Below are 54613 nucleotides of genomic sequence, written 5' to 3'. Positions count from 1 at the left end.
CTGATCAAGGTGGTGCGCGACCGCTGGGCTTTCTACCGCGATCGGCGCCCCGACGCCTACGGGCCGCTGGTGGCCCCCTGAGAACGGGGAGAACGACATGGCGCGCACCTTCATCCACGGTGGCACGGTGGTCTCCGCCACCGGAGCGCAGCCGCTCGACGTGCTCGTCGACGGCGAGACCATCGCCGCCGTCCTGCGGCCGGGCTCCGTCGCGCTGGGCGCGGATCTCGCCGCGTCCGCCGATCGCGTGCTCGACGCGACCGGCAGATACGTCATCCCCGGCGGCGTGGACGGTCACACCCACATGCAGATGCCCTTCGGTGGGACCGAAGCCTCCGACACCTTCGAGACCGGCACTCGCGCGGCCGCGTGGGGCGGCACCACCACCATCATCGACTTCGTCGTCCAGCGGCAAGGGGAACGGGTCCAGGACACGCTGGCCGCCTGGCACGGGAAAGCGGCCGGGCAGTGCGCGATCGACTACGGCTTCCATCAGATCATCGGCGACGTCGACGACGAATCCTTGAAGGGCATGAGCGAATTGGTGGCCGAGGGCGTCACCAGCTTCAAGCTGTTCATGGCCTACCCGGGGGTCTTCTACTCCACCGACGGCCAGATCCTGCGCGCCATGCAGTCCGCGGCGGAACTCGGCGCGCTGGTGATGATGCACGCGGAGAACGGGATAGCCATCGATGTGCTGGTCGAACAGGCGCTCGCGCGAGGGGACAACGCGCCGTACTTCCACGGCACGACCCGACCGTGGCAGCTCGAAGAGGAGGCCACCCACCGTGCGATCATGCTGGCCGAATTGACCGGCGTGCCGCTGTACGTCGTGCACGTGTCGGCCGAGCAGGCGCTGGCTCAGATCGCCGCGGCCCGCGACGCCGGGCGCAACGTCTTCGGTGAGACCTGCCCGCAGTACCTGTATCTCTCGCTCGAGGATCAGCTCGGCGCGCCGGGTTTCGAGGGCGCCAAATGGGTGTGCTCCACGCCGCTGCGATCGAAGGCCGAAGGGCATCAGGACAAGCTGTGGCGCTACCTGCGCACCGGCGACGTCACGGCCGTCGGCACCGATCACTGTCCGTTCTGCATGAAAGGCCAGAAGGAGATGGGGCTCGGGGACTTCAGCAAGATCCCCAACGGCATCGGCGGCGTCGAGCACCGGATGGATCTGATGTTCCAGGGCGTCCGGTCCGGCCGGATCTCGCTGGAACGCTGGGTCGAGGTCTGCTGCACCACACCGGCCCGGATGTTCGGCATGTACCCGCGCAAAGGGGTGATCAGCCCGGGAGCGGACGCGGACATCGTCATCTACGACCCGGACGGCCACACCAGCATCGGTCTCGGCAAGACCCATCACATGAACATGGACTACTCGGCCTACGAGGGATTCGAGATCGACGGTCACGTCGACACGGTGCTGTCCCGGGGCCGGGTCGTCGTGGACGACGGTGGCTACCTCGGGCACGCGGGGCACGGCCGGTTCGTCGCGCGTGGACTCGCGCAGAACCTGATCTGACTTTCGATCCTCGGAACGGAGAAGTGCCGCATGGACATCGGTGTGGTGCTGCAATGCACGCCCCCGGCCTCGCGTGTGATCGAACTGGCCAGGCTCGCGGAGACATACGGGTTCTCCCACGTCTGGACCTTCGACTCGCATCTGCTCTGGCAGGAGCCCTACGTCATCTACAGCCAGATCCTGGCCGCCACCCGCAAGATCATGGTCGGTCCGATGGTGACGAACCCGGCCACCCGGGACTGGACGGTGACCGCGTCGACCTTCGCCACGCTCAACGAGATGTTCGGCAATCGCACCGTATGCGGGATCGGCCGCGGCGACTCGGCCGTGCGCACGCTGGGCGGCAAGCCCGCCACGCTGGCGACGCTGCGCCGATCGATCGAGGTGATCCGCGAACTGGGCAACGGTCGCGGCGCGCGAGTGGACGACACGGTCGTGCGGTTGCCGTGGGCGGCCGACTCCCGGTTGGACGTGTGGGTGGCGGGCTACGGGCCACGCGCACTCGAGCTGACCGGTGCCGTGGCCGACGGATTCATCCTGCAACTGGCCGACCCCGTCATCACGGCATGGACCGTCGCCCGGGTGCGCGCCGCGGCCGAGCGCGCGGGCCGGGACCCGGCGACGGTGCGGATCTGCGTCGCCGCACCCGCTTATGTCACCGACGGGACGGACGAGGCGCAGGCGCACGCGCGGCAACAGTGCCGATGGTTCGGCGGGATGGTCGGCAACCACGTGGCGGAGATGGTGGCGAGATACGGTACGGCAGGCGACATCCCGGCTGCCCTCACCGACTACATCGAAGGCAGGCGCGGCTACGACTACAACCTGCACGGACGCGCGGGCAATGTCCATGCCGAGTACGTGCCCGACGCCATCGTGGACCGCTTCTGCCTGCTGGGCACGCCCGACGACCAGCTGTCCCGGTTGCGGGAGCTGGAACGGCTCGGTGTGGACCAGTTCGCCGTCTATCTCCAGCATGACGCGAAGAACGCGACTTTGGCGGCGTACGGTGAATCGGTGCTGCCTCGTCTCGCTTCCCTCGTGACCACGACCAAGTCGACCGAAGGGAGCGACTAGCGTGGCCGATCATGTCTTCTATCCCTGGAGCGCGCAGGCCGAATTGAACCCGGCTCCGATCACCGGGGCGTTCGGCTCCTACTTCTGGGACGACACCGGCAAGCGCTATCTGGACTTCTCCTCCCAGCTGGTCAACGTGAACATCGGCCACCAGCATCCGGACATCGTCGCGGCGATCGTCGCCCAGGCGCAGCGGTTGGCGACCATCTCGCCGACGGTCGGCAACGACGTCCGCAGCGAACTGGCCCGGCTGATCGTCGAGCGGGCTCCGGGCGAGCTGAACCGGATCCTGTTCACCACCGGCGGCGCCGAGGCCGTCGAGCACGCGGTGCGTTTGGCGCGAAGCTACACCGGGCGGACGAAAATGCTCGCCGCTTACCGCTCCTACCACGGCGGCACGGGCGTCGCGATCGGCCTGACCGGGGAACCGCGTCGCTGGGGCGCGGAACCGACCAACGTAGACGTGGTGCGGTTCTTCGGCCCCTACCCGTACCGGTCACCGTGGGGTACGGCGACTCCCGAGGAAGAGACGGCCGCCGCGCTGCGACACCTGCGGCAGGTCATCGAGCTCGAGGGCCCGCAGCACATCGCGGGGTTGATTCTGGAGACGGTGGTCGGCACCAACGGTGTGCTCGTCCCGCCGCCCGGTTATCTGGCCGGCGTGCGAGCGCTGTGCGACGAGTTCGGCATCGTCTACATCGCCGACGAGGTGATGGTCGGGTTCGGACGGGTGGGCGAATGGTTCGCGGTACAGGCGTTCGGCGTGGAGCCGGACATCATCACCTTCGCCAAGGGGGTGAACTCCGGCTACGTCCCGCTCGGTGGCGTGCTCATGGCCGAGCGGATCGCGCAGCGCTACGACCATGTGGTGTATCCGGGCGGTCTCACCTACGCGGGTCATCCGCTGGCCTGCGCGGCGGGTGTCGCCTCGATCGCGGTCTTCGAGCGCGAAGGAATCCTCGATCACGTACGGGCGGTGGGCGCCGATGTACTCGGAAAAGGCCTGCGCGAACTGGCCGGCCGTCATCCGAGCGTCGGTGAGGTCCGTGGACTCGGCTTCTTCTGGGCGCTGGAACTGGTCCGGGACCAACGCAGCCGACAGCCGCTGATCCCGTTCGCGGCGGCGGGCGCGGACGCCGAGCCGATGGCCGCGGTCACCGCCGCGGCCAAGGCGCGCGGGCTGTGGCCGTTCAACGCGGGCAATCGCTTCCAGATCGCGCCGCCGCTGACCACGACGGCCGACGAACTGCGCACCGGCCTCGAGATCGTCGACGAAGTGCTCGACGTGGCCGACGGCTACCTCGCGAGCTGACCGGCCGCTCAGTGCGGCGTCGGTTCCACCACGAGGCCGCCCTGCTGCGCGACGTCCGAGATCCGCCAGTGGGCGCCGGGCGGCCCGGGTGCGCGTCCTCGGTACCCTGCGTGCATGACTTCCGGGCAGACCGAGATCTGGCACAACCCGCGGTGCAGCAAGAGCCGCAACGCCACCGCGTTCCTGAACGATGCCGGTGTCGACTACACCGTGCGCAAGTATCTGGACCAGCCGCCGACGGCCGCCGAGCTGCGTGAGGTGTTGCGACGGCTGGAGGCCGAACCGTGGGACATCACCCGCACCGGCGAGCAGATCGCCAAGGACCTCGGCATGGCGAGCTGGGCGCGGACCGCCGCCGACCGGGACCGCTGGATCGACGCGCTGGTCGAGCATCCTGGCTTGATACAACGGCCGATCGTGCTCACCGCGGACGGCGGGGCGGTGGTCGCCCGAGACGACGACGCACTGCGCGATCTGCTCTGACACCCGTTCCCGCCGTGCGGAACTCGCCGGTAGGGTCGGCGGACATGAAGGTACAACTGCGCCACAGTCCCGCCGCCGCCGTCGCGCGGTGCTTTCTCGCCGGGGGCGAGCCGATGCGGGTCGAGAGCGGCGCCATGGTGGCTCATTCGGCGGGAGTCACATTGCAGGCCAAGGCCGAGGGCGGCATCCTGGCCGGACTGAAGCGGTCGGTGCTGGCCGGGGAATCGTTCTTCGTCTCGACTTTCACCGCGCCGCCGCAGGGCGGGTGGGTCGACGTGGCGCCCGCGCTTCCCGGCGACATGCTGAACCTGCAGATCACGCCGGATCGGCCTTTCTTCATCAGCCGCGGGGGCTGGATCGCCAATTCGCACGGTGTGCAGGTGGAGAGCAAGTGGGGCGGGTTCGCCAATCTGTTCGGCGGCGAAGGCGGATTCGGTCTGCGCGCGCACGGCGAGGGCGAGATCGTGGTGGGCGTGTTCGGCGCGATCGATGTGATCGATCTGCAACCGGGCGAGCCGATCACGATCGACACCGGGCACGTGGTCGCCTACGACCTGGCGATGAATTTCAGCATCCGGCGAGCGGTCTCGGGTCGATCGATCCAGTCGTTGAAGTCCGGCGAGGGTTTCGTCTTCGATTTCACCGGCCCCGGCCGGGTGCTGTTGCAGACACGCAATCCCGGCGCGTTCGCCGCCTGGGCCGCCTCCGTCGCCTCGTCCAGCTGATCAGGGCCCCTTCCCGCCGTCCGCCGCTGGCCGGGCGCCGACCAGCAGATCCGTGATCAGCAGGCGGGTGTCCGGGACGAACGGCCAGTCCGGATCGGCCAGACGCGCCAGCAGCTCGGCGTCGGTCCACCACCATCCCGCGGCGATCTCGTCGGGTTGGTTGCGGACCGGCCCGTCGTAGCGCAACTCGTACGCGAACAGATGACACCGCATCGGGCGACCGGCCCATTCGCCGTCCCAGGAGACCGTCGCCAGCGGTTCGGGCGATACGTCGGCGGGGTTCGGCGTGACGCCCAGTTCTTCGGCCAGTTCGCGCAGGGCCGTCTCCCGCGGCGCTTCGCCCGGCGCGACCACACCACCGGCCAGGCAGTCGTGCATGCTCGCGAAAACGAGCTTGGTGTCGGTGCGGCGGTGCACGTAGACGCGCTCGCCGTCACCGGAGCGCAGGAGCACGCCCGCGCTGGCGTGCCACAATCCGTCGCGGTAGACCGTGGCCCGCTCGGCGGCCCCCACCGGGTTGCCCGCCGCATCATAGATCGCGATCGTTTCTGCGCTCGGATCCCCGGTGCGGGGCGGCTCGCGATGAGGCGGCGGAGCGGACATGGGTCGAGAGTAACGTGAACACCGCACGCCACAGGGAGAGAGGATCCCCGCCCATGGTGCTTCCGCACGCACTGGCGAATTTCAACCGGCATGTCACCAACCCGACCGCGGGCCTGGTCGCGGGACGCGCGCCCGGCTTCGGCATCGTGCTGCACAAGGGCAGGAAGTCGGGCCGGTCCTACCGCACCCCGGTCATGGTCTTCGAGCAGGACGGCGCCTACCGGATCGCACTGACGTACGGCCGGAATGTCGACTGGGTCAAGAACATCTGCGCGGCGGGTGGTTTCGCCCTGGAAACCCGCGGCCATGTGGTCGAGCTGGCCGATCCGGTCGTGCGGCACGACCCCTCCGCGCTGTGGGCGCCACTCGGCGTGCGGCAGATGCTGAAGACGATCTCGGCGGACTATTACGTGGAGTCCCGTCCGGCGGACTGAACGGAACGCGAGCCGTTTCGACGGCTATGCGTCCGGAACCGATTCGCTGGTGCGGCTGAGCACCGACGGAGACAGCCCGAACGTCCGGCGGCAGGTGCGGGTGAGATCCGCGCCATCGGAGAAACCGGCCGCGTGCGCGGCGGCCGTGAGATCGTCTCCGGCCAGCGCGCGGGTCCGCGCTATGTGCAGCCGCAGCCAGAGGATGTAGCGGCGCAACGGGATTCCCATCTGCTCGGTGAACAGGTGGGACAGTCGGGGCGCGGGAATACCCAATTGTCGTGCGACATCCGCGCCCCGCACCGACCCGGTGCGCACCAGTGCGGGCAGCAGTTGCAACGCCGCCGTGATCACCGCGTGCCGCTCGCTCGCGTCGGACGCGCGGTCTTGCGGCAGCAGATCGTCGACGACCGCGGTGACCTGCGCGGTCAGGTCTCCACCACCGGCAGTGATGCCGAGTGCGTCGGCGCTGTCGACCCAGCCGTTGAGGTGAGCTCTGCGATCCGCCGCCGCCCCGGCGGCCGTCTCGGGGTCGAGGTAGACGGCCGTGCCGTGCGCGGCGCCTACGTCGATCCGATGCGGCGCGTCGGTCGGCACGATGACGTGGGTGCCTTGCTTGCGGACCCCGCTACCGTCCACCACCACGATGGGCGTGCTCGCGGCGACGATCTGCACCGCGTGATGCGCGTGTAACTCCGTCGGACCGACCGATCCGGCGAAAGCCAGCACCCCCGGCCGGAGCAGCGCGACACCCGCTCGCGCCGGTTCTTCCGCCGCGCCGCCAGGCGCCATCGAGAAGCCGTTGGCGACCAGAGCCTTCATCATGGGATGCTCCCGGCTGAGACACTCGCGCTGAATCCTGGGATGAGCGTATCGGTTTCGCGCAGGCGGTATTCCCGATTCCTCCGATTACCGCCGTTCGCCGGGGCAGTGCGGTCCGATCCGCCGCCCCGGCCCGCCGATCACCGCACGGCCGCGCCTACGACCGGATTCCGGCATCGATCATGAGTTCGCCACTCGATTGCTCGCAGCGAAAGGGGCCGCTCAGTTCTCCGTCACCTCGATGCCGCGCCAGAACGCGACATAGTCCTTGATCTGCGCGGCCTTGGTCTTCGGCTCCGGGTAGAACCAGGCGGCGTCGGTGTTGCTGTCTCCGTCGACCACCACGGTGTAGTAGCTGGCGGTGCCCTTCCACGGGCAGTAGCTGTGCGTGTCGGAGGGCTGGAAGAACTCCGGCCGGATCGAGTCCGGCGGGAAGTAGTGATTGCCCTCGACGATGATGGTGTCATTGCTGGTCGCGAGGACGCGGCCGTGCCAAGTTGCCGTTGCCATCCTTCGATTCTGCCCCGATCCCACCGATGGGCGGCGGCCGAGCATGTGCGGTCGGCCGCCTACATCACTCGGGACGCTCCGGCCGGTGGAGTTCGACCGCCAATTCCACCAGTTCGCTCAGGTGCTCGCCGTCGGATCCGGCCCGTCGCATCGCTTCGGCTACGGGAAAGGTGCACACCTCGAGGATCTGCTCGGCGTCGTCGGGATTAGTCGGGGCGGATTCGAGCACCACGTCCGCGGTGCACCACAGCCACGCCTTGTGCGGGTGGGGCTGCCACTCGCGATACGGTGCCGGACCGTTGCTCGTCGCATGGTGAGCGCCGAACCATCGGATCGGTCCGACCAGGCGTGCGCCCGCCTCCTCCCGCAGTTCACGGCGCACGCAGGCGTCGATCGACTCGCCGCGTTCCCTGGTGCCGCCCGGAATCAGCCAGACGTCGCGGTCGTCGCGACAGAGCACGATCTCGTCGCCGACGAAACAGACGACGTGGATATTGGTGACCAGTTCGTCGGACGGGAGCGTGGTGGAGAACCGGACATCCAGGTCGCCCCACGCCCAGTGCGCCGGTGTGTGCAGCAAGGGGTAGCGGTCGGCAAGCGTCACAGCACGACGGTAGCGGTCGCCGCGCGTCGGGGCCGCCGGATCGTCGGGGGATGTGCGGGTAAGCCCTGCGCCACAACGGATTCGGTCGGCATGGGCACGCCCGTATCCCCGGCCTGGGGATACGGGCATCATGGGCGTTTCAGCGTTCCCGCGCCAGCGTTCGGAAACTCACGTTCCAGAACCACTCCACCGGTCCGCGCTCGAAGCGTCGTAGCCACAGGTGCGCTCCGCAGGCGATGATCAGCGATACCAGTACGTAGACACCGACGGTGAACGGGACACGGTCATCGGGCGAGACGCGCGCCGCGAGTCCGAATCCCCAGCCGTAACACAGGATCGATGCCACCAGGTTCTGCAGGATATAGCAGCTGAGCGCCGTGCGGCCGATCTCGGTGAAACGCCGCCCGGCGAACCCGGCGCCGGGACGCCGCAGGTACCACTCGGCGACCGCGGCCAGAATGCCGAGAGAGACGAACGGCGCGCTGCCGTACCGGGTGAACAGGATGAGGTCGCCGCCGCCCAGGATGCCGACCCCCAGGTCGATCGGCGCGGCGACGCCGAAGCCGAGGATCATCAGCCGCTTGCGCAGTCGCGCGCCCTCCTGGCCGAACACGCCCGCCCGGAACAGCCGGGCGCCGGTCAGAAACAGCGCGACCGACATCGCGAAGACGAAGATCGTCTCCATCCGGAACAGCCCGGCGTTGCCGAGCCGGAACGCCGCGAGTTCCCAGAACGAGCCGTCCGCGTACGGATTCGGGTCCAGCGCACGACGCGCCCGCGCATCCTGGCTCGGCGCGAACGCCAGAGCGAGCGCGATGAGCGTCAACAGCGACACGTGCACGGCCGCCGCGCCCACCAGCCAGCGCCGCCGCGCCCGCGCACCGGTGGCGAGCACGAATGCGACCACGAGTCCGGTCACGGCGTACCCCATGAGGACGTCGAACTCGGCGACGAAGACGAAGTTGAGCAGACCGTCCAGGAACAGCAAGCCCGCCCGCCACGGGTACTTCCCCGGCCAGCGGCGGCCGGCCTTGGTCGCGGAGCGTTGCTGGATGGCCAGGCCGATGCCGAACATGACGGTGAGCAGCCCGAGGAACTTGCCCTGCGCCAGCTGCTGGAGCACGCGCTCGGTCCACGTCCATCCGCCGGCGTCGCCGCCCATGTCGTGCAGATACCCGACCAGCCCCTCCGGGTTGGTGATGATCCAGATGTTGGTGGCGAGGGTGCCGAGAATCGCGATCCCGCGTAGCACGTCCAACGCGACGAGCCGGGCGGGTGCGGGTGGTGGGGGAGGCGACGCGCGATGCTGCTCGGCGGTCTCCAGGCGGCGGGCTGCGATCGATTCGGGCATGTCCCGACTATCGCGCCGACCTGCGCTTCGACGGGTCCTCCGGAAGTACCACCTGTGGTATGACATTGGACTCCGCCGGTCGCGGGGGGTCGGACCGGGTGCGTGACTTAGGCTCGATGCCATGCAGCGCATCATCGGAATAGAGGTCGAATACGGCATCTCGACCCCGACCGAGCCGTCGGCCAACCCGATCCTCACCTCGACCCAGGCGGTCCTGGCCTACGCCGCGGCGGAGGGCGTGCCGCGCGCCAAGCGCACGCGCTGGGACTACGAGGTGGAGTCGCCGCTGCGCGACGCCCGCGGATTCGACCTGAGCCGGATGAACGGTCCCGCGCCGGTGATCGACGCCGACGAGGTGGGCGCCGCGAACATGATCCTCACCAACGGCGCCCGGCTCTACGTGGACCATGCCCACCCGGAATACTCCGCGCCCGAGGTCACCGACCCGCTGGACGCGGTGATCTGGGACAAGGCGGGCGAGCGGGTGATGGAGGCCGCCGCGCGGCACGCCTCGAGCGTGCCGGGGGCCCCGCGGCTGCAGCTGTACAAGAACAACGTCGACGGCAAGGGCGCCTCGTACGGCACCCACGAGAACTACCTGATGAGCCGGGACACCCCGTTCAACCAGATCATCGTCGGGCTCACGCCGTTCTTCGTGTCCCGCCAGGTGGTGTGCGGCTCCGGCCGGGTCGGCATCGGCCAGTCCGGCGACCACGCGGGCTTCCAGCTGTCCCAGCGTTCGGACTACATCGAGGTCGAGGTCGGCCTGGAGACCACGCTCAAACGGGGCATCATCAACACCCGCGACGAGCCGCACGCCGATGCCGACAAGTACCGCAGGCTGCACGTCATCATCGGTGACGCCAACCTGGCCGAGATGTCCACCTACCTCAAGGTCGGCACCACCGCCTTGGTCCTCGACCTGATCGAAGCGGGCGAGGACCTGTCGGATCTGCAGCTGGCCCGCCCGGTCACCGCGGTGCACACCATCAGTCACGACCCCACGCTGCGGGCGACGGTCGCGCTCGCCGACGGCCGCGAGCTGACCGGTCTCGCGTTGCAGCGCGTCTACCTGGACCGGGTGATCAAGTTCGTCGACCGCACCGGCAACGACGACAAGCGGGTCCAGGACATCATCGAGAACTGGGCCATGGTCCTGGACCTGCTCGAACGCGATCCGATGGAGTGCGCGAACCTGCTCGACTGGCCGGCCAAGCTGCGCCTGCTCGAGGGCATGCGCAGCCGCGAGGGCCTCGGCTGGGCGGCCCCCAAGCTGCACCTTATGGATCTGCAGTACTCCGACGTGCGCCTGGACAAGGGGCTCTACAACCGCCTTGTCGCCCGTGGCTCGATGAAGCGGCTGGTCACCGAGCAGCAGGTCCTCGACGCCATGACCAACCCGCCCACCGACACCCGCGCCTACTTCCGCGGCGAATGCCTGCGCCGCTTCGGCGCCGACATCGCAGCGGCCAGCTGGGACTCGGTGATCTTCGACCTGGGCGGCGACTCCCTGGTCCGCATCCCCACCCTGGAACCCCGCCGCGGCACCAAAGCCCACGTCGGCAAACTCCTCGACGGCGTGACCACCGCCGCGGACCTGGTGGAGCAGCTGACGACATAGCCCACCTGCGTGAGACCAACACCGCCACACAAAATAGGCACACTGTCGGTGCTGGTAGGTAGTGTTGAGGGACGAGCACGGACAATGCTCATGATCGGGGCCGTGCTCACCATGGGTCCCGATCATGGTGAGGACAGAGGAGGTCGGCTGCCATGGCACAAGAGCAGACCAAGCGCGCCGGGGGTGGCGACGAGGACGAGGGCCCCGACGGTGTAGACGCCGCCGGTCAGGAGCGCCGCGAAAAGCTGGCGGAGGAAACCGACGACCTGCTCGACGAGATCGATGACGTGCTCGAGGAGAACGCCGAGGACTTCGTCCGCGCGTACGTGCAGAAAGGTGGCCAGTGACAGTCGGTGACCCCTCGCGTCTCCACCTGGGGTACGCCCTTTCTTCCTTCTCCGACTATCTCCGCATGCATGCTCCGGATCTTTTGCCCGGCAACAAGTTCGGACAGGGTGCCGCCGGAATCCCCGGCGGCACTTCCGCGAAGGAGATCGCTCCGCACGGCACCACCATCGTGGCGGTGAGTTATCGCGGCGGTGTGCTGATCGCCGGTGACCGCCGTGCCACGCAGGGGAACCTGCTGGCCAGCCGGGATATCGAGAAGGTCTACATCACCGACAGCTACTCCGCGGCGGGCATCGCAGGCACCGCGGGCATGGCGGTGGAGATGGTGCGGATCTTCGCGGTGGAGCTGGAGCACTACGAGAAGCTCGAGGGCGTGCCGCTGACCTTCGACGGCAAGGCCAACAAGCTGTCGAAGATGGTGCGCGAGAATCTGCCCGCGGCCCTGCAGGGTCTGGCGGTGGTGCCGATGCTGGTCGGCTACGACCTGGACGCCACCGATGCCGACAAGGCGGGCCGCATTGTTTCGTTCGATGTGGTGGGTGGACGCAGCGAGGAGCGATTCGGGTACGCCGCGGTCGGTTCCGGCTCGATGTTCGCGAAGTCCTCGCTGAAGAAGTTGTACGCCAAGGGAATCGATCAGGATCGCGCGTTGCGCATCGCTGTCGAGTCGCTGTTCGACGCGGCCGACGACGACACCGCGACGGGTGGCCCGGATCTGGTGCGCGGCATCTTCCCGACGGCGATCGTGATCGATGAGGAGGGTGCGGTCGAGGTGACCGAGTCGCGGCTGGCGGAGATCACCCGCGGCATCATCGCCGACCGCGAGGCCGCCGAAGAAGGGAGCGCCTGGTCATGACGTTGCCGTACTACGCGTCGGCCGAGCAGATCATGCGCGACAAGACCGAGCTCGCGCGCAAGGGCATCGCTCGGGGGCGCAGCGTCGTGGTCTTGACGTATGACAAGGGTGTGCTGTTCGTCGCGGAGAACCCGTCCGCGACGCTGCACAAGGTGAGTGAGCTCTACGACCGCATCGGGTTCGCCGCGGTCGGCAAGTACAACGAGTTCGAGAATCTGCGCAGGGGCGGCATCCTGCAGGCCGACATTCGCGGGTATCAGTACGACCGCCGCGATGTCACCGGCCGGGCGCTGGCCAATGCGTACGCGCAGACGCTCGGCACGATCTTCACCGATCAGCTCAAGCCGTACGAGGTGGAGATCTGTGTGGCGGAGGTGGGTTATCCGGAGCGGGCCGCGCAATCGGTGCTGTACCGGATCACCTTCGACGGATCGATCGTGGACGAGCGCGAGTTCGTGGTGATGGGCGGCACCACGGAGCCGATCGTCACCGCGCTGAAGTCGTCGTATCAGCCGGGTCTGGACCTGGCCTCCGCGGTCGGCGTCGCGGTGCGCGCGTTGCAGGCGGGTGTTCCGGAAGGCGCGGAGAAGGAGAAGCGGGTGCTGGGCGTGAGCTCGCTCGAGGTCGCGACCTTGGAGCAGGCGCGTCCGCGCCGGGCGTTCCGGCGGGTGCCCAACGCCACGCTGGAGCGTCTGCTGAGTCCGGCGGAGGCGGCGGAGAAGCCCGCGGTGGAGGAGACCGGCTCCGAGCCGGAGGATGAGAAACCGTCGGCGGAGGAGACTCCCTCAGCGGAGTGATCCGCCGGGGCCGACGAACTCGACGGCCCGCGAACGACGCTTGGTTCGCGGGCCGTATCGGCATGTCCGGGGCCGGGCCGAACTGTGCATCCTCCGGCGAAACCGGCGTTTCACCCGGGCAAATTCCGACAAAGCGGGCCAAATCGTTGTGAAGACGTATGCATACGGGTTGTTCGGTGCCCCACGCAAGACCTCGACTTGGCTGTAATGTCGATGGTGTGCAGCGACGAATTATGGGGATCGAGACCGAGTTCGGTGTGACATGCACCTTCCACGGTCACCGTCGACTGTCCCCCGACGAGGTGGCCCGGTATCTGTTCCGCCGGGTGGTGTCCTGGGGCCGTAGCTCGAACGTGTTCCTCCGCAACGGTGCCCGGCTCTACCTCGATGTCGGGTCGCATCCGGAGTACGCGACCGCGGAATGCGACAACTTGGCGCAATTGGTGACCCACGACCGTGCGGGCGAACGGGTCCTCGAAGAGTTGCTGATCGACGCCGAGCAGCGTCTGGCCGAAGAAGGCATCGGCGGCGACATCTATTTGTTCAAGAACAACACCGACTCGGCGGGCAACTCCTACGGCTGCCACGAGAACTTCCTGGTGGTGCGCGCGGGTGAGTTCTCCCGGATCTCCGACGTGCTGCTGCCGTTCCTGGTCACCCGGCAGCTGATCTGCGGCGCGGGCAAGGTGCTGCAGACGCCGAAGGCCGCCACGTTCTGCCTGTCGCAGCGCGCCGAGCACATCTGGGAGGGCGTCTCCTCGGCGACCACCCGCTCGCGGCCGATCATCAACACCCGCGACGAGCCGCACGCCGACGCGGAGAAGTACCGCCGCCTGCACGTGATCGTCGGCGACTCCAACATGTCCGAGACCACCACCATGCTCAAGGTCGGCACCGCCGCCTTGGTACTGGAGATGATCGAGGCGGGTGTCTCGTTCCGCGACTTCGCGCTGGACAATCCGATCCGCGCGATCCGCGAGGTGAGCCATGACCTGACCGGTCGGCGTCCGGTGCGCCTGGCAGGCGGTCGGCAGGCCAGCGCCCTCGACATCCAGCGCGAGTACTACGCCCGCGCCGTGGAGCATCTGCGCAATCGGGACCGCGATCCCCAGATCGATCAGGTGGTCGACCTGTGGGGCCGCACCCTGGACGCGGTCGAGGCGCAGGACTTCGCGAAGGTCGACACCGAGATCGACTGGGTGATCAAGCGCAAGCTGTTCCAGCGCTACCAGGACCGGTACGGCATGGAGCTGTCCGATCCCAAGATCGCCCAGCTGGATCTGGCCTATCACGACATCAAGCGCGGACGCGGCGTCTTCGACCTGCTGCAGCGCAAGGGGCTGGCCAAGCGGGTCACCGAGGACGAGGCCGTGGACGCCGCGGTCGACACCCCGCCGCAGACCACCAGGGCCAAGCTGCGCGGTGACTTCATCACCGCGGCCCAGGAGGCGGGCCGCGACTTCACCGTCGACTGGGTGCACCTGAAGCTGAACGACCAGGCGCAGCGCACCGTGCTGTGCAAGGACCCGTTCCGCTCGGTCGACGAGCGCGTAGATCGCCTGATCGCGTCTATGTGATTTGCCGCGCTGTGTCGGTTTTTCCGGCGCGTGCGGCGCTGGGTGTTCGCGGCCCATTGGTGGCCGCGAACGTAATAGGCTCGGTCTCGCTTCGCTCGAAACCGGCCTGCGGGCATGATCGAGGCATGATCATCGCCTTCTCCGTCACACCGCTCGGGACCGGCGTCGACGTCGGGCGCGCCGTCGCCGAGGCGGTCCGCGTAGTGCGCGCCAGTGGACTGCCCAATCGCACCGACGCCATGTTCACCACCGTCGAGGGCGAATGGGATGAGGTGATGGACGTGGTGAAACAGGCGGCCGACGCCATCCTGGCCGTCGCTCCACGTTGCAGCCTGGTGCTGAAGGCCGACATCCGTCCCGGCGTGACGGACGCGATGACCGCCAAGGTGGAGAAGGTCGAGCGCTACTTGTCGGAAGACTGATGGCCCGGGCATTTTCGGCCACACCGACAAAGTGGTACCTGCGCGCGGCTCGTTCGTAAGCGCGAATGCCGAGGTCAGTACGTTGCTCGCCGACGCGCCCAGCGCATCACAACCACAGGTTTCGAGCGAAGCGAGACCGAGCCGCGAACACGCCGCTACGAAGTAGCGGCCGAACCAACACAGACCGGCTGCGCAGATTACCCTCTATCGGGTGGCGATATCCAAGGTCGAGCGGCTGATGAATCTGGTCATCGCGCTGCTGTCGACCCGGCAGTTCCTGACCGCCGAGCGGATCCGGGTGAGCGTGGCCGGATACGAGGACTCCGCCAGCGACGAAGCGTTCAGCCGGATGTTCGAGCGGGACAAGAACGAACTGCGTGATCTGGGGATTCCACTGGAAGTCGGTCCGGTGAGCCGGTACTCGACGGTGGAGGGCTACCGGATCAACCGCGACGCCTACGAGCTACCCGACATCGATCTGAGCGATCAGGAGGCCGCCGCCGTCGCGGTGGCGGTGCAGATGTGGGAATCGCCGGAACTCGCCGCGGCCGCGGAGGGGGCGTTGCTCAAACTGCGCGCGGCGGGCATCCACGTGGAAACCGACGCCGCCGTGGCGTCCGTGCCCGCGGTTCCGGCCCGCGCTCGGGGCTCCGAACCCGTGCTCGGCAAACTCCTCGCCGCGATCGACGGGGGCCAGGCGGTGCGGTTCGAGCACCGCGGCGCGATCAACGCCCCCTATCTCATGCGCGACGTCGAACCGTGGGGCGTCGTCACCCATCACGGCCGCTGGTACCTGGTCGGGCACGACCGGGACCGGGACGCGGTGCGCAGTTTCCGGCTGTCCCGCATCGGCGACGATGTGACCGCGTATGGCCCGCGCAACGCCGTCCACAAGCCGGAGGGCGTCGACCTGCGCGCCATCGTCGACCAGGTCACCAGCACCGCACCGGTCAGCGGCTCGGCGACGGTGTGGGTGGCCGAAGGGCGCGGGCGGGAGATCCGCAGGCTCGGCCAGGTGACCGGTGAGCGCGTCGTCGGCGGCCGTACGGGCGCCGTCGTCGAGCTTCCGGTGCGATCCCGCGATTGGCTGGCCCGGCTGATCACCGGCCTGGGCCCGGACGCCGTGGTGCTCGCCCCCGAGTCGCTGCGTGCCGATGTCATCGCGCGACTGCGTTCGGTGTTCGACCGCACGGAGGTGCGGGCATGAGCTCGCGGCTCTCGGTCCGGCTGTCCCGGCTGCTGAACATGATCCCGTACTTCATCGCCCACCCGGGCATCAGCGCGGCCGAGGCCGCCGCCGACCTGGGCGTGACCACCAAACAGTTGATGAGCGACCTCAATCAGCTGTGGATGTGCGGGCTTCCCGGGTACGGTCCGGGCGACCTGATCGACTTGTCGTTCTCCGAGGAGAGCATCGAGGTCACCTTCTCCGCGGGCATCGACCGTCCGTTGCGGTTGACCTCCACCGAGGCGACCGCGTTGCTGGTCGCGCTGCGCTCGATCGTCGACATGCCCGGCATGGTGGACCCGACGGCGGCCCACGCGGCCATCGCGAAGATCGAAGCGGCGATCGCGGGCGGTGCGGAACTCGCGGAGAACGGGCGCTCTCGAACCCCGCCGCCGGAGGCACCCGCGGTGGCCGCCGTGCGGTCGGCGCTGGCGCTCGGCCGGGCGCTGCGGTTGGTGTACTACTCCGCCAGTCGCGACGTGGTGTCCGAACGCATCGTCGACCCGATCCGCATCGTCCTCGTGGACGACAACAGCTACCTGCAAGCGTGGTGCAGGCAGGCCGAGGGGGTGCGGCTGTTCCGCTTCGACCGGATCGAGGCCGCCACCGAGCTGGACGAGCTCGCCCGGCCGCCCGTGCATGCCACCGACGTGACGGCGGGCCTGGACCTGTTCCAGGACGATCCCGCGGTCGCCCTGGCGCGCTTGCGGATTCACGCCGATTACGCTTGGGTGCTGGATCAGTACCCGATGCATCGGCTGGCGGTGCATCCCGACGGCAGCCTGGAGGCGACCATGCGGTTCGCCACGCTGGACTGGATGGCCCGCCTGCTGCTCGGTTTCGGGGCGGGTGTCACCGTCCTCGGCCCGCCGGAGTTGGTGGCGGCGGTGCGCGAGCGGTCGAACGCCGCGCTGGCCGCCTACGAGGAAGCCGGATACCTGGAGGCCAGATGAGGAAGGCAGAGGCCCTACCGGCATGAACAGTCGTGTGCTGGTGGTAGGCGCGGGCAGCATCGGCAACTTCGTCGGCGGCAAGCTCGGTGTAGCGGGGGCGGAGGTCACCCTGGTCGGCCGCAGGCGCGTGCTCGACGAGCTCGGCGCGTCCGGGCTCCGGCTCACCGACCTCGACGGCGGTGACGACGCGTTACCGCCGGATCGATTCCACCGCGCCACCGAACCGGATGACGTCGGCTCGGCGGACCTGGTGCTGGTCACGGTGAAATCGGCGGCGACGGCGGAGGCGGTGCGCGACCTCGCGGGCAAGATCCGGCCGGGCACCGTCGTGCTCAGCCTGCAGAACGGCATCGGCAACGACTCGGTGATCCGGGAGATCCTGCCGCACTGCGTGGTCCTGGCCGGAATGGTGATGTTCAACGTCGTGCACCACCCCGGCGGCCGTTTCCATCGCGGCACCGAGGGCGGTCTCGCGGTACAGGACGATCCGGCTCTGGCGCCGTTCCTGGACGTATTCGAGCGAGCGGGGCTCGGCCTGCGCCGGTATCCCGACCTGCGGCCGGTGCAGTGGGCGAAGCTGCTGCTGAACCTGAACAACCCGGTCAACGCGCTGTCGGGGCGCCCGCTGCGGGAAGAACTCGCCGACCGGGACTACCGCCGTTGCCTCGCGCTCACCCAGCGCGAAGCGCTCGAGGTGATGAACAAGGCGCGAATTCGCCCCGCCCGGCTGACCCCGCTGCCGCCCCGGGTGATGGCCGCGCTGCTGACCGTTCCCGACGGCCTCTTCCGGCGGGTAGCCGGGCAGGTGCTGGCCATCGATCCGATGGCGCGTTCGTCCATGGCGGACGACCTGGAGCTGGGCCGTACCACCGAAATATCCTGGCTGTGCGGGGAAATCGTCGAACTGGGCGCGATGGTCGGGATGCCGACGCCGGTGAATCAGCGGCTGATCGAATTGATCGTCGCGGCCGAGCAGGGCGGCAGGCGCGCGTGGACCGGACGGGAGCTGCTCGGCCAGCTGCGGGCCGCAGCGGCGGGCGCCGTGCCCGAACGCAGGGCGAACGAGCAGTGACGGCGGCGTTCGCGCACGTCACCCTCCGGTAGCATCGAAACATCACAGTCTTGGGAGGTAGATCATGGGCAGTCTGAGCATCTGGCACTGGCTGATCATTGCGGTGGTCTTCGTGATGTTCTTCGGCGCGAAGCGGATGCCCGACGCGGCCCGCAGTTTGGGCCGATCGTTGCGCATCTTCAAGAGCGAAGTCAGTCAGATGCAGAACGAGAGCAACGCGCCCACCAGCGGCGCGCAGGCTCAGCAGCCCGCACCGCAGTTGCCCGCCGCGCAGCAGCCGACGCCGCAGGCCACCGAGCCCCGCACCGAGCAGAAATCGGTCTGAGCGGAGCCGCTCGCGCCGGAGTGAGGAAGAACTCACTCCGGACTCAGTGCTGTTGCCGAGCCGTGCGAGGCACGTGAACCCAGGGGCGATCACCAACCATGCGAATCCCGTTCGATCCGCGGCGCAGTAAGCGCAGGACCAATCCCGACGGCACCATGTCGTTGGTCGAGCATCTGCAGGAGCTGCGTTACCGGTTGCTCGTGTCGATCGCCGCGGTGATCGCGACGACCGTGCTCGGGTTCCTGTGGTACGGGCACGGGTTCCTCGGGATCGAGAGCCTCGGTGAGATCCTGCGCGGGCCGTATTGCTCGCTGCCCTCCTCGGCCCGTGCGTCGCTGACCCCGGACGGCGAGTGCCGTCTGCTGGCCACCGCGCCGTTCGAGCAGTTCACGCTGCGGTTGAAGGTCGGCCTGACCGCAGGCGTGGTGCTGGCGGCGCCGATCTGGCTGTACCAGTTGTGGGCGTTCATCACCCCCGGGCTGTACGCGAAGGAGCGCAAGTACGCGGTCGGGTTCGTCTCCTCGGGCACGGTGTTGTTCGCCGCCGGCGCGGTGCTGGCCTACGTGGTGATCGCGCACGCGTTGAGCTTCTTGCTGACCATCGGCGACAACGTGCAGATCACGGCGTTGAGCGGGTCGCAATATTTCTCGTTCATCATCCAGTTGCTGATCATCTTCGGGGTCAGTTTCGAGACGCCGTTGCTGATCGTCGGGTTGAACCTGGTCGGCGTGCTGACCTACGAGCGCCTGAAGGCGTGGCGGCGGGGGATCACCTTCGGGTTGTTCGTCTTCGCGGCGATCGTGACTCCGCAGGATCCCTTCTCGATGCTGGCGCTGGCCTTGGCGTTGACGGTGTTGTTCGAGGTGGCGATCCAGTTCTCCCGGGTCAACGACCTGCGCCGGGCGCGCAAGGAGCGCGAGGGCTGGGGTGCGCTGTCGGACGAGGAGGCATCCGAACTCGGCGCCCCGTCACCGATCGATCCGGCCGGGTCGATCGGTACGCCAGCGGAGAAATCCGCACGACCGGTGTCGGACTACTCCGATACGCTCTGACGAGTGACAGTTGACCGGTCGCAGACGGGCGAGTTGACCGCATTTTCCGCCGAGCTGAAGTTCCGGCTGGATCCGTTTCAGCGCGAAGCCTGTGCGGCGCTCGAAGAAGGCCACAGCGTACTCGTCTGTGCCCCCACCGGCGCGGGAAAGACGGTCGTCGGTGAGTTCGCCGTTCACCTGGCGCTGGCGGCGGGCGGGAAGTGCTTCTACACCACACCCATCAAGGCGCTGTCGAACCAGAAGTTCGCCGACCTCACCGATCGCTACGGCCGCGACCAGGTCGGACTGCTGACCGGCGACCAATCGATCAATCCCGACGCGCCGGTGGTTGTGATGACCACCGAGGTGCTGCGCAACATGCTCTACGCCTCCTCGGACGCGCTGCGTGGGCTGTCCTATGTCGTGATGGACGAGGTGCACTACCTCGCCGACCGGTTCCGCGGCGCGGTGTGGGAGGAGGTCATCCTGCACCTGTCCCCGGACGTGCGGCTGGTCAGCCTTTCGGCCACGGTGAGCAACGCCGAGGAGTTCGGCGCCTGGATGGAGACCGTGCGCGGCGACACCGCGGTGGTGGTCGACGAGACAAGGCCGGTTCCGCTGTGGCAGCACGTCATGGTGGGACGGCGGATGTTCGACCTGTTCGACACCAAATCCACCGAGCAGAAGGTGCTCGTCGACGAAGACCTGGTGCGGTTCATCCGCCACCGTGAGGCGGCCGATCGGATGAACAGCTGGGGCGCCCCGCGCAACGGCCGCGGTGGCCCGCGCCGGGATTTCCGCCCGCTGCCCCGGCCGGAGGTGCTCGCCAAGCTGGACGAAGAGGGCTTGCTGCCCGCGATCACGTTCATCTTCAGCCGGGCGGGATGCGACGGCGCGCTCGCCCAGTGCCTGCGCTCGCGGCTGGATCTGAGCCGTCCGGAGGAGCGCGACGAGGTCGACGCGATCATCGACAAGCACACCGGCGATCTGCCCAAGGCCGATCTGGAGGTGCTCGGCTACTGGGAGTGGCGCGAGGCGCTGCACCGCGGCCTCGCCGCGCATCACGCCGGGATGCTGCCCGCGTTCCGGCACACCGTCGAAGAGCTGTTCGTCAACGGGCTGGTGCGTGCCGTCTTCGCCACCGAGACGCTGGCGCTCGGCATCAACATGCCCGCCCGCACGGTGGTGCTGGAACGGCTGGTCAAGTTCAACGGCGAGTCGCACGCCGAGCTCACACCCGGGGAGTACACCCAGCTGACCGGGCGTGCGGGGCGGCGCGGCATCGACGTCGAAGGCCACGCGGTGGTGTTGTGGCAGCCCGAGGTGGACACCAGCGCGGTCGCAGGCCTGGCCTCGACGCGCACCTATCCGCTGCGCAGCTCGTTCCGGCCGGGCTACAACATGTCGATCAACCTCATCGATCGGATGGGTGCCGACGAGTCGCGCGCCCTGCTGGAGCGATCGTTCGCCCAGTTCCAGGCGGATCGGTCGGTGGTCGGGCTGGTGCGCGGCATCGAGCGCAACGAGGGGGCGCTGCGCAAATTGCGCGACCAGCTCGGCGGTGCCGAAGGCGGGTTCCTCGAGTACCTGTCGCTGCGCGAGCGGATCAAGCAGCGCGAGCGGCAGTTGGCCCAGCAGAGCCGTGCCGACCGGCGAGGCGCCGCCGTGGACGCGCTCGGCGCGCTGCGGCGCGGTGACGTGGTGGCGATTCCGTCCGGCCGCCGCGCCGGGCTCGCGGTGATCCTGGAGCCGGACGCGACGCCGGGCGATCCGCGGCCGCTGGTGCTCACCGAGGACAAGTGGGCCGGACGAGTTTCGGTCGCCGACTTCCCGGTGCCCGCCGAGGCGCTCGGGCACATGCGGCTGCCGCGCCGGGTGGATCACCGCACCGCGCGCATCCGCCGCGACCTGGCCTCCGCGCTGCGCAGCACGGGAATCTCGGTGCCGGGCAGGCCACGTCGCGGCAGGCAGTCCGCCGCGGCCGACGACCGGGAACTGGCCACCTTGCGCCGGAGCCTGCGCGCCCATCCGGCGCACTCCCGGCCCGATCGCGAGCAACTGGCCCGGATCGGCGAGCGCTACAACCGGTTGCAGCGCGAAACGGAGGCGATGCGCCAGAAAGTTGCCGCGACCACCAATTCGCTGGCGCGCACGTTCGATCGGATCCTCGGTCTGCTGGAGGAACGTGGATTCGTGCACGAGAGCGAGGTGACCGCGGACGGTCGCCGGTTGGCGCGCATCTACGCGGAAAGCGATCTGCTGGTAGCCGAATGCCTCAGGAAGGGGTTGTGGCGCGGTCTCGGCCCGGCCGAGCTGGCCGGTGTGGTCTCGATCCTGGTGTACGAATCCCGCCAGGAGGGCGGCTATCTCGGCGCGACCGGACCGACGGCTCCGATCCGGCGCGCGGTAGGCGCGACCATCGGCGTCTGGTCCGAGCTGCGCTCCGACGAAGCGCGACACAAGCTGCCGCCGACCAGGGAACCCGATCTCGGTTTCGTCGACGGCATCTACAAATGGGCGCGCGGCGACGGGTTGGCCGAGTCGTTGCTCGCCAGCGGCGACCAAGGCGCGCCGCTGTCGGCCGGTGACTTCGTGCGCTGGTGCAGGCAGGTGATCGATCTACTCGATCAGATCTACGGCACCGCTGACGATCTCGAGGTCGCCGCCACCGCGGCGAAGGCGGTGCGGGCGATCCGGCGGGGCGTCGTGGCGGTGGACGCCGCCTGAGCGGTGTCAGCGCCGGGCGCGCGGCGGGCGGCAATATCAACACGGCGGATTCGATTGTGATTTGATTTCTTTCGCGTACCGACCGTGGCGGAGTAGTCGTGTCATGCGACGAGGCCCACGCGGGGGGCTACCGTGTGTACAACGATGCGAGTGGAGGCAAGCAAATGAGCGGCCCTTACGGACCGAACGACCCCGGGGAGGGACGCAACGATCCCACCCAGCAGTGGGGTGGACAGCAGGCGCCGGGCGGGGCCGGTCCCACGCAGCAGTGGAGCGGTCAGCCGCAGACCCCGGCCTCGGCGCAGCCGACCCAGCATTGGGGTGAGCAGCAACCTCAACAGCAGCAATGGGGGCAACCCCAGCAGCAGTGGAGTCAGCAACCGCAGCAGCCGCAGTGGGGCCAGCAGCCCGCTCAGGGCCAGCAGCCGCAGTGGGGCCAACCGCAGCAGCAGGACTGGGGCCAGCAGGGGCAGCAGCCGCAGTGGGGGCAGCCGCAGCAGCAGTGGGGCGCTCCCGGACAGCAGCCTCCGCAGCAGGGCGGCAAGAACAAAGGCCTGATCATCGGGCTGTCGGTGCTCGGTGTCGCGGTGGTCGGCGCGATCGTCGCGCTCGTGCTCGTGTTGACCGCCAAGGACCAGCTGGACCAGGCCGCCGTGCAGGACGGCGTGAAGAAGGTGTTGTCGGATTCCTACGGCATCCAGGACATCAGCGACGTCTCCTGCCCCTCCGGCCAGGAAGTCAAGGTCGACGCCACCTTCGAATGCAGCGTGAAGGTCAGCGGCGAGGCCAAGAAGGTGAGCATCAAGATCACCAAGGACGACGGCACGTACGAGGTCGGTCGCCCCAGCTGAGCTGTGTTTGATTCTCCAGCGCCCGCGGCGCCGGGTTTTCGCGGCCCTCTGATGGCTCGCGTTTGCGCGAGCCGGGCCGCGGACGGCGGATGCTCGGTCTCGCTTCGCTCGGAACCTGTGGCGGAGGTGAGCTGGGAGTGTCAGGCCGCACGCGGACCTCGGCGTTTGCTTTCGCCACTGGAGGGAAGCCCTACCGGCGATTTGTGGCGGACCTCAGGGTGGTTTCGGCGACCGTGATGCAGACGGGGTGAGCCGGAGTGGTCGCGTGCAACTGTCGCCGATGGCTCCGGATGGCTCCGTAGCGGACACCGATGCTGGTCGGGGCTGGTGTCAGAGCGGATGCCGCTCTCGGTTCGGCAGCCGCGAGTCCGAACGTGGCGTGCTCGGTTCCGCATCGAATGGCTCTTCGCGACGGGTGCGACGGCTTCGCCCTCCGGGTCAGGCGGTGCGGGTGGCGAGTGCCGTGATCAGGCGGGTGACCGGGCTTTCGGCGTTGTAGGCGGTGGCGAGGGCGTGTAGGCGGGCCGGGTCGGCCGGTTCGGCGGGGAGGACGTCGTCGCGGGACAGGGCTACCTCGGCGTCGCAGACCACCCGCACGACCGGCGCGGCGGCCTTCAAGTAGTCCTCGGCGGCGCGCAGCCGGGCACGCACGCCTTGCGACAGGTCGGCGCCGGGATCCTCGACGGCCGCGACGAGGGCGTCCAGGGAGCCGAAACGGGAGATCAAGGTGGCCGCGGATTTCTCGCCGATGCCCGCCACTCCGGGCAATCCGTCCGAGGCGTCGCCGCGCAGCGTCGCCATGTCGGCATAGGCCGGGCCGGCGTTCCGCTGCGGCACACCGTACTTCGCCGACACCTCGGCCGGGCCGAACAATTCCGCCTTGGCCAGCCCCCGTCCGGCGTAGAAGACCCGTACCGGGGGCGCGGGCTCGTCCCGGACGAGTTGCAGCAAGTCACGATCGCCGCTGACCACGACCACCTCGTCGGTGCGCTCACGAGTCGCCAAGGTGCCCAGCACGTCGTCGGCTTCCAAGCCCTCCGCCCCGCCGGTCGCGATCCCCGCGGCGTCGAGCACCTCGAGGATCATCTCGACCTGCGGGGTGAGCCGGTCGGGAACGGTCTCGGCGCCAGGTGCGGCATCGGGCGATGTGTCCAGCCGGTGTGCCTTGTAGGACGGGACCAGCTCGACTCGATACGCCGGGCGCCAGTCCAGATCCAGACACACCACCACTCGGCTCGGGGCGAACCGGGTGATCAGCGACGCCACCATGTCGGTGAAACCACGCAGCGCGTTCACCGACCGGCCGTCGGGTGCGGTGATCTTGTCGGGGATGGCGTGGAAGGCGCGGAACCACAGACTGGCTCCGTCCAACAGCAGCAGGGGCCCACCGGAAGCAGAGGTCACGGGCTGAGGCTACTCGGTCGCGGCGACACCGCCTCGGCGAAGTTCGGCGTTCGCCGGGCCCGCCCGGCGGGTAACGTCGGACGAATGAGCTCGCATACGGATTCGAGGTTCGCGGCGGACGTCTACGGTGCACGGCTGGAGCGGGCGGTGGGGCTGATGCGGGCCGCCCACCTCGATGCCCTGTTGATCACTCCCGGCCCCGACCTGCGCTACCTGATCGGCTCGGCGGCCGAGTCGTTCGAGCGGCTGACCTGCCTGGTGATCCCCGCGGACGGTGCGACGCCGTCGGTCGTGATCCCGAAACTGGAGCTGGCGTCGCTGGAGGGCTCCGCGGCGGGCGAACTGGGTCTGCAAGTGCTGGACTGGGTCGACGGCACCAACCCGTACGCGCTGGTGAAGTCCGCGCTGCATGTGGGTTCCCGGGTGGCCGTGGCCGATGTCATGCCCGCACTGCATCTGCTGCCGCTGGCCGAGTCGTTCACCGGTCTGCCGGTGTCCGCCACTCCCGTCCTGCGCGAACTGCGCATGATCAAGGACCCCGCCGAGGTGGACGCGCTGCGCCGTGCGGGTGCGGCGATCGACCGGGTGCACGCGCGAATGGGCGAGTTCTTGCAGGTGGGGCGCACCGAGGCGGAGGTCGGCCGCGATATCGAGGCCGCGATCGTGGCCGAGGGGCACACCGAGGCGGCGTTCGTCATCGTCGGCAGCGGTCCGCACGGGGCGGACCCGCATCACGGCGTGTCCGAGCGCCGGATCGAGGCAGGCGATGTGGTGGTCGTCGACATCGGCGGCCCGGTCGAACCGGGCTATTACTCCGATTCCACCCGGACCTACGTCCTGGGCGAGCCCGATCCGGAGGTCGCCGCCCGCTTCGCCGAGCTGGAACGCGCGCAGGCCGCGGCGGTCGCGGCCGTCCGCCCGGGCGTCACCGCGGCCGCGGTGGACGACGCGGCGCGAAACCCCTTGACCGAAGCCGGTTTCGGGCCCGCATTCGTGCACCGCACCGGACACGGCATCGGCCTGTCGGTGCACGAGGAGCCCTATATCGTCGCGGGCAACGACCTCGTCCTGCAGCCCGGCATGGCATTCAGCGTGGAGCCCGGCATCTACTTCCGCGGCGAGTGGGGCGCGCGCATCGAGGACATCGTGATCGTCACCGACGAAGGCGGTGAATCCCTGAACAAGCGGCCGCACGGCCTGACGGTGCTGTGATCGACGGCTGACGGCGGCGAGGAAGGCGTCCGGCGGAGGCGCTAAGCGCTCGCGCCGTTCCCGCCCGCCGCGCCATCCCCGGCCGTTGCGACCAGCGTGCTGCTGGACAGGACGCGCCGGACCTGGATGGCGATCACCACGCGGGTCGGGTTCTCCCGGGGCACGCGATAACGACCCGCGTACCGCTCGACTGCCTCGGCCACCTCGTCGGGTGCCTCGAGCACGGTGGCCGGGCCCTCCAGCGTGAGCCACCGGATGCCGTCGACCTGGCTGACCGCCGCGTAGCCGGAGCGGCGCACGTTGCGTACCTTCACCGACCCGTCGTTGGTGATCACGCGCGCGATCCCGGCCTCTTGGTCCCAGGTGAATCCCACCGCCACGACATGGGGCGTTCCGTCCGCGCGCAAGGTCGTCAGCGTGGCGAGGTGCCGTTCGGCGACGAACTCGAGGGCGGCGGGCGAGAGCTCAGCAGTACTCGTCGGCATCCCCCGACCGTAGCCGTCGGCGCCCGTCCCCGCCGCACCAGCCCGAACCGCGCCGGTGCGCGATGACGAGCCGCGCCCGTGTCGATGACAGACTGAGGCGCATGGGAACGCGTGGTTTGTCCGACGGGACCGTGCTGCTGCTGGGCGGGCGGAGCGAGATCGGACTCGAGGTGGCGCGACGGCTGGCGCCGGGACGAGCGGTGGTTCTGGCGGCCCGGCGCAGCGGCGAATTGGACGCGCAGCGCGCGGCGATCACGGCGGCGGGCGCGAGTGAGGTGCACACCGTCGAATTCGACGCCGACGACATGGCGAGTCATCCGGCGTTGCTGGAGAAGATCGCCGCCGAGCACGGGCCGATCGGGATCGCGGTGCTCGCCTTCGGTGTGCTCGGCGATCAACAGCGCGCCGAGCGAGATCCCGCCCACGCGGCGGCGATCCTGCATACCGACTTCGTCGCCCAAGCGGGCGTTCTCACCACGGTGGCGAATCTGTTGCGGGCGCGAGGGGCGGGACAGATCGTCGTGTTCAGCTCGGTCGCCGGCGTGCGGGTCCGGCGGGCGAACTACGTCTACGGTTCGGCCAAAGCGGGACTCGACGGATTCGCCTCCGGTCTCGCGGACGCCCTGCACGGCAGCGGCGTGCGGTTGCTGCTGGTGCGTCCCGGGTTCGTGATCGGGCGGATGACCGAGGGAATGTCCCCGGCGCCGTTCTCCAGCACGCCGGATCAGGTTGCCGACGCGGTGGTGAAGGGTCTGCGCCGGGGCGCGAGCCGAGTCTGGGTGCCCGGAATCCTGCGACCGGTGTTCTTCGCGATGCGACTGCTGCCACAACCGATCTGGCGCCGGATGCCCCGATGAGCGCCGCGCCCGGGTCGTGGGCAGGAACACCGGTCACGGTCGTCGGAATCGGTGCCGACGGCTGGGACGGCCTCGGTCGCGCCGCGCGGGAGGCCGTCGATGACGCCGAAGTCCTGTTCGGTTCCGTGCGCCAGCTCGCGCTCGTGCCACCCACCGTGGCGGCGCACCGGGTGACGTGGCCGTCGCCCCTGCTGCCCGCGCTGCCCGGCCTGCTCGAACGGCACGGCGGGGCGCGGTTGTGCGTCCTGGCCAGCGGCGATCCGATGTTCTACGGAATCGGCGTCACCTTGGCTCGATTGCTGGGCGCGCAGGCGCTGCGGGTGCTGCCGCAACCGTCTTCCGCCTCCCTGGCCTGCGCCCGCCTGGGCTGGCCGCTGGCCGAAACACCGGTGGTCAGCGTGGTCGGGCGTCCGTTGGCTACGGTGCTGCCCGAGCTGGCCGACGGCAGGCGGCTGCTGGTGCTCAGCGCCGACGAGCACACACCGCGGGATCTGGCGCGACTGCTCGGGGGCCACGGTTTCGGCGGTTCGGAGCTGACGGTACTCGAGCAACTGGGCGGTTCCGCCGAACGGCGCCGCGCCGGAATCGCGCAGCAGTGGGAACACCCGCCGGGCGACCCGCTGAACGTCGTGGCGATCACCTGCTCGGCCGACCCGGACCGGCTGCGCGCCACCCGCCTGCCCGGACTGCCGGACGAATTGTTCGGCGGCGATGGCCAGCTCACCAAGCAAGAGGTCCGCGCGCTGACGCTGGCGGCGCTGGCGCCCGCGCCTGGAGAATTGCTGTGGGATGTGGGCGGCGGTTCGGGCAGTATCGCCATCGAATGGTGCCGGGCGCATGCGGGGAACCGGGCCGTCGCGTTCGAGCGGCTCGAGCGCAGGCGACGCCAGATCGCCGACAATGCCGCGGTTCTGGGCGTGCCGCACATCCAAGTGCGCGGCGAAGTGCGTGGCGAACTGGCCGCCGATACCGGAATCGCCGCGCCCGACGCGATTTTCGTCGGTGGTGGCCTGACCCAGGACGGCGTGCTGGAGACATGCTGGACGCAATTGCGTCAGGGCGGCAGGCTCGTCGCGAACGCGGTCACGGCGGAATCGGAATCGTTGCTGCTCAGCTGGTCGAACGCCCAGGGCGGCATATTACGGAAGTTCCAGATCTATCGCGGGGAACCACTGGGCTCCTTCACCACCTGGCGTCCGCAGCTTCCGGTCACACAGTGGTCGGTGGTGAAAACCGCGCGAGCCTTCCCCGCGGAGGCGTGAACACGTTACCGGTCACGCGGTAGGGTCGGGGCCGAGTTCCGATCATTGACCGGAAATCCGATTCCTGTTGGGGAGATAGATGAGATACAAGAAGTTCGCCGCTACCGCATTGCTGGCTGTCGCCGCTACCGGAGTCGCCGCCGGCACTTCCTATGCCGCCCCGGTGCCGCCCGCGGTGCAGGACCAGGCCGCTGCGGCGCCCACCGTCACCGGCAGCGATCAGGGCGTCGGTTACGCGCTGCAACTCGCCGACGCGGGCAAGTCGGTGGTCACCAGCGTGACCGGGGGCGCGTTCAGCGTCGACACCGACAACCGGGCGGTCACGCTGAAGAACTCCGCTGGCGAGACCGTCACCACCATTCCGCTCACCGCGACGGCCAAGGGCCAGGAGGTCCGGATCGCCGCGGCAGTCGCCGACGAGGGCAGGCAGCTCACGCTGACGCCGCAGGTCGCGCCGACCGCGAACGCGCCGGTCGCCGCCGAGTTCATCGGCGCGCAGGAGTGGTTCTTCGCCGAACTGCAGCGCGCCTCGCTCGGCGCTCTGGTCGGTGGCCTGATCGGCGCCGCCATCGGCATCGTGTTCTTCGGTGTCGGCATCCTGCCGGGCGCGGTGCTCGGCGCGCTGATCGGTCTGGCCGTCGCGGGCGGGCCGTCGCTGCTGAACGCGGGTATCGCCTACTTCAGCGGTCAGCCCTGAGAGTTCTGATTCTGGGCGGCACCCGGGAAGCGCGGGAGCTGGCCCACATCGCCTCCGGCGAGCGAGGATTCGAGATCGTGTCCTCGCTCGCCGGTCGTGTGCGCGCACCCTTGCTGCCCGAGGGCCAGGTCCGCGTCGGCGGCTTCGGGGGCGCCGAAGGACTGCGCGCCTGGCTCGCGGCCAACGACGTGGCCGCGATGGTCGACGCCACTCATCCGTTCGCGGCCGCCATCAGCGCCAACGCGGCAGTCGCCGCGCGAGTTTCGGGTGTGCCGCTGGTGCACCTGCGCCGGCCCAGGTGGGTCGAGCAGGCAGGAGACCGCTGGACGCGCGTACCCGATCTCTCCGCGGCCGCGACAGCGGTCGGCACGTTCGGCGAGCGCGTGTTCCTGACCATCGGCAGACAAGGCGTCGAGGCGTTCGCGGGACTCGACCGGCCCTGGTTCCTGATTCGCGCCATCGACCCGCCGGAGGGCGCGCTGCCGCCGCGGCACGAATTGCTGCTCGCCCGTGGGCCGTTCGCGGTGCAGGACGAAGCGCGGCTGCTCGCGGAGTATCGGATCGACGCGCTCGTCACGAAGGACAGCGGCGGGGAGCAAACCGAGGCCAAACTCGCCGCCGCCCGCGCCGCGGGCATCCCGGTGGTCGTGGTGGACCGCCCGCCGCTGCCCGAAGGCGCGCGGATCGTGGAATCCTCTGCGCAAGCGCTGCATTGGCTGCGCGCCCGGCGAACCCGGCGCGGCTGAGACGTTCCGGCTCGCGACGAGCCGGAGAGATCAGCCGCCGAGAATTTCCGGCAGATGATCGAACCAATCCAGCACCGTGCGCTCGTAGCGAATCCCGAAATCCAAGGTGGCGCGGGCGAATGCGGTCTTACCTTCCGGGTCTTCGGCGAGATACCGGGTGAGCCGGGCCTGATGGATCTCCCGGTTGGCGGCGATGATGCCGTCGAGCCGATCGCGATCGAGATGCTCGCCGAAGGAGAGCGTGAGCAGCAACGGTACCCGGATGGTTTCCCCGCCGGGATCGCGGACGACCCACTCCAGGAACGCTTCCCGGCCCGCGTCGGTGATGTGGTAGGGGGTGCGCTCCCTGGCGCCGGTCTCGCCCTTCTCGACGAGTCCCGCCGCGTCCATGGTGGCGAGTTCCCGGTAGACCTGGCTCTGTGTGATGGTCCAGAAGTCGCCGATGCGCTCCTGGGCCTCGGTCACCAGATCCCATCCCGACATCGCGCCTTCGTGCAGAAATCCGAGCAACGATGCCGCCGTCGAGTTCAGTGGCTTGCGCTTGGTCGCGGTGTTGGTCAACGACTGCATCCCTTCGCTCTCAACATTCCATAATGGAATGTTACCGGAACGGGGTGGGTCAGGCGTCGCCGGTCAGCTTGTCGAGCCGGGCGAGCACCTGCGCCATTCCCTGCTCCAGCCGTGCCTGTCCTTGTTCGAGCTGCGCCTGGCCGCGAGCGAGCGCGGCCTGGCCCTGTTCCAGACGGACCTGTCCTTGTTCGAGCACGGTCACCTTGCGGTTGAGTTCGCCCACATTCTCGCGCAGGTCTCCGACGTCCTGGCGCAGCTCGCCGACGGCTTCGCCGAGGGTTTCCGCGCGCCGGTCGACCCGGCCGATGCCGTCGAGCGCCTTCCTGGTCAGCGCCGCGAGTTCGTTGAGGACCTCGCCCTGTTCGTCGAGTGCCTGTTCGCTCGCGGTGGCCCTGGCCTCCAAGGCTCGGGCGCGCAGCGTCAGCTCCGACAGTGTCGCGGCCAAGGTCCCTCCGATCTGCTTCGGTGCGTCAGGCGATACTACGCGTCGCCGGCGGCCGCGTCGCGCGTGCGGCCGTAGCGGCGGGAGGTGAAGACCCGGGTGCCCGCACCGGTTTCCAGCGCCGTGGTGGTGGACGCGCCGATGATCAGCAGCGTCCGCATGTCCACCTCCGCGGGGTCGAGGTCGCCGAGCGGCACCACCCGGACCGACTCGGTGGGCCCGCCGACGTCGCGCCCGATGACGACGGGCGTGTCGGGCTTGCGATGCTCCAGCAGCAGATCCCGCATCGCGCCCACCTGCCAGGTGCGTTGCGAGGATGCCGGATTGTAGATCGCGATCGCCATGTCGGCCGCCGCGACCGCCGAAAGGCGTTGCGCCACAACCTCCCACGGCTTGAGTCGATCGGAGAGCGAGATCATCGCGTAGTCGTGCCCGAGTGGCGCGCCCACCCGGCTGGCCACCGCGTTGGCCGCGGTGAGCCCGGGCAGCACCCGCACCGGCACCGTGCGCCACTGCGGGTCGGCGGATTCCTCCAGCACCGCCGCCGCCATCGCGAAGACGCCCGGATCCCCCGAGGAGACGACCGCGACCCGCGCGCCCCGCTTGGCCAGATCCAAGGCCATGGCCGCGCGCTCGGACTCGACCCGGTTGTCGCTGGGATGGCGACGCTGGCCCGGGCGTTCGGGCACCCGGTTCAAGTAGGTGGTGTAGCCGACCAGGTCGGTCGCCTCCGCCAATGCCGCGCGCACCTCGTCGGTGGTCCACTCGGACGCGCCGGGACCCAGGCCCACCACCACGACCTCACCGATCTCCTCCGCATCACGGTCACGCTGAACGGCCTCCTCTTCGAGGCGGGGCAGCGGCGTGGTCGGCTCGGGACCCGGCACGAGGGTGATGGCGAAGTAGGGCACCTCGGCGTCGTCCACCGCGCCCGCGTGCAGCACGCGCTGTTCGGTGGTGCTCGCGCGCTCGACGTAGTATGCGCCCGCGAGTCGCCCGGAATCCGTAAGCGCTTGGCGCACACCGGGATACGTTCGTCCCAATTTCATGATCGCGGCGGCGTCGGTGCTGCGCAGGCGCCGGGTGAGTTCGTCGACCGGCATGGTGCCGGGCAGCACGGTGAGCACTTGCTCGCCCTCGACCAGCGGTGTGCCCAGCGTCGCCGACGCCGCGCTCACGGACGTGATGCCGGGGATGATCTCGGCTTCGAACCGGTCGGCCAGCCGCCGGTGCATGTGCATATAGGAGCTGTAGAACAGCGGGTCGCCCGCGGCGAGCAGCGCGACCGAGCGGCCCGCGGCGAGGTGCTCGGCCAGCCGCTCGGCGGCCTGTTCGTAGAACTCGTCGATCGCACCCTGATAACCGCCGGGATGGTCGGTGGTCTCGGTGGTCACCGGGTAGACGAGATGCTCTTCCAGTTGGCCGGGGCGCAGGTACGGCGCCGCGATACGGCGGGAGATGCTGCGGCCGTGGCGCGCGCTGTGGAACGCGATCACGTCGGCCGCGCCGATCACGTTGGCCGCCTTGACCGTCACCAGTTCCGGATCGCCCGGACCGAGTCCGACGCCCCACAGCTTGCCCGGAGTGCTCATTCCTGTTCGCTCGCAATCGCGTTCAGCGCGGACGCGGTGATGGCGCTGCCGCCGCGCCTGCCGCGCACGGTGAGGTATTCGACGCCGCCGAACTCGATCAGCGCGTCCTTCGATTCGGCCGCGCCGACGAAGCCGACCGGGATGCCGAGCACGGCCGCGGGCCGGGGCGCTCCCGCGTCGAGCAGGTCGAGCAGATGGAACAGCGCCGTGGGCGCGTTGCCGATCGCGACGACGGCGCCGTCGAGACGGTCGCGCCACAGTTCGAGCGCGGCGGCGGAGCGAGTCGTGCCCCTGGCGGCGGCCAACTCCGGCACGCGCGGGTCGGCGAGGGTGCACAGCACCTCGTTGTCGGCGGGCAGTCGTTTCCTGGTCACGCCGGAGGCGACCATGGTGGCGTCACAGAGAATCGGCGCGCCCGCGCGCAGCGCTGCCCGTGCCGAGGCGACGACGCCGGGGGAGAAGGCGATGTCCGCGGCGAGATCCACCTGACCGCAGCCATGGATCATCCGCACCGCCACCTGAGCCACGTCCGGCGGGAATCCGCTGAGATCGGCCTCGGCGCGGATCGTCGCGAACGAGCGACGGTAGATCTCGGCCCCGTCGGTCAGATAGCTGGCGCGTACGTCGGACATGCGGTCCACCATATGGGTGCGGGTCCGGACAGATCGGTCCGGGTCGGGCGCTTCGCATCCCGGGCCCGGCGGCCGGACACCGTGGGGGCGGGGCCGCCGGATCAGGTCCGCGGACGCTCGAGAATCCGCGACATGACGATGGCGCTGCGGGTGCGCCCGACGCGCGCGTTCTCCCTGATCCGTTCCACGGTCACCTCGATCTCGGCCATGTCGGTGGCCATCACGTGCACCAGCGCGTCGGCCTCGCCCGCGATCGTCCACACGCCGACCACCTGGGGGATCGGTTCGAGACTGCGTTTGAGTTCGGCCGGGGAGATGTTGTCGCGGTAGTACACCTCGACGTAGGCCTCCGTCTTCCAGCCCAGCGCGGCGGGATTGACCAGCGCGGTGAAGCCGGTGATCTGCTTGGCCGCCACCAGCCGGTCGACTCGCCGTTTCACCGCGGGCGCGGACAATCCGACCACGCCGCCGATTTCCTGGAACGAAGCCCGCGCATTCTTCAGCAATTGTTCGAGAATCCGCCGGTCGAGGTCGTCCATGTCACACCTTCTCTCGCCTTACGCAACAACTCGCTGATTTTTGCCTTATATACGCAATGAATCGTCATTTCTAGCGCAATGCTAGGCGATTTACCGTCATGACAGCTGAAAGTCCACGCTCACTGCCGGGAGTTCCGTTGACGTCTGTAGCCACCCTCCCCCTCGAGTCCACCGCCCGCCGTTCGTCGCCGCGCCGGTTCGTGATGTGCCGTCCCGACCACTTCGACGTCACCTACTCCATCAATCCCTGGATGGATCCCGACGAGCCCGTCGACCGCTCGCTGGCCATCGCGCAGTGGGAAAGGTTGCGTGCCACGTACGCCGAACACGGGCACACCGTGGAGGTGGTGCCCGGTGTCGCGGGCCTGCCCGACATGGTGTTCGCCGCCAACGGCGGGTTGATCGTCGGCGACCGCGCCATGTCGGCTCGCTTTACGCACCCCGAGCGTGCCGCGGAAGGCCCGGCCTACCACGCCTGGTTCGCTCGCTCCGGCGTGGCGAACCTGGTGGCCGCCGCGGAATGCAACGAAGGCGAAGGCGACTTCCTCCTGGTCGGTGACCGGCTCCTCGCGGGGACGGGATTCCGCAGCTCACTTGCCGCGCACGAGGAGGTGTCGCGCCACTTCGGTCTGCCCGTGGTGTCGCTGGAACTGGTCGATCCGCGCTTCTACCACTTGGACACGGTGCTGCTTCCGCTGGACGCCGCGACCATTGCCTACTACCCGCCCGCCTTCAGCCCGGCGGCGCGCGCGGTGCTGGCGGAGCTCTACCCCGACGCGATCGTGGCCACCGACGCGGACGCGGCGGTGCTCGGGTTGAACGGGGTCTGCGACGGCGCGAACGTCTTCCTCAGCAGCGCGGCCACCGACCTGAGTGAAGCCCTGCGTGCCCGTGGCTACCACCCGGTGGGGATCGAGATGTCCGAGCTGCTCAAAGCCGGTGGCTCCGTCAAATGCTGCACCCTCGAGATCCATGGCGGGTGACCTGCCGGGATCTCAGGGAACGCGGGGCGGCCGGTCGACGCGATAACCCTCGCTCGTGGCGACGATGTCGGTGACGACTTCCTGGGGACGGCCGCAGCGGCGATCGCAGCCGGACCAGTGCTGGCGGCCGGCCACCGCGACCTCCGCGGCGGACATCGTCCGCGGGAGGTCGAGCGGATCGGCGGGCCCCGGCAGCACCCGGCCCGCGCCGACGGCGTCCGCCGCGTCGGCTCGGACGTCGGTGTGCGACTTCGCGCAGCCAGGCTGCCCGGCGCAGGCGCTGACCAGCAGCCAGGGCGAGTCGGCGTCGAAGATCAAGCCCATCGGCGCGAGCACGCGCACCACCTGCTCGGCGGTCCACTCCGCCAGGTCGGTGACCACCAGGCTGCGCCACGGCGTGAGGAAGACCGGTCGTTCGACCGCGGCGAGGAATTCGGCGGTGCGGGCGGGCAGGGAGCCGAGGCGCACACCCATGCCGAGGGCGACCGATCCGTCGTCCTGCTCCAGCCAGCCGATCGGACTACTCGGTGCGGCGGGGAATTCGAGTTTCGCGGCGCTCGGTGCCGAGCCGAGGCGACCGGTGACGCGTTCGGCGCCGTGTGCGATCTCGTGCAGCCGCCACCGGCCCGGGTCCGCGCCGCGCAGATCCAGGAATTCGTGCGCGGCGGCGAGCATGACGTCCACAGTGTCGGCGGCGGACAGCCGCAGGCCGCTGTCGCCGCCCGCCAGCAGCAGCGCGAACTCGTCTGCCCCGACCGCGTGCACGCCGATGTCGGGGCCGAGGCCGCTGACGTCGCCGCGCCCGTCGTCGAGGGTGAACAGCACCCGGCCGGGCAGGTCGGCCAGCCGCGGCGCCGCGAGCAGGCCGGTGTCCAGCGCGCGAACCAGCGGGTGCACGTCCGCCAGGCCGCCGATCCGGCCGGACAGCGGCGAGGCGATGATGTTGCGCACCCGTTCGTGCGTGGTGCTCGGCAGGAGACCCGCGGCCACGAGCCGGTCGGTCAACGCTCCGGCATCACTCACCCGGCGCAATTGGACGTTGCCGCGCGAGGTGAGCTCGATGTTGCCGTCCGCCAGGTCGTGCGCGGCCTCCGCCAGTGCCTGTAGCTGTGCGGGCTCCACGCGACCGCCGGGCACGCGAATCCGGGCCAACGGCCCGTCGGCCGCCTCGTGCAGCCGCAGTACGCCCGGGCAGGAATCAGGAGCACGTCGTGTCATAGCGACTCCAGCCTACGGACGCGGCTGCCGGGCGGAACGGCCGGTCACTGCCCGATCGAACGCACCCAGTCGACGACGGCGGCCCGGTATTCGGCGGTGTTGCGCGCCAGATTGACCGAATGCCCGCTGCCGGGCAGCACGAAGGTGCGTAGTCGCGCCGCCGGGCCGAAGAACGGCGCTTCGGTGGCGCGCAATGTCTCGGCATCCGCGCAGACGGCATACGCGGGGCCGCACGAGAGCCGGTCCCGACTGCCGTCGACGACGAGAACCGGGACATCGATGAAGTTGCTCATCGGCGGAAGGGTGGAGGTCAGGCCGTCGGGATACTCGGTCGGCGAAAAGACCTCCTTGGTGGCTTCGTCCACCGCGAGAACTTCGGGGTCGGCCGTCTCGGGAGCGAAGAAATCGGCCGCGCGGGTGCCGGGTCGCGTCGCCAGATAGCCCGCGTCGTAACCGCGCCCGGCGAATTGCGGATCCTCGGCGGCCTGGTGGTAGGTGGAGATGACGCCGAGAACCTCGGACACGTTGAGCGCGTGGGAGTAACCGGTGAGTAGGACACCGTCGACGTCCTGGTAGGTGGTCGCCTCCAGGACGTCGATGCCCGAGCTGAGGGAATGCCCTCCGGTGATGACCTTGCCGAACGGGGGCGTGCCCGCCAGTCCGGCGCGCAGGGACCGGACGATGTCGTGCAGGGCACGGGCGGAGACCGTCGCCGTCACCTGCGTGCTCGGCGGGCGGGTGCTCGCGCCGTTGCCGAGCCGGTCGATCACCAGCGTCGCGATGCCCGCGGCGTTCATCGCCCGCCGGAAGCTGTAGGTCTCCGGAGCGTAGGGGAAATCCCAGTACGTGGCGTTGTAGTTGGAACCCGCGATCAGCACCATGACGGTGTCGGTGGCGCGCGCCGTGGGGGTGCACAAGGATCCGGCCATCTCGCCGAGCGGAACGGGGATGGAGACAGCTGTGCAACGACCCGGCGCGGTGTCCTCGGCGTGGACAGTGCTCGGTGTCAGGCAGAGAAGTATGGCCGCCGCGGACACGGCGATCGACCGTAGCGAGGTTCGCACGCGACGCAGGCTATGCGTGAACTTCGCCGCGCGCAATACCCGCAGACGCCGGATCCGGTCACGCGTGGCGTCCGTAAAACGTTTTCCACCAGATGATTTCGGTGTGCGACCCACTTGTTGCCGCGGACGCCCACGGGTTCCGGATATTCGTGAACGCCGTCGATCGCGAGTGCTGTCCATGGTCGTATGCCGCCAGTCCCGGCGGATCGTGCCGCTGGTTGCCCGGCGAACGGCGATACCGCGCACAATGTTCCGTGGCTATCGCATAGTTGATGCCGCACGCGTCTACTCGGCCGCGCCCGATAACGCTTCGGGAGTGCGGATGTCCGAGACGACGCGATGGACAAGGAGCGCGGGAACGTGGGTGCGAAGGGACAAGGGGCGGGTACGCGGACGGTGCACTTCGTCGGAAGTTTTCCGGCCGAAAGCACGGACGTCGCGATGCGGGCCATGCTGGACAGTGCGGGGACGCGATTGCGTACCCTGCCGACGGGGGAGACCCGGCGCTACGAGTTCTACATCCAGCCGATCATCGAAGACCTGGTCGACCAAGGGGTCCTGGCGGTGAAGAAACAGGGGACGTGGGGCTCGAGCAGGCAGCGGGCGATCCACCGCGTCGCGCGGGGCGCCGAATTGCCCAGCGAAGCCATGGATCTCGGCTATCTCGGCGAGGCCGAGGAGGCGCTGCCGATCTTTCGCGCGCTGCGCGCCGAGCACGACCTGCCCGGTCTCGCACTCCAGATCGGCATGCCGACCGATTTCACGCTGACGTTCATCGCGATGGGAGCCGCCGGTGTGCGGCGGCATCGACGCGCCTTCCTCGACGCCACCGTGCGGGACATCACGGCCATTCGCGAGCTCGCAGGCGACGACGTCGTCGTGCAGCTGGAAGCCACCGCGGAACTGGTACTCATGGCGAAGTCGCAGCCGTTGCACCGGCTGACCGATCGGGCGCTCGGGCTGGGGGAGGGGATCGCGGCCCTGGCCGCGGCCGCCCCCGAAGGCACCCGTTTCGGGGTGCACCTGTGCCTCGGCAGTTTGCGCAACAAGGCACGAGGCCGGTTGCGCGATGCCCGGCCGCTGGTCGATCTGGCCAATTCCGTCGTCGGCCATTGGCCGCGGGGGCGCGTCCTGGAATACGTGCACGGTCCGCTCGCGGCGGGCGACGTACCTCCATCGGAGAAGGCGGAATTCTATACGCCTTTGGCGAAATTGGCCCTCGACGCCGGTACGAATTTCTACGCGGGGTTCGTGCACGACGTTCCTACCGAGGCACAGCAGACGGAGACATTGCGGATCATCGAGAACGCGCTGGGCCGTCCGATCGACGGCCTCGCTTGCGCCTGTGGTCTGGGTCGCCGTCCCCGCCCGGTGGCGGATGAGCTGATGGCGCGAGCGGAGTTGCTGGCGGCGGGCGGGACGAGCGGCGAGTGAGTCCGTGCGCGTGCGTGCTCGACAGCGCGTGAAACAACGTTCCCCGCAATGTCATTCGATACGCGGGTGCCTTTCCGGGGCCGAGAACCGAGGCGACGGCCCACGACTGTTTTGTTAGGATCATGACTCGGGGCGATCGGGAGGTACGGTGTCCGGCATGGAGCGAGCACCGCGGGGCGTCGATCCGAACCTGCCGAATTCCGCGCGGGTATACGACTATCTTCTGGGCGGCAAGGACAATTACGAGGTGGACCGGGCGGTCGCACACCGCATGCTGTCCATCGCCCCGGATACCCGAACCTTGGCCTGGTTCAGTCGCCAGTTCCTGGTGCGTGCGGTCCAGTCGGCCGCCGAGGCGGGGATCCGGCAGTTCATCGATCTGGGCGCGGGTATCCCGACGTCACCGAACGTGCACGAGGTCGCCCACAAGACCGACCCGTCGGCGCGGGTGGTGTACGTCGATTTCGACCCGGTCGTCCACGCGCACTGCAATGCCCTGCTGGCGCACGCGGACGGGGTGAGGGCGATGCTGGGTGACGTTCGCCGTCCGGACGACATCATCGACCGGCTGCGCAGCGGTGGTTCGATCGACTTCGACGAGCCGGTCGCGATCACGCTCGTCGGCGTCCTGCATTTCGTGATGGACGACGAAGGCCCGGCCGAGATCGTCGCTCGGCTGCGGGAAAACCTGGCTCCGGGAAGCTATCTGGCGTTCACGCACGGCTCCGACGACAGCAATTCGGACTTCATCGACCAGTCGTCGTCGGATACCGCCAAATCCTCGGCCCAGGTGGTCTATCGGTCTGCGGCCGTGGTCGAGTCGTTCTTCGAAGGGTTCGAGATACTCGAGCCCGGTGTGGTTCCCCTGCAACAGTGGCTCGGCGACGACCTGCCGGAAACCGGGCTGGTGCTGCTGGGCGGGGTAGTCCGCAAGGCATAGGACGCGCTCGCCGACTAGGGTCGGCGTATGTCCGAAACTTCCACTCTCGCCGACCGGCTCGCCATCGTCGATGTGATCACCAAGATGTTCGTGTACACCGACCAGAAGCGCTGGGAAGACTTGTCGGCGGAGGTGTTCACGCCGACCGTTGATTTCGACGGCGGTTTCGGCGGGCCGGTCGGGGAGCGTGCCACCGCCGACATCATCGCGGATTGGCGCACCGGGCTCGCCGACCTCGACGGGGTGCACCACCAGTCGGGCAACCATCTCATCGATCTGGACGGCGACGCGGCGCGCGTGCACGCGGACGCCATCGCGGTGCACGTCAAGAATGCCGCGACCGAGGGCAAGACCCGTACCTTCGTCGGCAGCTACTCCCTCGGCGTCGAGCGCACATCGCAGGGGTGGCGGGTCAACCGGTTCCACTACCACCTCAAGGTGATCGACGGGAACGCCGACCTGGTCTAGGTCCGGCGCGAATCCTGCACGGCCGTCGTGTGATCGGTCGTGCAGGTGTCACCGGCGCGCGGTCGTCACGGTGTCGTCGTCGGTTGCGTCTCCGATCGAGTCGGCGCCGGTTTCGCCGTCGCGCGTGAGCGCCCCGGCGCCCATACCCCGATCAGGGCCGCGGCGACGAAGGTGACAATGCCCAGCGCCAGCGCGGACTGCTGGGCGCCGTGCACGAAGGCCGATTCGGCGAAGTCGGCCAGGGGCGCGGCTTGCGGGCCGATCCGCTCGGTGACCTGCAGCGCCGCGGCCAGCGAGTCGCCGGCCGGTTCGCGAATCTGCTCGGGCAGCCGCGGCAGGGCGGGTGCGATCCGGTGGCTGTACCCGGCGGCCAGGATGCTACCGGCGATGGCGATGCCGACCGCCGCGCCCACTTCGCGCGCCGCGTCGTTCACCGCGGCGGCGACGCTGTGTTTCTCCACCGGAGTGCCCGCGATGATCGCGGCCGTCGCGGGCGCGGTGCACAGGCCGATGCCGGTGCTCATGATCAGGAACGGCCAGAGCAGGTCGACGTAAGTGGTGTCGACCTCGACGCGGGAGAGCGCGACCAGCGCTATCCCGATGATCACCAGCCCGCAAGCCGTTCGACCAGCTCTTCGGCGATCCGGATGTGCGCGCCCAACTCGGTGATCCGGACGTGACGTTCGCGCTGACCCAGCTCGTCGGCCCGATCGTCTTCGCCAGGCTGGTCGGGCTCGAACCGATCGGCACCGCCGACTGCGCACGACTCGTGGACGACTTCTTGGCGGCCAGGGCGAGCGACCGCGACCGTCGCGGCTGATCGAGCGGGGCGCGTGGACGAGGACGATCCGGACGGCAGGTAGCATCGGCGTGCTCGGCGGACGACGAGGAAACCGGTGAAAGTCCGGTGCGGTCGCGCCACTGTGGAAAGCCAGACCCTCCCCGGCGAGCAGCGAACCCCCGATGGGCGCGTCACCCGAGGAAGGCTGCCACCCGTGATTGTGCTGTTGTCCACGTCCGACACCGATCTGCTCAGTGCCCGCGCCAGCGGAGCCGACTATCGGTGGGGAAATCCGGCTCGCCTGCTGGTCGACGACCTGCCCGGCCTGCTCGACGGCGCCGATCTGGTGATCGTGCGCATTCTCGGCGGCAAGCGGGCCTGGGAAGACGGGCTGGAGGCGCTGCGCGCCAGCGGGATTCCGCTCGTCGCTCTCGGCGGCGAGATCGCCCCGGACGCCGAATTGATGGAATGCTCCACCGTCCCGGGCGGCGTCGCGGCCGACGCGCACAACTACCTGGCCGCCGGCGGCCCGGAGAATCTGCGCCAGTTGCACAATTTCCTGTCCGACACCGTGCTGCTGACCGGCCACGGCTTCGAGCCGCCGATCCAGTTGCCCAGTTGGGGCGAATTGGACCGGGTCGCCGCTGAGCATCCCGATGGGCCGACCGTGGCGGTGATCTACTACCGCGCCCAGCATCTGGCGGGCAACACCGCCTACGTCGACGCCCTGTGTACCGCGATCGAACAGGCGGGCGCGCGGGCGCTGCCGCTGTACTGCGCGTCGCTGCGCACCGTCGAACCCGCGTTGCTCGAAACGCTGCGCCGCGCCGACGCGCTGGTGGTGACGGTCCTGGCCGCGGGCGGCACCAAGCCGGCCACCGCCTCCGCGGGTGGCGAGGACGAGGCGTGGGATGTCGGGGCGCTCGCCGACCTGGATGTGCCCATCCTGCAAGGGCTGTGCCTGACCACGGGCCGGGCCCAGTGGGAGGCCAACGACGACGGGCTGTCACCGCTGGACGTCGCCACCCAGGTGGCGGTGCCGGAATTCGACGGGCGGATCATCACGGTCCCGTTCTCGTTCAAGGAATTCGACGCCGACGGCCTGTCCACCTACGTCCCCGACGCCGAGCGCGCCGCGCGTGTCGCGGGCATCGCGACGCGCTACGCGCGGCTGCGTCTCATCCCCGCCGAACGCAAGCGCATCGCCGTCATGCTGTCGGCCTACCCGACCAAGCACGCCCGCATCGGCAATGCCGTCGGTCTGGACACCCCGGCAAGCGCGATCCGCCTGCTCACCGAAATGCGCTCCGCGGGTTACGATCTGGGCGCACCCGGCGAGATTCCCGGCCTGGACGAACAGGACGGGGATGCGCTCATCCACGCCCTGATCGCCGCCGGAGGTCAGGATCCGGACTGGCTGACCGCCGAACAGCTGGAGGGGAACCCGATCCGCATCGGCGCGGCGACCTACACCGCCTGGTTCGACACCCTGCCCGGCGACCTGCGCGAGGCCGTCGTCGAAGCGTGGGGCCCGCCGCCGGGCGAACTCTACGTCGACCGCTCCGCCGACCCGGCCGGTGAGATCGTCATCGCCGCATTGCGTTTCGGCAATGTCGTGCTCATGGTGCAGCCGCCCCGCGGTTTCGGCGAGAACCCCGTAGCCATCTACCACGACCCTGATCTGCCACCCAGCCACCACTATCTGGCGGCCTACCGCTGGCTCAGCGCGCCCGAGGGTTTCGGCGCCGACGCGATGGTGCACCTGGGCAAGCACGGGAACCTGGAGTGGCTGCCCGGCAAGACGCTGGGCATGTCGGCCTCCTGCGGCACCGATGCCGCTCTCGGTGATCTGCCGCTGATCTATCCGTTCCTGGTGAACGATCCCGGTGAGGGCACCCAGGCCAAACGACGAGCGCACGCCACCCTGGTGGACCATCTGATCCCGCCGATGGCTCGCGCCGAAACCTACGGCGACATCTCGCGACTGGAGCAGCTGCTCGACGAGCACGCCAACATCTCGGCCCTGGACCCGGCCAAGCTGCCCGCGATCCGTCAGCAGATCTGGACGCTGATGCGCGCCGCGAAAATGGACCACGACCTCGGCCTGACCGAGCGTCCGGACGAGGAATCCTTCGACGACATGCTGCTGCACGTCGACGGCTGGCTGTGTGAGATCAAGGACGTGCAGATCCGCGACGGCCTGCATGTTCTCGGCTCCGCTCCGGCCGGGGAGAGCGAACTCGACCTGGTGCTGGCCATGCTCCGCGCGCGTCAGCTGTGGGGCGGCGAGCGCACCGTGCCCGGCCTGCGCGAAGCCCTCGGCCTCGACGAGTCGGGAGGTGAGGCGCGTGAGCGCGTGGACGCCGTGGAGGCTCGCGCCCGCGCGCTGGTCGCGGCGTTGCAGGCGGCGGACTGGTCGCCGGAGGCGGTCGACGGTATCGCCGACGACCCGCAGGTGCGCCTGGTGCTGCGGTTCGCGGCCACGGAGGTGGTGCCGCGCCTGCGGCAGACCGGCGTGGAGATCGACCGCGTCCTGCACGCGCTCGACGGTGGGTTCATCCCGGCAGGCCCGAGCGGGTCGCCGTTGCGCGGCCTGATCAACGTCCTGCCGACCGGACGCAATTTCTACTCGGTCGATCCCAAGGCCGTGCCGTCCCGGCTGGCCTGGGAGACCGGGCAGGCCATGGCGGAATCCCTGCTGGAGCGCTACCACGCCGACCACGGTGAATTCCCGCGGTCGGTGGGTCTGTCGATCTGGGGTACCTCCGCGATGCGCACCTCCGGCGACGACATCGCCGAAGTGCTCGCGCTGCTGGGCGTGCGGCCGGTCTGGGACGAGGCCAGCCGCCGCGTCCGCACGCTCGAGGTGATCTCGCTCGCGGAACTCGGCCGTCCCCGAATCGATGTCACGGTGCGCATCAGCGGCTTCTTCCGCGACGCCTTCCCGCACGTGCTCGCCCTGCTGGACGACGCGATTCGCCTGGTCGCCGATCTGGACGAGCCGCACGAGGACAACTACGTCCGCGCGCACGCCCAGGCCGATCTCGCCGAGCACGGCGACCAGCGGCGCGCCACCACCCGCATCTTCGGTTCCAAGCCCGGCACCTACGGGGCGGGCCTGTTGCAGCTGATCGATGCGAAGAGCTGGCGCACCGACGACGACCTCGCCGAGGTCTACACCACCTGGGGCGGCTACGCCTATGGGCGCGATCTCGACGGCGCGCCCGCCGCGGAGGACATGCGCGGCGCGTATCGCCGGATAGCCGTGGCGGCCAAGAACACCGACACCCGCGAGCACGACATCGCCGACTCCGACGACTACTTCCAGTTCCACGGCGGCATGGTGGCCACGGTGCGTGCGCTGACCGGCAAGAACCCGGAGGCCTACATCGGCGACAGCACACGTCCGGACGCCGTGCGCACCCGGACGTTGTCGGAGGAGACGGCACGGGTGTTCCGGGCCCGGGTGGTGAACCCCCGTTGGCTCGAAGCCATGCGCAGGCACGGCTATAAGGGCGCGTTCGAAATGGCCGCGACCGTCGACTATTTGTTCGGCTACGACGCAACGACCAACGTGGTGGCCGATTGGATGTACGAAAAGCTGACGGAGAGCTACGTTTTCGACGAGGCGAACCGAAAGTTCATGGAGCAGTCCAATCCATGGGCGCTGCACGGCATCGCCGAGCGGTTGCTTGAGGCGGCCGAGCGGAAACTGTGGGAACGTCCCGAACAGGACACGCTCGATCGGCTGCGGCAGGTATATCTGGAGACCGAAGGGGAGCTGGAGTAGCTACGCCCATCCCATTTTCCGGATTCGTCACGAAATACGCTGTCGTGCAGAGCATCTTGGGTATGCCAACTGTCCGAAGCAGTGATGTGGAACGTCTATAATCGCTGATGTTCCATGGCTGTACCCAGGTAACGACAGATCGAATCTGCTGAGGATGGGAAAGCTCATGAAGTTCAGGAAATTGGTAGCGACCACGCTGCTGACCATTGCCACCACCGGTCTCACGGCAGCTACCGCCTACGGGCAGGCCGAAATCTACGATCCCGCGCTCGGCGACGACGCCGTGGCCTCCTCCGTCGTCGTCGCGCCGGACCGGTCGAGCGCGACGCTGACGCTCGCCTCCGGCACGTTCGCGGTCACGCCGGAGGTGATCACCGTGCTCGCGCCGAACGGCGAAGTAGTGGCGACGGTGCCGACCACTCTGCGATCCGCGATGGGGCAGCAGGTCGCGGTTGCTCCGGAAATCAACGCGGACGCAACGACTTTGACCCTGACGCCGGTCGGCGCCGCCATTCCGGAGCCGGGTGCGCCGCAGTTCGTGGGTGACGCCGGGAGTGCCCTGGGCGGCGTGCTGATCGGCTGCGCCATCGGCGCCGTGGTCGGTCTGATCTTCCTCATCATCGGCGTGTTCCCCGGCTGCGTGCTCGGCGGCCTCATCGGCGGTGTCGCGGGCGCGCTCCGGTAGTCGCGTCTGCGTGAGTGGTGCGATCGGCCGCTCCCGGTCTCCCTCCGGTGGCGCGGCTGATCGCGCCTAGCCCGCTTGGGTCATGCACGGCTCGACGGTGAAGTCGAGCCCGAAATTGTTCAAGGTCACCGGCAGTGGAGCGTCCGGATTCGGGCGCGGGGTGGATCGCAGCCGGAAATCGGCCGAGCTCAGCAGGTGTGCGAGCAGCGTGCTGGTGACGAACAGCACCAGGTTGCGGCCGGGGCAGTCGGCGGGGCCCGCGCTGAACGGCACGAGTTGGGGATACTGCTCCGCGCGGCCGTCCAGCCAGATCTCCGGGACGAACTGGTCGGCGAAGGGCAGCAGTTCGGCATCCCGGTGGAACGCAGGCACCGCGATCATCAGCGCGGCGCCCGCGGCGATGGTGAAGCGCTCGTCGCCGTCGCGCCACTCGGTATCGGCGGTGATGTCGCGCAGCAGCATGGGTGTGGTCGGCCACAGCCGCACCGACTCGAGGACGCAGGCGCGCAGATAACCGCGCAGGTCGACGCGTTCCGGATCGACGGCGTCGGCGAGTGCGCGGGCCTGGTGCTCGGGGTGAGTGCTCAGCACGGCCAGTGCCCGGCTCAGCGCGATGCCCGCCGCGTCGAAGGCGAACAACCAGTGCGGTATCTGCCCGACCGGATCGGTCGCGCCGCCCGCGGGCACCGCGGCCAACGCTCCGGCGAGACTGTCCGGCGAAGCGGACTCCACGTGGCGGTACAGCCGATTGGTGAACTGGTCGCGCTGCCTGCGATGCGCAGGCGCGAGGAACGACCAGTTGCCCGCCGAGCGCAGCCGGGAGAGCTCGTCGGTGAGCACGGTGTCGTCGCGTCCTCGCTCGCCGAGCACGATCCGCCGCACCAGCCGCCACCAGCGCGTGGTGAACTGCCGCGCGTCCAGGTGGCCGCGGTGCAGGGCGGACAGGATCAACTCGCGCGCCTCCTCCGCGATCGCCTCGGCGAACGGACCGGACAGGCGATGCAACGGCTCGGCGGAGTCCAGCGCGGCCTCGTTCACGGCGCGGCGCTGGTCGCGGATCGGTCCCTCCGAGAGCAGGACGCCGTGCGGCTGGAACTGGCGCAACGCGGCGCGCTTCTCCCGATTCGCCGGACTGAACGGCGTCGGCGCGTCGGCCAGCACCCGTCCCACGTCATGCGGATCGAGAACGACCACGATCCGGCGACCCGGCACCACGAGCTCGACCGGGCCGTCGCCGAACTCGCGCCGCAACTGCCGCACGCGCTCGATCGCCCTGGCATCGGCTCCGGTGCGTTCCAGTAGGCCCAGCACCGGCCTGCGCCGTGCGATGACACCCGAGGCGACCGAGGCGAATCCGAGATCCGCCAACGCCGCCACCGCAGGCACTCCCACCAATCGGTGTTCGCGGGTTTCTGCCATACGGCCTCCTCCCGGTGCGCTCAGGTCGACACGGTGCCGACGACCGGTCACATACCCGGCGACACGGGGTCGAAACCGTGTCGCGGGCTGAGCGGCACCGATGCGGTGCCGGGAAGCTCAGTTCGGCGCCTGGGTCTCGTTCACCGCGAGCGCGTCCTCGACCGAGTCGAACACCGTGAGCAACCGGTCCAGCGCGGTCACCTCGATCGGCCTGCGCGCGGCGTCGCTGGGGACGACGCGCAAGCCACCGGAGCCGGTGGCTTCCGAGGCCGCCAGCAGGACGCTCAGCCCGGCGGAGCCCAGGAACCCGACGTTGGTCATGTCCACCACAACGGCGGCGGGTGCGTCGCGCAGCGCCTCGTCGAGAGCCGATTGCAAGCGCGGCGCGGACGCCATGTCTATCTCGCCGTGCACGGTGACGACCACCGTGTCCTCCGCCGACCGCACCTCGACCTCCAGCGCCCGGGGCGCGCTTTCGGAACTCACAATCCACCTCCCGTGCCGGCGACGCGTCCTCGGCAGTACGCCACGTCGACCTCCGCTCCGGTTCACGTCTCTTGCGCACGGGTTCTCGGCGCAGAGAGCGACCACTCCGCGGCCAACTTACCCCATCCCGTCGCGCGCTAATCACACTGTGCTCCCGATCGCGCTTCCGACCAGGCGGTATCATGCGGCCGGACGAACTCGTTGCGCCGGTCCGACAGCTCCCCGACGGTCGCTCGGGGGAGCCGTGACGCAAGAGCCGACCGAAGGGGGCCGATCCCCATCAGCGGTGCGACGAAGCATGCCGTCGTGCACGGTCGAGGCGGACGATCGACCTCGGTGACGGGTGCGGCTTCACGATAACGCCCGGGTGCAGACGCACACACCGAATTGCCGCCGTGACTCGAGAACCTCGAGTCACGGCGGCAGTCATTTCGAGCTGCGGCGATGCGCCGCGTTATTCCGGCCAAGTGCCGGTGAGCGATTCGTAGCCTTTCGCGCCCGCGCGGTCGATCGCGGCCTTGACCAGGCCGAAAACCGCGCCCTGCAATGCCGCGGCGAAAAGCACCTCGCGCCAGGAATGCTCCCGCGCCGTCGACGTCGGGGCCTGCCCCTCACCGGTGATCTGCTTCCACACCTTGGTGAACACGGCGTTCGCGGCGAGGCCGCCGAGCACGCTGATCAGCATGCCGAGTGGTTTGTAGAGCGTCTTCATCGCTGCCTCCGCACGATCTGCCAGATCAGGGCCGCGAGCACCGCCGCGCCGAGGGCCGCGGGAATCGGATGGGCACGCAGTGCGCCGCCGGCCTGCCTGCCGCGTTCGGCCACCGGCTCCGGTGTGGCCGCCGCCACTCGGTGGGCGAGGTCGGCCGCGCCCGTCCTGGCCTGCTGGGCCTTGTCCGCGACGGTGAGCGCCGCCTCGGACGCCGCGTGCTGAGTCGCCTCGACGGCGTCGTGCGCCTTCTCCTTGCTGCGCGCGGGCACATCGAGTTTGTGGCCGAGCTCTTCGACCGTCCGGCCGAGATCCGCCCTGGCCTGGTCGCGGTCGCGCCGCAGGGCCGCGACGTCGTCGGTGGGCCGGCCGGCCCCGGGTCGGCTGTCACTCATCCCCGCCTCCTGTCCTTGATCACCTCGATGTCCTCGCGAACGCCCTCGACCGCTTCCTGCGGGATCGGCGGATTCGCCTCTTCGACGCTCTTCTTCCCGGCCAGACCGAGCCCCGCCGCGACCACCAGCAGCGCGCCCGCGACGATCAGCGCGGACGCCCAGCCCGGCAGCACCTCGGTGAGGCCGAGCACCGCAGCGGCGACCAACGCCGCCCCGCCGTAGAACGCCAGTAGCGCCGCCACGCCCGCCAGGCCCGCTCCGAGGCCGAACCGCTTGCCCTTCTCCCGCATCTCGACGCGAGCGAGCTGGAGTTCGTCGCGGATGAGCCGGGACACCTGGGTGGTGGCGTCCTCGACCAGTTCGCTGACCGACCGTGCGTTCGCGGGCGGGCGAACCTGTGTCGTCTCGGTCATGAGACCTCCTTCGGCATGTCACACCTCCTGCCCGGCGACTACCCGCGCGTCCGGATTCCAATCGGACGCCGCGGCCGGTCCGGCGGGGTTAGTGGTGTGCGACGCGCGGAGCGGCCGCCGCGGGGCCGTAGCTCGCGATGGAACCGAAGCCGTAGCGGTGCAAGCCGATTCGCTACGAGGTCAGCTGAGCTGCTCGTGGTACGCGACGTCGATGAGCCGGTCCGCGGCGAAGAGCAAGGCCGCGACGTTGAGATCGATCTCCTCGCGTCGGCCGAAGAAGCGCGAACGGGCGGCCGGGTCCCAGCCGAGCGCCACGGTGACGTGTTCGAGCGGGACACCACGCTCGTCGCGGAGCTCGGTGCGCATCGGTGTTCTCCTCCGCGTCGGAAAGCGGGCACGGGCGCGGCGGCTCCGACGCGTCCGCCGACGTTCCGGGCCGAAACCATCGAAACGACTTCGGCGGACGAGGGAGGTACCCGTTTCCGGTTCGAATATGGCGAGAATCCAATCCGCGAGACGGTGCGCCGCGAAGTCAAGGCATGCGGGTTGGCACGAGGCAGGTGCGCCGAGATCGCGGTGCGGGTCCATCCACGCATGGTCGTACGCCTGCGGAGTCCGCGGTCCGTTCGCGCGTCGAGGTCGCGGCGAGACCGCGATCGGCGCACCCGGGCCCGCCGGTCGGGCCGGTCGAAGGTGACCGGCGATGACGGGCGCCGAGCCGTGCCGCGCTGATCTGCTCGATCTGGCGTACCCGTACGCGATGGACGCGGTGGCCGAGATCGAGCGCAGGCGCATCGAAAGCCGGGTCGCGACGGCGGAATCCGGCACCGCCGCGGCGTTCGCCGGCGCGGTGCGGCGTATCCGGGAGACGTTGGCGGCACTGAGCGCGACCGCCGCGGTGAATCCGCCACCCACCCTCGAGTCGAAGATCCTGCGGGCGATCGATGATTCGAGTCCGAGCGCGGCCCGGCGCGGCCGGCCACGCAGCGCATAGCCACCGTCGTGCTCAGCTGAGCGGCGCTCCGGTCGCCGGTGTCGCGCGGGAACTGCCCGGCTGGTCGCAGCCTTCCAGGGTCGCGCGCGCCACCTCCTCGACGACGTCGTCGATCTCCCCGCGCGCCCGCAGCGCCGCGATCTGTCGGTGCGCGCCGTTACCGCGCGCGAGCAGGCGGCCGAACGCCTCGTCGACGAATCGGCGGTCGCCCGCGTCCTCCAGCGCGGGCGCGGCGTAGTCGATCAGCCGGCACAGCAGGTCGCGCATGGGCGCCACCGTGCCGTCACGAGGGTCGACGCCGTCTCCGGCCAGCCCCGAACGCGCTGCCTTCCAGTACGCCGCCCGCAACATCTCCGCGGGCACCTGCGGCGCGAGCTGCCCCGCCGCCAGCGATCTCTCCGCCATCACGACGACGGCGCGCACCAGCGCGGCCAAGAGCGCGGTCTCCTCGACGGTGGCCGGAATGTCGCTGACCCGGATCTCGACGGTCGGGAACGTGACCGAGGGACGGACGTCCCAATAGACCATCTGCTTGTCCAGGATGCTGCCGCTGTTGAGCATCATCGCGACCATCGTTTCGTAGTGCCGCGCGGATTCGAAGTACGGAGGTGGTCCGGCGCTGGGCCAGCGCCGCCACAGGATGCTGCGCCAGCTGGCGAAGCCGGTCTCGGTGCCGCGGTAGATGGCGGAGTTCGCGGTCATCGCGAGCAGCTGCGGCAGCCACGGCCGCAGGTGGTTGCTGATCTGGATCGCGGTTTCGACATCGGGGATGCCGATGTGCACGTGACAGCCCGACAGCCCCTGCTCGTGGGCGAGCATGCCGAAGTTCTCTTCGATGCGCTGGTAACGCGGGGTCTCGGTGACCGGGAACTCGTGCGGGACGGTGGGCGGGATGCCGACCGCGAGCAAGCGGGCGTCGTTTTGCTCGGCGCAGGCCGCGATGCCGCGGCGCAGGTCGCGCAACTGCTTGTGCAGTGCGCCGATATCGCTGTGGACCGCGGTGCTGGTCTCCACCTGACAACGGGTGAGTTCGAGTTGCAGGTCGATGCCGAGTTCCTCGGCGGTACGCGCCACCTCGACATTGCGTGCCAGCGGTTCGCCGGTGCGCGGGTCGACGAGCAGGAACTCCTCTTCCACCCCGATGGTCAGCCGCCCATCGTCCATATGGTGGCAATACCCAGGGCCCGGCGCGCTAGTCAACCGAACGCGTGCGGTTCGCCGAGCGGTCGCCGTCCGCGCCTCGACGCCGTTCGGAACGGCCGGATGTCGGCACCGCGGCCGCAGCCTGTGCGAGCCGTAGTGGCCGTGACGACCGGCGTCACGTCGCTCGACGATGCCGACCGCTCCGCGCCTCCCATGGGCGGTGCTGCGGGAACAGCGCTGGGCGGGTAGGGCTCGATACTCTCGCTCCCATGCGGATCGTCGTCCTCGGCTCGGGCATCTCGGGTCTGTCCACCGCGGCCGAACTGCTTCGAGCCCGGCACGAGGTCATCGTCGTCAGCGCCGCGCCGATCACGGCGACGACGTCCTTCCTCGCCGCCGCGGTCTGGTTTCCGACCGCCGCCGGCCCCGCCGATCGCGTGCTGGCCTGGAGCGAGACGACCTTCGAGCACTTGGCGGCGCTGGCCGCCGCCGGTGCGCCGGGCGTGCGGATGTGCGCGTCCATGGCGCTGTATCGCGACGAGCCCGCGATTCCCGCGTGGTCGCGGTCGGTGCGCTCGTTCCGGCCGGCCGATCGGGGTGACCTGCCTCCCGGCTACGGATTCGGGTTCCGTTTCGAAGTTCCTTTGGTGGAGATGCCGACCTACTTGCCGTTCTTGAGCGCGCAGGTGGACGCGGCAGGCGCGCGTCGCGTGCTGCGTGCTGTGCGGAGCCTCGACGATCTCGCGGACCTGTCGCCGGACGTCGTGGTGAACTGCGCCGGGCTGCGGGCCGCCGAGTTGGTGGGCGACCCGGAGGCGTATCCGATCCGCGGCCAGATCGTGCGGGTCGCGAACCCCGGGCTGTCGGTGTCGGTCCGCGACGAAGCCCATCCGCTCGGTCGCGCCTACGTCCATCCGCGCGCGAACGATTGCGTCTTGGGTGGTTCGCTGGACACCGGCGAGTGGGACACCGCGCCCGACCCCGACCTCACCCGATCGATCCTGCGGCGTTGCCGCGATCTGGTCCCCGGGCTCGACGGCAGTGAGGTGCTGGACGCCGTGGTAGGACTGCGCCCCGGTCGCCGGGAAGTCCGCGTGGAACTCGACACCGCCGTGCTACCCGGCACGCCCGTCGTCCACAACTACGGCCACGGCGGCTCCGGCATCACCATCGGCCACGGATGCGCGCTGGAGAGCGCCGCGCTCGTAGCGGCGCTGTGAGCGGCGGCCGGTGCGTCGGTCGCGCTCAGTTGGCGTAACTGCGCGCCACCACCGAGTTCAGCGTCTCCAGGAATTCGCTGAGCACGCCGGGCTCGACCCGGTCGCGCGCGGTGCGCCGCCCCGGGGAATCCGTGGCGGGTGCGGCGAGGCCCGCGTCGACGCTGTCGCGCAGGACGGCGTGCACCGCTTCGATCGGGATGCCCGCCTGGGCGCATCGGGTCGCCGCGTGCTCGAACCGGCCCAGCGCGAGACTGCCCGCCGCCTCGGCCGCGTCGACCAGGACCAGGGCCAGTTCCAAGCCCATTCTGATCAGCGCGTCGGGGCCGCCGCGATGGGCGCCACGAGTGAATCTCGCGGACACTTCGGTGATGTCCCGATCTTCTTCGTGCGGGCCGATGTTCATGGCCCTCCCTCCGCGCGGCGACCCTGCTGCCACCGACGTTACGACGGGGATCGAAAGAATTCGACCGCGCGATTACGACTTGTGAGGCTTCACAGACGCGCGTCGCCCGGTTCGGGTGGTGTCCCCAACCGAGGGCTCGGGCCTCGGCACGCCGACCCGGTCAAGTTACCGTGGAGTACTTTCCGCGATCGGGGAGGGAAGGAGTCACATGTCCATCACCGATTCGGCAGGCCCGGATCTGACCCTGTCGGGCCGCCCGGCCAGTTCTTCACTGCGGGACGTGCGGAATCTGTCGCGCAAGATGGTCGGCCATTTCATCGAGACCGTCGCGCACTGCCGGACGCTCCCCGGTGAGGCGCTCAACGGCGACATCACCAACATCACCCGCCTGTGCCTGGAACTGGCCGTCAGCATGCTCGACGGCAGTGACATCCCGGAGAAGACCCTCCTGCTGCGCAACGCCGCGGCGGGCTGGGCGCGAGAAGGCATTCCGATCGACACCATCCACCATGCCGTGCACGAGGGATTCAAGCTCGGCTTCGACCTGATCGTGGCGAACGCGACCGCCGCGGACTTCGACAGTCTCAAGGAGATCAGCCGCCGCCTGCTGGAGATCCTGGACACCATCACCTCGACCGTATCGCGGGCTTACGTGACCGAGTTGCGCGCCGTGGTCGGCGAGCACCACACGGCCGCGCACACCCTCGCTTCGGCCCTGCTCGGCGGGCACCCGACCTTCACCATGGCCCGCGAATGCGGAATCCAGATCGCCGACTCGTATTCCGTTGTGGCCCTGGCAATTCCGCCGCACCCGGAGGAACGCAACCCGCATCTCGACGGTGCGGTGGTCGCGCGGCGGAAGCTGCGCCGAGTGCAATCCGAACTCGCCACCCGCTGCGGTGAATCGGTGTTGTCGCTGCTCAGCGTCGACGGCGGCACCATCCTGCTACCGTCCGCGTCGTCGGAGGACAAGGCGCTGGACGAACTGGTGGACAGCCTCGGCCGTGCCGCGCAGGTGCCGATCGTCGCGACGGTGATCGCCGCGACCCCGGTCGAGGTGCCGACGGCCGCCGACCGCGCGCACGAGTTGCTGGACATGGTGCAACGGCTGCGCTGGACCCGCGGGCTGTTCCGCTTCGACGACCTCGCGCTCGAATATCAGCTCACCCGGCCCGGACCCGGACTGGAAACCCTGCGCACACTGCTCGACCCACTCGACGAGCACCCCGAACTACTCGAGACGCTCAAACGTCATATCGGCACGAATCTCAATCGCCAGCGCACGGCGCGCTCGCTGCACATCCACACTAACACCGTGGACTACCGGCTCAAGCGCATCGGTCAGCTCACCGGTTTCGACCCCGCCCAGGCGTCCGGGGTGTGGTACCTGCGTGCGGCGTTGGTCGCCCGGAGCTACCGGGATTCCGAGGACGAATCGCCGATCGGTGCGTGGGCGGGCGCGGCCGCGGTCTCCTCATAAGTTCGGCGCACCACCTCGTCGTCGCCGAGCAGAGCATGGACCGTCTCGGGGGTCCAGCGCCGGTCGGCGCCGGGCCGAGTGGCGAGATAACCCGCGGTCGCGCGGGCGGACCAGCCGTGTGCCGCGCGCAGGCCCGCGGCCAGATACCGCAGGTAGGCGGCAGCGGGCGGATTGCCCCGGACGTCGCGACAACGCCAAGGCGCGGTGAAGGTGAGCACCGGGTACCCGGCGTGCGTTCCCGCGCAGACCAACGTTTCGTAGCGTCCCGGGCCGAGAGTCGTCGTCCCCTGCGCGATCGCCTCGCTGAGGTCCATGTCCGCCTCCGGGGCGCGATACATCTCTTGCGCCACGATGTCGGAGAACTGGGCGGCGGTGAGCAAGTGAGCGTGCACGGCCATCTCGCCCGGGCAGTCGGGGTCGTAGAAAGCGCGGCCGCCGGTCCAGGTCAACGATTCGGTGGCGAAATACAGCACGCCCCGGAGCGAGAGGGGCGTCGAGCGGATCGGGTCGGCGTTGTCGCGGCAGCCGGGCAGGGTGAGTGTTCCTCCTGCGGGCTTGCCACCGCGAAGATAGGTCCGCAGCCTGGCCAGACTCATATTCGAGCCGTACGCGGCGTACCAGACCGGATCCGTACGTACGGGCGGCTCGGACCGATTCACGTCCGGTCGCGCGCTGGGCGCTGTCGCTGTCGCGCCGTCGGGATGGCGGGCCGTCATGGCACCCATTCTCGACTGTTCGCGACGTGGTGCCCAGCTGACCTTTCCGGCCGAAGGACGCGGTCGGCCGCCGCCGCAGCGTCTTCCTTGCCCGCCTTGCCCGCCTTGCCCGCCTTGCCCGCCTTGCCCGCCTTGCCCGCCTTGCCCGCCTTGCCCGCCTTGCCCGCCTTGCCCGCCTTGCCCGCCTTG

The 54613-nt window shown here is 69.4% G+C and carries 60 protein-coding genes (1 of these 60 only partly in view); 35 read left to right on the top strand and 25 right to left on the bottom strand.

Annotated elements, in window-relative coordinates; translation table 11 throughout:
* From ACWEH3_RS20870 to ACWEH3_RS20845, 6 genes are all read left to right on the top strand, one after another.
* Positions 1–81, top strand: partial view of a nitrilase-related carbon-nitrogen hydrolase gene (locus ACWEH3_RS20870; RefSeq protein WP_450020627.1) — the final stretch only. It extends 756 nt beyond the left edge of the window; 81 of the gene's 837 nt are visible here — the last part of the coding sequence; its start codon lies beyond the left edge, outside the window; the stop codon is at positions 79–81.
* A 16-nt stretch (positions 82–97) separates the two neighbouring features.
* Positions 98–1519: a dihydropyrimidinase gene (gene hydA / locus ACWEH3_RS20865; RefSeq protein ID WP_450020625.1), complete on the top strand. Its 1422-nt coding sequence runs from the start codon at positions 98–100 to the stop codon at positions 1517–1519.
* Positions 1520–1549: 30 nt separating this feature from the next.
* Positions 1550–2596 (top strand): TIGR03842 family LLM class F420-dependent oxidoreductase, encoded by a 1047-nt coding sequence (locus ACWEH3_RS20860; protein ID WP_450020623.1) that lies wholly within the window; start codon positions 1550–1552, stop codon positions 2594–2596.
* Between the two features lies 1 nt (position 2597).
* Positions 2598–3908: an aminotransferase class III-fold pyridoxal phosphate-dependent enzyme gene (locus ACWEH3_RS20855; protein WP_450020621.1), complete on the top strand. Its 1311-nt coding sequence runs from the start codon at positions 2598–2600 to the stop codon at positions 3906–3908.
* A gap of 114 nt (positions 3909–4022) precedes the next feature.
* Positions 4023–4391 (top strand): arsenate reductase family protein, encoded by a 369-nt coding sequence (locus ACWEH3_RS20850; protein WP_450020619.1) that lies wholly within the window; start codon positions 4023–4025, stop codon positions 4389–4391.
* A gap of 44 nt (positions 4392–4435) precedes the next feature.
* On the top strand, positions 4436–5116 hold the full coding sequence (locus ACWEH3_RS20845) for a TIGR00266 family protein (protein WP_195080044.1): 681 nt from the start codon (positions 4436–4438) through the stop codon (positions 5114–5116).
* On the opposite strand, the gene ACWEH3_RS20840 is transcribed toward ACWEH3_RS20845, so the two are convergent.
* Positions 5117–5719 carry an NUDIX hydrolase gene (locus tag ACWEH3_RS20840; protein ID WP_450020617.1) on the bottom strand — a complete coding sequence of 201 codons (603 nt, stop codon included), beginning with the start codon at positions 5717–5719 and terminating at the stop codon, positions 5117–5119.
* Positions 5720–5772: 53 nt separating this feature from the next.
* Here ACWEH3_RS20840 and ACWEH3_RS20835 point away from each other — a divergent pair, with 53 nt between their 5' ends.
* Positions 5773–6153 (top strand): nitroreductase family deazaflavin-dependent oxidoreductase, encoded by a 381-nt coding sequence (locus ACWEH3_RS20835; protein ID WP_450020615.1) that lies wholly within the window; start codon positions 5773–5775, stop codon positions 6151–6153.
* A 24-nt stretch (positions 6154–6177) separates the two neighbouring features.
* Here the strand turns inward: ACWEH3_RS20835 and ACWEH3_RS20830 are convergent, their stop codons facing one another.
* The 4 genes from ACWEH3_RS20830 to ACWEH3_RS20815 all read right to left on the bottom strand — a co-directional run bounded on the left by ACWEH3_RS20830 (position 6178) and on the right by ACWEH3_RS20815 (position 9437).
* On the bottom strand, positions 6178–6975 hold the full coding sequence (locus tag ACWEH3_RS20830) for a helix-turn-helix domain-containing protein (protein ID WP_450020613.1): 798 nt from the start codon (positions 6973–6975) through the stop codon (positions 6178–6180).
* A 219-nt stretch (positions 6976–7194) separates the two neighbouring features.
* Positions 7195–7482, bottom strand: coding sequence for a DUF427 domain-containing protein (locus tag ACWEH3_RS20825; protein ID WP_450020611.1), 288 nt, complete (start codon positions 7480–7482; stop codon positions 7195–7197).
* 64 nt (positions 7483–7546) lie between these two features.
* Positions 7547–8086: an NUDIX hydrolase gene (locus ACWEH3_RS20820; protein WP_450020609.1), complete on the bottom strand. Its 540-nt coding sequence runs from the start codon at positions 8084–8086 to the stop codon at positions 7547–7549.
* 139 nt (positions 8087–8225) lie between these two features.
* On the bottom strand, positions 8226–9437 hold the full coding sequence (locus tag ACWEH3_RS20815; RefSeq protein ID WP_450020607.1) for a DUF418 domain-containing protein: 1212 nt from the start codon (positions 9435–9437) through the stop codon (positions 8226–8228).
* 121 nt (positions 9438–9558) lie between these two features.
* Between ACWEH3_RS20815 and dop the strand changes: the two genes are divergently transcribed.
* The 13 genes from dop (at position 9559) to ACWEH3_RS20750 (ending at position 23245) form a co-directional block, all read left to right on the top strand.
* Complete coding sequence (dop, locus tag ACWEH3_RS20810) at positions 9559–11058, top strand: depupylase/deamidase Dop (RefSeq protein WP_039798407.1); 1500 nt, start codon at positions 9559–9561, stop codon at positions 11056–11058.
* Positions 11059–11210: 152 nt separating this feature from the next.
* Positions 11211–11405 (top strand): ubiquitin-like protein Pup, encoded by a 195-nt coding sequence (locus ACWEH3_RS20805; RefSeq protein ID WP_014986166.1) that lies wholly within the window; start codon positions 11211–11213, stop codon positions 11403–11405.
* The gene (gene prcB / locus ACWEH3_RS20800) at positions 11402–12262 is read left to right on the top strand and encodes a proteasome subunit beta (protein WP_450020605.1); all 861 of its coding nucleotides are present in this window, start codon (positions 11402–11404) and stop codon (positions 12260–12262) included. The genes ACWEH3_RS20805 and prcB overlap by 4 nt, the downstream gene beginning before the upstream one ends.
* The gene (gene prcA, locus ACWEH3_RS20795; RefSeq protein ID WP_450020603.1) at positions 12259–13059 is read left to right on the top strand and encodes a proteasome subunit alpha; all 801 of its coding nucleotides are present in this window, start codon (positions 12259–12261) and stop codon (positions 13057–13059) included. Before prcB ends, prcA begins: the two co-directional genes overlap by 4 nt.
* Before the next feature lie 218 nt (positions 13060–13277).
* Positions 13278–14636 carry a Pup--protein ligase gene (gene pafA, locus ACWEH3_RS20790; RefSeq protein WP_174186519.1) on the top strand — a complete coding sequence of 453 codons (1359 nt, stop codon included), beginning with the start codon at positions 13278–13280 and terminating at the stop codon, positions 14634–14636.
* Between the two features lie 125 nt (positions 14637–14761).
* On the top strand, positions 14762–15058 hold the full coding sequence (locus ACWEH3_RS20785) for a thiamine-binding protein (RefSeq protein ID WP_450020601.1): 297 nt from the start codon (positions 14762–14764) through the stop codon (positions 15056–15058).
* A 211-nt stretch (positions 15059–15269) separates the two neighbouring features.
* Positions 15270–16265, top strand: a complete 996-nt coding sequence (locus ACWEH3_RS20780; RefSeq protein ID WP_450020599.1) for a helix-turn-helix transcriptional regulator — start codon at positions 15270–15272, stop codon at positions 16263–16265.
* Complete coding sequence (locus ACWEH3_RS20775) at positions 16262–17239, top strand: helix-turn-helix transcriptional regulator (RefSeq protein WP_450020597.1); 978 nt, start codon at positions 16262–16264, stop codon at positions 17237–17239. The genes ACWEH3_RS20780 and ACWEH3_RS20775 overlap by 4 nt, the downstream gene beginning before the upstream one ends.
* A gap of 22 nt (positions 17240–17261) precedes the next feature.
* Positions 17262–18311, top strand: coding sequence for a 2-dehydropantoate 2-reductase (locus ACWEH3_RS20770; protein ID WP_450020595.1), 1050 nt, complete (start codon positions 17262–17264; stop codon positions 18309–18311).
* A gap of 64 nt (positions 18312–18375) precedes the next feature.
* Positions 18376–18636, top strand: coding sequence for a Sec-independent protein translocase subunit TatA (tatA, locus tag ACWEH3_RS20765; protein ID WP_450020593.1), 261 nt, complete (start codon positions 18376–18378; stop codon positions 18634–18636).
* Between the two features lie 98 nt (positions 18637–18734).
* Entirely contained in the window at positions 18735–19688 is a 954-nt protein-coding gene (gene tatC / locus ACWEH3_RS20760) for a twin-arginine translocase subunit TatC (RefSeq protein WP_355077569.1), read from the top strand.
* Between the two features lie 3 nt (positions 19689–19691).
* The gene (locus ACWEH3_RS20755) at positions 19692–22394 is read left to right on the top strand and encodes a DEAD/DEAH box helicase (RefSeq protein ID WP_450020591.1); all 2703 of its coding nucleotides are present in this window, start codon (positions 19692–19694) and stop codon (positions 22392–22394) included.
* A 164-nt stretch (positions 22395–22558) separates the two neighbouring features.
* Positions 22559–23245, top strand: a complete 687-nt coding sequence (locus ACWEH3_RS20750) for a DUF4333 domain-containing protein (protein WP_450020589.1) — start codon at positions 22559–22561, stop codon at positions 23243–23245.
* 438 nt (positions 23246–23683) lie between these two features.
* Here the strand turns inward: ACWEH3_RS20750 and ACWEH3_RS20745 are convergent, their stop codons facing one another.
* Positions 23684–24649, bottom strand: coding sequence for a 5'-3' exonuclease (locus ACWEH3_RS20745; protein ID WP_450020587.1), 966 nt, complete (start codon positions 24647–24649; stop codon positions 23684–23686).
* Positions 24650–24733: 84 nt separating this feature from the next.
* Here ACWEH3_RS20745 and ACWEH3_RS20740 point away from each other — a divergent pair, with 84 nt between their 5' ends.
* A complete protein-coding gene (locus tag ACWEH3_RS20740; protein WP_450020585.1) occupies positions 24734–25861 on the top strand; it encodes a M24 family metallopeptidase in 1128 nt (375 codons plus the stop codon).
* Between the two features lie 41 nt (positions 25862–25902).
* Here ACWEH3_RS20740 and ACWEH3_RS20735 read toward each other — a convergent pair whose 3' ends face one another.
* On the bottom strand, positions 25903–26346 hold the full coding sequence (locus tag ACWEH3_RS20735) for a PPOX class F420-dependent oxidoreductase (protein ID WP_450020583.1): 444 nt from the start codon (positions 26344–26346) through the stop codon (positions 25903–25905).
* Between the two features lie 101 nt (positions 26347–26447).
* On the opposite strand from ACWEH3_RS20735, the gene ACWEH3_RS20730 reads away from it, so the two are divergent.
* From ACWEH3_RS20730 to ACWEH3_RS20715, 4 genes are all read left to right on the top strand, one after another.
* The gene (locus ACWEH3_RS20730) at positions 26448–27203 is read left to right on the top strand and encodes an SDR family NAD(P)-dependent oxidoreductase (protein ID WP_450020581.1); all 756 of its coding nucleotides are present in this window, start codon (positions 26448–26450) and stop codon (positions 27201–27203) included.
* Complete coding sequence (gene cbiE / locus ACWEH3_RS20725) at positions 27200–28465, top strand: precorrin-6y C5,15-methyltransferase (decarboxylating) subunit CbiE (RefSeq protein ID WP_450020579.1); 1266 nt, start codon at positions 27200–27202, stop codon at positions 28463–28465. Before ACWEH3_RS20730 ends, cbiE begins: the two co-directional genes overlap by 4 nt.
* Before the next feature lie 79 nt (positions 28466–28544).
* A complete protein-coding gene (locus tag ACWEH3_RS20720) occupies positions 28545–29162 on the top strand; it encodes a hypothetical protein (RefSeq protein WP_450020577.1) in 618 nt (205 codons plus the stop codon).
* A complete protein-coding gene (locus ACWEH3_RS20715) occupies positions 29159–29908 on the top strand; it encodes a cobalt-precorrin-6A reductase (RefSeq protein ID WP_450020649.1) in 750 nt (249 codons plus the stop codon). The genes ACWEH3_RS20720 and ACWEH3_RS20715 overlap by 4 nt, the downstream gene beginning before the upstream one ends.
* 30 nt (positions 29909–29938) lie before the next feature.
* Here ACWEH3_RS20715 and ACWEH3_RS20710 read toward each other — a convergent pair whose 3' ends face one another.
* The 5 genes from ACWEH3_RS20710 to ACWEH3_RS20690 all read right to left on the bottom strand — a co-directional run bounded on the left by ACWEH3_RS20710 (position 29939) and on the right by ACWEH3_RS20690 (position 33683).
* Complete coding sequence (locus tag ACWEH3_RS20710; RefSeq protein WP_450020575.1) at positions 29939–30478, bottom strand: PadR family transcriptional regulator; 540 nt, start codon at positions 30476–30478, stop codon at positions 29939–29941.
* Between the two features lie 49 nt (positions 30479–30527).
* A complete protein-coding gene (locus ACWEH3_RS20705) occupies positions 30528–30923 on the bottom strand; it encodes a hypothetical protein (protein ID WP_450020573.1) in 396 nt (131 codons plus the stop codon).
* 35 nt (positions 30924–30958) lie between these two features.
* On the bottom strand, positions 30959–32512 hold the full coding sequence (cobJ, locus tag ACWEH3_RS20700; protein WP_450020571.1) for a precorrin-3B C(17)-methyltransferase: 1554 nt from the start codon (positions 32510–32512) through the stop codon (positions 30959–30961).
* The gene (locus tag ACWEH3_RS20695; protein WP_355077592.1) at positions 32509–33144 is read right to left on the bottom strand and encodes a precorrin-8X methylmutase; all 636 of its coding nucleotides are present in this window, start codon (positions 33142–33144) and stop codon (positions 32509–32511) included. The genes cobJ and ACWEH3_RS20695 overlap by 4 nt, the downstream gene beginning before the upstream one ends.
* A 101-nt stretch (positions 33145–33245) precedes the next feature.
* Positions 33246–33683, bottom strand: coding sequence for an Lrp/AsnC family transcriptional regulator (locus tag ACWEH3_RS20690; protein ID WP_063018151.1), 438 nt, complete (start codon positions 33681–33683; stop codon positions 33246–33248).
* A 98-nt stretch (positions 33684–33781) separates the two neighbouring features.
* On the opposite strand from ACWEH3_RS20690, the gene ddaH reads away from it, so the two are divergent.
* Positions 33782–34666, top strand: coding sequence for a dimethylargininase (gene ddaH, locus ACWEH3_RS20685; RefSeq protein WP_450020568.1), 885 nt, complete (start codon positions 33782–33784; stop codon positions 34664–34666).
* Positions 34667–34678: 12 nt separating this feature from the next.
* Here the strand turns inward: ddaH and cobG are convergent, their stop codons facing one another.
* Positions 34679–35884 (bottom strand): precorrin-3B synthase, encoded by a 1206-nt coding sequence (cobG, locus tag ACWEH3_RS20680; RefSeq protein ID WP_450020566.1) that lies wholly within the window; start codon positions 35882–35884, stop codon positions 34679–34681.
* A gap of 44 nt (positions 35885–35928) precedes the next feature.
* A complete protein-coding gene (locus ACWEH3_RS20675; RefSeq protein WP_450020564.1) occupies positions 35929–36948 on the bottom strand; it encodes an alpha/beta hydrolase in 1020 nt (339 codons plus the stop codon).
* 360 nt (positions 36949–37308) lie between these two features.
* Here ACWEH3_RS20675 and ACWEH3_RS20670 point away from each other — a divergent pair, with 360 nt between their 5' ends.
* From ACWEH3_RS20670 to ACWEH3_RS20660, 3 genes are all read left to right on the top strand, one after another.
* Positions 37309–38382 (top strand): hypothetical protein, encoded by a 1074-nt coding sequence (locus ACWEH3_RS20670; protein ID WP_450020562.1) that lies wholly within the window; start codon positions 37309–37311, stop codon positions 38380–38382.
* A 157-nt stretch (positions 38383–38539) separates the two neighbouring features.
* A complete protein-coding gene (locus ACWEH3_RS20665; protein ID WP_450020560.1) occupies positions 38540–39322 on the top strand; it encodes an SAM-dependent methyltransferase in 783 nt (260 codons plus the stop codon).
* A 27-nt stretch (positions 39323–39349) separates the two neighbouring features.
* Positions 39350–39790, top strand: coding sequence for a nuclear transport factor 2 family protein (locus tag ACWEH3_RS20660; protein ID WP_450020558.1), 441 nt, complete (start codon positions 39350–39352; stop codon positions 39788–39790).
* Positions 39791–39855: 65 nt separating this feature from the next.
* Here the strand turns inward: ACWEH3_RS20660 and ACWEH3_RS20655 are convergent, their stop codons facing one another.
* On the bottom strand, positions 39856–40398 hold the full coding sequence (locus tag ACWEH3_RS20655) for a hypothetical protein (protein ID WP_450020556.1): 543 nt from the start codon (positions 40396–40398) through the stop codon (positions 39856–39858).
* A gap of 41 nt (positions 40399–40439) precedes the next feature.
* Here ACWEH3_RS20655 and ACWEH3_RS20650 point away from each other — a divergent pair, with 41 nt between their 5' ends.
* The 3 genes from ACWEH3_RS20650 to ACWEH3_RS20640 all read left to right on the top strand — a co-directional run bounded on the left by ACWEH3_RS20650 (position 40440) and on the right by ACWEH3_RS20640 (position 45046).
* The gene (locus ACWEH3_RS20650; RefSeq protein WP_364428247.1) at positions 40440–40610 is read left to right on the top strand and encodes a hypothetical protein; all 171 of its coding nucleotides are present in this window, start codon (positions 40440–40442) and stop codon (positions 40608–40610) included.
* Positions 40611–40785: 175 nt separating this feature from the next.
* On the top strand, positions 40786–44361 hold the full coding sequence (locus ACWEH3_RS20645) for a cobaltochelatase subunit CobN (RefSeq protein ID WP_450020553.1): 3576 nt from the start codon (positions 40786–40788) through the stop codon (positions 44359–44361).
* Positions 44362–44527: 166 nt separating this feature from the next.
* The gene (locus ACWEH3_RS20640) at positions 44528–45046 is read left to right on the top strand and encodes a hypothetical protein (RefSeq protein ID WP_450020551.1); all 519 of its coding nucleotides are present in this window, start codon (positions 44528–44530) and stop codon (positions 45044–45046) included.
* Positions 45047–45112: 66 nt separating this feature from the next.
* Here the strand turns inward: ACWEH3_RS20640 and ACWEH3_RS20635 are convergent, their stop codons facing one another.
* From ACWEH3_RS20635 to ACWEH3_RS20610, 6 genes are all read right to left on the bottom strand, one after another.
* Positions 45113–46465, bottom strand: coding sequence for a cytochrome P450 (locus ACWEH3_RS20635; RefSeq protein WP_450020549.1), 1353 nt, complete (start codon positions 46463–46465; stop codon positions 45113–45115).
* A 117-nt stretch (positions 46466–46582) separates the two neighbouring features.
* A complete protein-coding gene (locus tag ACWEH3_RS20630) occupies positions 46583–46951 on the bottom strand; it encodes an STAS domain-containing protein (RefSeq protein ID WP_355077611.1) in 369 nt (122 codons plus the stop codon).
* A 454-nt stretch (positions 46952–47405) separates the two neighbouring features.
* Positions 47406–47663, bottom strand: coding sequence for a DUF4235 domain-containing protein (locus ACWEH3_RS20625; protein WP_450020547.1), 258 nt, complete (start codon positions 47661–47663; stop codon positions 47406–47408).
* Positions 47660–48055, bottom strand: coding sequence for a DUF3618 domain-containing protein (locus ACWEH3_RS20620; RefSeq protein ID WP_450020545.1), 396 nt, complete (start codon positions 48053–48055; stop codon positions 47660–47662). Before ACWEH3_RS20620 ends, ACWEH3_RS20625 begins: the two co-directional genes overlap by 4 nt.
* Positions 48052–48468: a phage holin family protein gene (locus tag ACWEH3_RS20615; RefSeq protein ID WP_450020543.1), complete on the bottom strand. Its 417-nt coding sequence runs from the start codon at positions 48466–48468 to the stop codon at positions 48052–48054. The genes ACWEH3_RS20620 and ACWEH3_RS20615 overlap by 4 nt, the downstream gene beginning before the upstream one ends.
* 180 nt (positions 48469–48648) lie before the next feature.
* Complete coding sequence (locus ACWEH3_RS20610) at positions 48649–48834, bottom strand: hypothetical protein (RefSeq protein WP_450020542.1); 186 nt, start codon at positions 48832–48834, stop codon at positions 48649–48651.
* A gap of 337 nt (positions 48835–49171) precedes the next feature.
* On the opposite strand from ACWEH3_RS20610, the gene ACWEH3_RS20605 reads away from it, so the two are divergent.
* Positions 49172–49462: an RskA family anti-sigma factor gene (locus ACWEH3_RS20605; protein WP_450020540.1), complete on the top strand. Its 291-nt coding sequence runs from the start codon at positions 49172–49174 to the stop codon at positions 49460–49462.
* A 12-nt stretch (positions 49463–49474) separates the two neighbouring features.
* Here the strand turns inward: ACWEH3_RS20605 and ACWEH3_RS20600 are convergent, their stop codons facing one another.
* A complete protein-coding gene (locus tag ACWEH3_RS20600; protein ID WP_450020538.1) occupies positions 49475–50626 on the bottom strand; it encodes a carboxylate-amine ligase in 1152 nt (383 codons plus the stop codon).
* Between the two features lie 248 nt (positions 50627–50874).
* On the opposite strand from ACWEH3_RS20600, the gene ACWEH3_RS20595 reads away from it, so the two are divergent.
* Complete coding sequence (locus tag ACWEH3_RS20595) at positions 50875–51825, top strand: FAD-dependent oxidoreductase (protein ID WP_450020535.1); 951 nt, start codon at positions 50875–50877, stop codon at positions 51823–51825.
* A 25-nt stretch (positions 51826–51850) separates the two neighbouring features.
* Here ACWEH3_RS20595 and ACWEH3_RS20590 read toward each other — a convergent pair whose 3' ends face one another.
* Positions 51851–52228: a hypothetical protein gene (locus ACWEH3_RS20590; protein WP_355077627.1), complete on the bottom strand. Its 378-nt coding sequence runs from the start codon at positions 52226–52228 to the stop codon at positions 51851–51853.
* 208 nt (positions 52229–52436) lie between these two features.
* Between ACWEH3_RS20590 and ACWEH3_RS20585 the strand changes: the two genes are divergently transcribed.
* Complete coding sequence (locus tag ACWEH3_RS20585; RefSeq protein ID WP_450020533.1) at positions 52437–53708, top strand: PucR family transcriptional regulator; 1272 nt, start codon at positions 52437–52439, stop codon at positions 53706–53708.
* Here the strand turns inward: ACWEH3_RS20585 and ACWEH3_RS20580 are convergent.
* Positions 53642–54424: a histone deacetylase gene (locus tag ACWEH3_RS20580; protein ID WP_450020531.1), complete on the bottom strand. Its 783-nt coding sequence runs from the start codon at positions 54422–54424 to the stop codon at positions 53642–53644. The genes ACWEH3_RS20585 and ACWEH3_RS20580 overlap by 67 nt on opposite strands.
* Positions 54421–54613 (bottom strand): hypothetical protein (locus ACWEH3_RS20575; RefSeq protein ID WP_450020529.1); only part of this gene is annotated, 193 nt, incomplete at its 5' end. The genes ACWEH3_RS20575 and ACWEH3_RS20580, both read right to left, overlap by 4 nt.

It is taken from the genome of Nocardia sp. NPDC004718 (assembly GCF_053601535.1).
Note: the sequence above shows the minus strand (reverse complement) of the source record. Positions and strands in the feature narration are given on the sequence as shown.

What these genes read in the sequence shown, in the direction of transcription:
- hydA (WP_450020625.1), top strand. Translation starts at nt 98, where the DNA reads ATGGCGCGCACCTTCATCCACGGTGGCACGGTGGTCTCCGCCACCGGA.
- ACWEH3_RS20860 (WP_450020623.1), top strand. Translation starts at nt 1,550, where the DNA reads ATGGACATCGGTGTGGTGCTGCAATGCACGCCCCCGGCCTCGCGTGTG.
- ACWEH3_RS20850 (WP_450020619.1), top strand. Translation starts at nt 4,023, where the DNA reads ATGACTTCCGGGCAGACCGAGATCTGGCACAACCCGCGGTGCAGCAAG.
- ACWEH3_RS20845 (WP_195080044.1), top strand. Translation starts at nt 4,436, where the DNA reads ATGAAGGTACAACTGCGCCACAGTCCCGCCGCCGCCGTCGCGCGGTGC.
- ACWEH3_RS20840 (WP_450020617.1), bottom strand. Translation starts at nt 5,719, where the DNA reads ATGTCCGCTCCGCCGCCTCATCGCGAGCCGCCCCGCACCGGGGATCCG.
- ACWEH3_RS20835 (WP_450020615.1), top strand. Translation starts at nt 5,773, where the DNA reads ATGGTGCTTCCGCACGCACTGGCGAATTTCAACCGGCATGTCACCAAC.
- ACWEH3_RS20830 (WP_450020613.1), bottom strand. Translation starts at nt 6,975, where the DNA reads ATGATGAAGGCTCTGGTCGCCAACGGCTTCTCGATGGCGCCTGGCGGC.
- ACWEH3_RS20825 (WP_450020611.1), bottom strand. Translation starts at nt 7,482, where the DNA reads ATGGCAACGGCAACTTGGCACGGCCGCGTCCTCGCGACCAGCAATGAC.
- ACWEH3_RS20815 (WP_450020607.1), bottom strand. Translation starts at nt 9,437, where the DNA reads ATGCCCGAATCGATCGCAGCCCGCCGCCTGGAGACCGCCGAGCAGCAT.
- dop (WP_039798407.1), top strand. Translation starts at nt 9,559, where the DNA reads ATGCAGCGCATCATCGGAATAGAGGTCGAATACGGCATCTCGACCCCG.
- ACWEH3_RS20805 (WP_014986166.1), top strand. Translation starts at nt 11,211, where the DNA reads ATGGCACAAGAGCAGACCAAGCGCGCCGGGGGTGGCGACGAGGACGAG.
- prcA (WP_450020603.1), top strand. Translation starts at nt 12,259, where the DNA reads ATGACGTTGCCGTACTACGCGTCGGCCGAGCAGATCATGCGCGACAAG.
- ACWEH3_RS20785 (WP_450020601.1), top strand. Translation starts at nt 14,762, where the DNA reads ATGATCATCGCCTTCTCCGTCACACCGCTCGGGACCGGCGTCGACGTC.
- ACWEH3_RS20775 (WP_450020597.1), top strand. Translation starts at nt 16,262, where the DNA reads ATGAGCTCGCGGCTCTCGGTCCGGCTGTCCCGGCTGCTGAACATGATC.
- ACWEH3_RS20770 (WP_450020595.1), top strand. Translation starts at nt 17,262, where the DNA reads ATGAACAGTCGTGTGCTGGTGGTAGGCGCGGGCAGCATCGGCAACTTC.
- tatA (WP_450020593.1), top strand. Translation starts at nt 18,376, where the DNA reads ATGGGCAGTCTGAGCATCTGGCACTGGCTGATCATTGCGGTGGTCTTC.
- tatC (WP_355077569.1), top strand. Translation starts at nt 18,735, where the DNA reads ATGCGAATCCCGTTCGATCCGCGGCGCAGTAAGCGCAGGACCAATCCC.
- ACWEH3_RS20750 (WP_450020589.1), top strand. Translation starts at nt 22,559, where the DNA reads ATGAGCGGCCCTTACGGACCGAACGACCCCGGGGAGGGACGCAACGAT.
- ACWEH3_RS20740 (WP_450020585.1), top strand. Translation starts at nt 24,734, where the DNA reads ATGAGCTCGCATACGGATTCGAGGTTCGCGGCGGACGTCTACGGTGCA.
- ACWEH3_RS20735 (WP_450020583.1), bottom strand. Translation starts at nt 26,346, where the DNA reads ATGCCGACGAGTACTGCTGAGCTCTCGCCCGCCGCCCTCGAGTTCGTC.
- ACWEH3_RS20730 (WP_450020581.1), top strand. Translation starts at nt 26,448, where the DNA reads ATGGGAACGCGTGGTTTGTCCGACGGGACCGTGCTGCTGCTGGGCGGG.
- cbiE (WP_450020579.1), top strand. Translation starts at nt 27,200, where the DNA reads ATGAGCGCCGCGCCCGGGTCGTGGGCAGGAACACCGGTCACGGTCGTC.
- ACWEH3_RS20720 (WP_450020577.1), top strand. Translation starts at nt 28,545, where the DNA reads ATGAGATACAAGAAGTTCGCCGCTACCGCATTGCTGGCTGTCGCCGCT.
- ACWEH3_RS20710 (WP_450020575.1), bottom strand. Translation starts at nt 30,478, where the DNA reads ATGCAGTCGTTGACCAACACCGCGACCAAGCGCAAGCCACTGAACTCG.
- cobJ (WP_450020571.1), bottom strand. Translation starts at nt 32,512, where the DNA reads ATGAGCACTCCGGGCAAGCTGTGGGGCGTCGGACTCGGTCCGGGCGAT.
- ACWEH3_RS20695 (WP_355077592.1), bottom strand. Translation starts at nt 33,144, where the DNA reads ATGTCCGACGTACGCGCCAGCTATCTGACCGACGGGGCCGAGATCTAC.
- ACWEH3_RS20690 (WP_063018151.1), bottom strand. Translation starts at nt 33,683, where the DNA reads ATGGACGACCTCGACCGGCGGATTCTCGAACAATTGCTGAAGAATGCG.
- ddaH (WP_450020568.1), top strand. Translation starts at nt 33,782, where the DNA reads ATGACAGCTGAAAGTCCACGCTCACTGCCGGGAGTTCCGTTGACGTCT.
- cobG (WP_450020566.1), bottom strand. Translation starts at nt 35,884, where the DNA reads ATGACACGACGTGCTCCTGATTCCTGCCCGGGCGTACTGCGGCTGCAC.
- ACWEH3_RS20665 (WP_450020560.1), top strand. Translation starts at nt 38,540, where the DNA reads ATGGAGCGAGCACCGCGGGGCGTCGATCCGAACCTGCCGAATTCCGCG.
- ACWEH3_RS20660 (WP_450020558.1), top strand. Translation starts at nt 39,350, where the DNA reads ATGTCCGAAACTTCCACTCTCGCCGACCGGCTCGCCATCGTCGATGTG.
- ACWEH3_RS20640 (WP_450020551.1), top strand. Translation starts at nt 44,528, where the DNA reads ATGAAGTTCAGGAAATTGGTAGCGACCACGCTGCTGACCATTGCCACC.
- ACWEH3_RS20635 (WP_450020549.1), bottom strand. Translation starts at nt 46,465, where the DNA reads ATGGCAGAAACCCGCGAACACCGATTGGTGGGAGTGCCTGCGGTGGCG.
- ACWEH3_RS20625 (WP_450020547.1), bottom strand. Translation starts at nt 47,663, where the DNA reads ATGAAGACGCTCTACAAACCACTCGGCATGCTGATCAGCGTGCTCGGC.
- ACWEH3_RS20620 (WP_450020545.1), bottom strand. Translation starts at nt 48,055, where the DNA reads ATGAGTGACAGCCGACCCGGGGCCGGCCGGCCCACCGACGACGTCGCG.
- ACWEH3_RS20615 (WP_450020543.1), bottom strand. Translation starts at nt 48,468, where the DNA reads ATGACCGAGACGACACAGGTTCGCCCGCCCGCGAACGCACGGTCGGTC.
- ACWEH3_RS20610 (WP_450020542.1), bottom strand. Translation starts at nt 48,834, where the DNA reads ATGCGCACCGAGCTCCGCGACGAGCGTGGTGTCCCGCTCGAACACGTC.
- ACWEH3_RS20605 (WP_450020540.1), top strand. Translation starts at nt 49,172, where the DNA reads ATGACGGGCGCCGAGCCGTGCCGCGCTGATCTGCTCGATCTGGCGTAC.
- ACWEH3_RS20600 (WP_450020538.1), bottom strand. Translation starts at nt 50,626, where the DNA reads ATGGACGATGGGCGGCTGACCATCGGGGTGGAAGAGGAGTTCCTGCTC.
- ACWEH3_RS20595 (WP_450020535.1), top strand. Translation starts at nt 50,875, where the DNA reads ATGCGGATCGTCGTCCTCGGCTCGGGCATCTCGGGTCTGTCCACCGCG.
- ACWEH3_RS20590 (WP_355077627.1), bottom strand. Translation starts at nt 52,228, where the DNA reads ATGAACATCGGCCCGCACGAAGAAGATCGGGACATCACCGAAGTGTCC.
- ACWEH3_RS20585 (WP_450020533.1), top strand. Translation starts at nt 52,437, where the DNA reads ATGTCCATCACCGATTCGGCAGGCCCGGATCTGACCCTGTCGGGCCGC.
- ACWEH3_RS20580 (WP_450020531.1), bottom strand. Translation starts at nt 54,424, where the DNA reads ATGACGGCCCGCCATCCCGACGGCGCGACAGCGACAGCGCCCAGCGCG.